The 57,671-nt window shown below is 41.7% G+C and carries 58 protein-coding genes, 1 riboswitch and 1 other annotated feature (1 of these 60 only partly in view); of the genes, 12 read left to right on the top strand and 46 right to left on the bottom strand.

The features are described from left to right. Nucleotides 1–1,099 precede the first annotated feature (1,099 nt). Complete coding sequence (locus FZC79_RS12180; RefSeq protein ID WP_148947066.1) at nt 1,100–2,173, bottom strand: NAD(P)/FAD-dependent oxidoreductase; 1,074 nt, start codon at nt 2,171–2,173, stop codon at nt 1,100–1,102. 128 nt (nt 2,174–2,301) lie between these two features. Beyond that, nucleotides 2,302–2,547 (bottom strand): stage VI sporulation protein F, encoded by a 246-nt coding sequence (locus FZC79_RS12175; protein ID WP_148942111.1) that lies wholly within the window; start codon nt 2,545–2,547, stop codon nt 2,302–2,304. Nucleotides 2,548–2,717: 170 nt separating this feature from the next. Here FZC79_RS12175 and FZC79_RS12170 point away from each other — a divergent pair, with 170 nt between their 5' ends. Continuing rightward, the gene (locus FZC79_RS12170; RefSeq protein WP_148947065.1) at nt 2,718–3,002 is read left to right on the top strand and encodes a phospholipase; all 285 of its coding nucleotides are present in this window, start codon (nt 2,718–2,720) and stop codon (nt 3,000–3,002) included. A 46-nt stretch (nt 3,003–3,048) separates the two neighbouring features. Here FZC79_RS12170 and FZC79_RS12165 read toward each other — a convergent pair whose 3' ends face one another. The 15 genes from FZC79_RS12165 to tenI form a co-directional block, all read right to left on the bottom strand. Beyond that, a complete protein-coding gene (locus FZC79_RS12165; protein ID WP_148947064.1) occupies nt 3,049–4,407 on the bottom strand; it encodes an APC family permease in 1,359 nt (452 codons plus the stop codon). Beyond that, a complete protein-coding gene (locus FZC79_RS12160) occupies nt 4,404–5,675 on the bottom strand; it encodes a nitroreductase family protein (protein ID WP_148947063.1) in 1,272 nt (423 codons plus the stop codon). The genes FZC79_RS12165 and FZC79_RS12160 overlap by 4 nt, the downstream gene beginning before the upstream one ends. A 558-nt stretch (nt 5,676–6,233) precedes the next feature. Continuing rightward, on the bottom strand, nt 6,234–6,689 hold the full coding sequence (locus FZC79_RS12155; protein WP_148947062.1) for a GNAT family N-acetyltransferase: 456 nt from the start codon (nt 6,687–6,689) through the stop codon (nt 6,234–6,236). Nucleotides 6,690–6,707: 18 nt separating this feature from the next. Then, complete coding sequence (locus FZC79_RS12150) at nt 6,708–7,376, bottom strand: O-methyltransferase (RefSeq protein WP_148947061.1); 669 nt, start codon at nt 7,374–7,376, stop codon at nt 6,708–6,710. Nucleotides 7,377–7,489: 113 nt separating this feature from the next. Beyond that, nucleotides 7,490–9,406, bottom strand: a complete 1,917-nt coding sequence (gene thrS / locus FZC79_RS12145) for a threonine--tRNA ligase (RefSeq protein WP_148947060.1) — start codon at nt 9,404–9,406, stop codon at nt 7,490–7,492. A gap of 52 nt (nt 9,407–9,458) precedes the next feature. Continuing rightward, nucleotides 9,459–9,686, bottom strand: a binding site (T-box leader). 372 nt (nt 9,687–10,058) lie between these two features. Further along, nucleotides 10,059–11,363 carry a globin-coupled sensor protein gene (locus tag FZC79_RS23855; protein WP_148947059.1) on the bottom strand — a complete coding sequence of 435 codons (1,305 nt, stop codon included), beginning with the start codon at nt 11,361–11,363 and terminating at the stop codon, nt 10,059–10,061. A gap of 274 nt (nt 11,364–11,637) precedes the next feature. After that, complete coding sequence (locus FZC79_RS12135) at nt 11,638–11,976, bottom strand: HIT domain-containing protein (RefSeq protein WP_148947058.1); 339 nt, start codon at nt 11,974–11,976, stop codon at nt 11,638–11,640. A 19-nt stretch (nt 11,977–11,995) separates the two neighbouring features. Next, nucleotides 11,996–12,196 carry a hypothetical protein gene (locus tag FZC79_RS12130; protein ID WP_148947057.1) on the bottom strand — a complete coding sequence of 67 codons (201 nt, stop codon included), beginning with the start codon at nt 12,194–12,196 and terminating at the stop codon, nt 11,996–11,998. Between the two features lie 75 nt (nt 12,197–12,271). Continuing rightward, nucleotides 12,272–12,928 (bottom strand): thiamine phosphate synthase, encoded by a 657-nt coding sequence (gene thiE / locus FZC79_RS12125; RefSeq protein WP_353733609.1) that lies wholly within the window; start codon nt 12,926–12,928, stop codon nt 12,272–12,274. After that, on the bottom strand, nt 12,918–13,733 hold the full coding sequence (thiD, locus tag FZC79_RS12120; protein WP_148947055.1) for a bifunctional hydroxymethylpyrimidine kinase/phosphomethylpyrimidine kinase: 816 nt from the start codon (nt 13,731–13,733) through the stop codon (nt 12,918–12,920). Before thiD ends, thiE begins: the two co-directional genes overlap by 11 nt. Nucleotides 13,734–13,743: 10 nt before the next feature. Next, nucleotides 13,744–14,763, bottom strand: a complete 1,020-nt coding sequence (locus FZC79_RS12115) for a thiazole biosynthesis adenylyltransferase ThiF (protein ID WP_148947054.1) — start codon at nt 14,761–14,763, stop codon at nt 13,744–13,746. Next, on the bottom strand, nt 14,760–15,527 hold the full coding sequence (locus tag FZC79_RS12110) for a thiazole synthase (RefSeq protein ID WP_148947053.1): 768 nt from the start codon (nt 15,525–15,527) through the stop codon (nt 14,760–14,762). The genes FZC79_RS12115 and FZC79_RS12110 overlap by 4 nt, the downstream gene beginning before the upstream one ends. A 1-nt stretch (nt 15,528) precedes the next feature. Then, nucleotides 15,529–15,732 carry a sulfur carrier protein ThiS gene (gene thiS / locus FZC79_RS12105; protein ID WP_148947052.1) on the bottom strand — a complete coding sequence of 68 codons (204 nt, stop codon included), beginning with the start codon at nt 15,730–15,732 and terminating at the stop codon, nt 15,529–15,531. Nucleotides 15,733–15,743: 11 nt separating this feature from the next. Next, entirely contained in the window at nt 15,744–16,886 is a 1,143-nt protein-coding gene (gene thiO, locus FZC79_RS12100) for a glycine oxidase ThiO (protein WP_148947051.1), read from the bottom strand. After that, a complete protein-coding gene (gene tenI / locus FZC79_RS12095) occupies nt 16,879–17,496 on the bottom strand; it encodes a thiazole tautomerase TenI (RefSeq protein WP_148947095.1) in 618 nt (205 codons plus the stop codon). Before tenI ends, thiO begins: the two co-directional genes overlap by 8 nt. A gap of 355 nt (nt 17,497–17,851) precedes the next feature. Further along, a riboswitch (TPP riboswitch) is annotated at nt 17,852–17,957 on the bottom strand. A gap of 265 nt (nt 17,958–18,222) precedes the next feature. Here tenI and FZC79_RS12090 point away from each other — a divergent pair. Further along, nucleotides 18,223–18,786, top strand: coding sequence for a glutathione peroxidase (locus FZC79_RS12090; RefSeq protein WP_148947050.1), 564 nt, complete (start codon nt 18,223–18,225; stop codon nt 18,784–18,786). A 36-nt stretch (nt 18,787–18,822) separates the two neighbouring features. Here FZC79_RS12090 and FZC79_RS12085 read toward each other — a convergent pair whose 3' ends face one another. The 3 genes from FZC79_RS12085 to FZC79_RS12070 form a co-directional block, all read right to left on the bottom strand. Continuing rightward, nucleotides 18,823–19,755 (bottom strand): hypothetical protein, encoded by a 933-nt coding sequence (locus tag FZC79_RS12085; protein ID WP_148947049.1) that lies wholly within the window; start codon nt 19,753–19,755, stop codon nt 18,823–18,825. Nucleotides 19,756–19,770: 15 nt separating this feature from the next. Next, a complete protein-coding gene (locus FZC79_RS12080) occupies nt 19,771–20,613 on the bottom strand; it encodes a GNAT family N-acetyltransferase (protein WP_148947048.1) in 843 nt (280 codons plus the stop codon). A gap of 1,331 nt (nt 20,614–21,944) precedes the next feature. After that, entirely contained in the window at nt 21,945–23,078 is a 1,134-nt protein-coding gene (locus FZC79_RS12070) for a zinc-dependent alcohol dehydrogenase (protein ID WP_148947047.1), read from the bottom strand. 196 nt (nt 23,079–23,274) lie between these two features. On the opposite strand from FZC79_RS12070, the gene FZC79_RS12065 reads away from it, so the two are divergent. Then, the gene (locus FZC79_RS12065) at nt 23,275–24,441 is read left to right on the top strand and encodes a glycosyl hydrolase family 18 protein (protein ID WP_148947046.1); all 1,167 of its coding nucleotides are present in this window, start codon (nt 23,275–23,277) and stop codon (nt 24,439–24,441) included. Between the two features lie 145 nt (nt 24,442–24,586). Here FZC79_RS12065 and FZC79_RS12060 read toward each other — a convergent pair whose 3' ends face one another. The 5 genes from FZC79_RS12060 to FZC79_RS12040 all read right to left on the bottom strand — a co-directional run bounded on the left by FZC79_RS12060 (nt 24,587) and on the right by FZC79_RS12040 (nt 28,037). Continuing rightward, a complete protein-coding gene (locus tag FZC79_RS12060; protein WP_148947045.1) occupies nt 24,587–25,405 on the bottom strand; it encodes an aminoglycoside adenylyltransferase domain-containing protein in 819 nt (272 codons plus the stop codon). A gap of 201 nt (nt 25,406–25,606) precedes the next feature. Continuing rightward, nucleotides 25,607–25,885, bottom strand: a complete 279-nt coding sequence (locus tag FZC79_RS12055; RefSeq protein ID WP_148947044.1) for a hypothetical protein — start codon at nt 25,883–25,885, stop codon at nt 25,607–25,609. Nucleotides 25,886–25,920: 35 nt separating this feature from the next. Next, the gene (locus FZC79_RS12050; RefSeq protein WP_187442757.1) at nt 25,921–26,841 is read right to left on the bottom strand and encodes a DMT family transporter; all 921 of its coding nucleotides are present in this window, start codon (nt 26,839–26,841) and stop codon (nt 25,921–25,923) included. Nucleotides 26,842–27,452: 611 nt separating this feature from the next. Further along, on the bottom strand, nt 27,453–27,713 hold the full coding sequence (locus FZC79_RS12045) for a DUF1292 domain-containing protein (RefSeq protein WP_148947042.1): 261 nt from the start codon (nt 27,711–27,713) through the stop codon (nt 27,453–27,455). 21 nt (nt 27,714–27,734) lie between these two features. Then, complete coding sequence (locus tag FZC79_RS12040; RefSeq protein WP_148947041.1) at nt 27,735–28,037, bottom strand: DUF6509 family protein; 303 nt, start codon at nt 28,035–28,037, stop codon at nt 27,735–27,737. A 191-nt stretch (nt 28,038–28,228) separates the two neighbouring features. On the opposite strand from FZC79_RS12040, the gene FZC79_RS12035 reads away from it, so the two are divergent. After that, nucleotides 28,229–28,522 (top strand): hypothetical protein, encoded by a 294-nt coding sequence (locus FZC79_RS12035; protein WP_148947040.1) that lies wholly within the window; start codon nt 28,229–28,231, stop codon nt 28,520–28,522. 3 nt (nt 28,523–28,525) lie between these two features. Here FZC79_RS12035 and FZC79_RS12030 read toward each other — a convergent pair whose 3' ends face one another. Then, nucleotides 28,526–29,305 carry a S1C family serine protease gene (locus tag FZC79_RS12030; protein WP_148947039.1) on the bottom strand — a complete coding sequence of 260 codons (780 nt, stop codon included), beginning with the start codon at nt 29,303–29,305 and terminating at the stop codon, nt 28,526–28,528. A gap of 153 nt (nt 29,306–29,458) precedes the next feature. Here FZC79_RS12030 and FZC79_RS12025 point away from each other — a divergent pair, with 153 nt between their 5' ends. Next, nucleotides 29,459–30,781: a short-chain fatty acid transporter gene (locus FZC79_RS12025; RefSeq protein ID WP_148947038.1), complete on the top strand. Its 1,323-nt coding sequence runs from the start codon at nt 29,459–29,461 to the stop codon at nt 30,779–30,781. A 176-nt stretch (nt 30,782–30,957) separates the two neighbouring features. On the opposite strand, the gene FZC79_RS12020 is transcribed toward FZC79_RS12025, so the two are convergent. Further along, complete coding sequence (locus tag FZC79_RS12020; RefSeq protein ID WP_148947037.1) at nt 30,958–31,884, bottom strand: DMT family transporter; 927 nt, start codon at nt 31,882–31,884, stop codon at nt 30,958–30,960. 209 nt (nt 31,885–32,093) lie between these two features. On the opposite strand from FZC79_RS12020, the gene FZC79_RS23155 reads away from it, so the two are divergent. Together FZC79_RS23155 and FZC79_RS12015 are read left to right on the top strand one after the other, a co-directional pair. Continuing rightward, the gene (locus FZC79_RS23155) at nt 32,094–32,243 is read left to right on the top strand and encodes a hypothetical protein (protein ID WP_187442756.1); all 150 of its coding nucleotides are present in this window, start codon (nt 32,094–32,096) and stop codon (nt 32,241–32,243) included. An 89-nt stretch (nt 32,244–32,332) separates the two neighbouring features. Next, a complete protein-coding gene (locus FZC79_RS12015; RefSeq protein WP_148947036.1) occupies nt 32,333–32,752 on the top strand; it encodes a VOC family protein in 420 nt (139 codons plus the stop codon). Between the two features lie 103 nt (nt 32,753–32,855). Here the strand turns inward: FZC79_RS12015 and FZC79_RS12010 are convergent, their stop codons facing one another. The 4 genes from FZC79_RS12010 to FZC79_RS11995 form a co-directional block, all read right to left on the bottom strand. After that, the gene (locus FZC79_RS12010) at nt 32,856–33,623 is read right to left on the bottom strand and encodes an exodeoxyribonuclease III (RefSeq protein WP_148947035.1); all 768 of its coding nucleotides are present in this window, start codon (nt 33,621–33,623) and stop codon (nt 32,856–32,858) included. 476 nt (nt 33,624–34,099) lie between these two features. Next, nucleotides 34,100–35,593: a DEAD/DEAH box helicase gene (locus tag FZC79_RS12005; RefSeq protein ID WP_148947034.1), complete on the bottom strand. Its 1,494-nt coding sequence runs from the start codon at nt 35,591–35,593 to the stop codon at nt 34,100–34,102. Nucleotides 35,594–35,650: 57 nt separating this feature from the next. Continuing rightward, nucleotides 35,651–35,848, bottom strand: coding sequence for a hypothetical protein (locus tag FZC79_RS12000; RefSeq protein ID WP_148942019.1), 198 nt, complete (start codon nt 35,846–35,848; stop codon nt 35,651–35,653). Nucleotides 35,849–36,185: 337 nt separating this feature from the next. Continuing rightward, nucleotides 36,186–36,854: a GNAT family N-acetyltransferase gene (locus tag FZC79_RS11995; RefSeq protein ID WP_148947033.1), complete on the bottom strand. Its 669-nt coding sequence runs from the start codon at nt 36,852–36,854 to the stop codon at nt 36,186–36,188. Between the two features lie 503 nt (nt 36,855–37,357). Here FZC79_RS11995 and FZC79_RS11990 point away from each other — a divergent pair. After that, nucleotides 37,358–37,552, top strand: coding sequence for an alpha/beta-type small acid-soluble spore protein (locus FZC79_RS11990; RefSeq protein ID WP_148942017.1), 195 nt, complete (start codon nt 37,358–37,360; stop codon nt 37,550–37,552). A 260-nt stretch (nt 37,553–37,812) separates the two neighbouring features. On the opposite strand, the gene speD is transcribed toward FZC79_RS11990, so the two are convergent. Beyond that, nucleotides 37,813–38,634, bottom strand: a complete 822-nt coding sequence (speD, locus tag FZC79_RS11985; protein WP_148947032.1) for an adenosylmethionine decarboxylase — start codon at nt 38,632–38,634, stop codon at nt 37,813–37,815. A gap of 278 nt (nt 38,635–38,912) precedes the next feature. Between speD and FZC79_RS11980 the strand changes: the two genes are divergently transcribed. Continuing rightward, nucleotides 38,913–40,055, top strand: a complete 1,143-nt coding sequence (locus FZC79_RS11980; RefSeq protein WP_187442755.1) for a CAP domain-containing protein — start codon at nt 38,913–38,915, stop codon at nt 40,053–40,055. 456 nt (nt 40,056–40,511) lie between these two features. On the opposite strand, the gene FZC79_RS11975 is transcribed toward FZC79_RS11980, so the two are convergent. Then, complete coding sequence (locus FZC79_RS11975; protein WP_148947031.1) at nt 40,512–43,091, bottom strand: helicase-related protein; 2,580 nt, start codon at nt 43,089–43,091, stop codon at nt 40,512–40,514. 50 nt (nt 43,092–43,141) lie between these two features. Next, nucleotides 43,142–43,954: an Fpg/Nei family DNA glycosylase gene (locus FZC79_RS11970; RefSeq protein WP_148947030.1), complete on the bottom strand. Its 813-nt coding sequence runs from the start codon at nt 43,952–43,954 to the stop codon at nt 43,142–43,144. A gap of 179 nt (nt 43,955–44,133) precedes the next feature. Here FZC79_RS11970 and FZC79_RS11965 point away from each other — a divergent pair, with 179 nt between their 5' ends. Then, nucleotides 44,134–44,997 (top strand): manganese catalase family protein, encoded by an 864-nt coding sequence (locus FZC79_RS11965; protein WP_148947029.1) that lies wholly within the window; start codon nt 44,134–44,136, stop codon nt 44,995–44,997. A gap of 190 nt (nt 44,998–45,187) precedes the next feature. Then, nucleotides 45,188–45,439, top strand: a complete 252-nt coding sequence (locus tag FZC79_RS11960; RefSeq protein ID WP_148947028.1) for a hypothetical protein — start codon at nt 45,188–45,190, stop codon at nt 45,437–45,439. A 109-nt stretch (nt 45,440–45,548) separates the two neighbouring features. On the opposite strand, the gene FZC79_RS11955 is transcribed toward FZC79_RS11960, so the two are convergent. From FZC79_RS11955 to FZC79_RS11925, 7 genes are all read right to left on the bottom strand, one after another. Continuing rightward, nucleotides 45,549–47,453: a PTS fructose transporter subunit IIABC gene (locus tag FZC79_RS11955; RefSeq protein WP_148947027.1), complete on the bottom strand. Its 1,905-nt coding sequence runs from the start codon at nt 47,451–47,453 to the stop codon at nt 45,549–45,551. Nucleotides 47,454–47,455: 2 nt separating this feature from the next. Continuing rightward, nucleotides 47,456–48,379, bottom strand: coding sequence for a 1-phosphofructokinase (gene pfkB, locus FZC79_RS11950; RefSeq protein WP_148947026.1), 924 nt, complete (start codon nt 48,377–48,379; stop codon nt 47,456–47,458). After that, complete coding sequence (locus FZC79_RS11945; protein ID WP_148947025.1) at nt 48,376–49,125, bottom strand: DeoR/GlpR family DNA-binding transcription regulator; 750 nt, start codon at nt 49,123–49,125, stop codon at nt 48,376–48,378. The genes pfkB and FZC79_RS11945 overlap by 4 nt, the downstream gene beginning before the upstream one ends. 375 nt (nt 49,126–49,500) lie before the next feature. Next, the gene (locus tag FZC79_RS11940; protein WP_148947024.1) at nt 49,501–50,400 is read right to left on the bottom strand and encodes a GNAT family N-acetyltransferase; all 900 of its coding nucleotides are present in this window, start codon (nt 50,398–50,400) and stop codon (nt 49,501–49,503) included. 43 nt (nt 50,401–50,443) lie between these two features. Next, nucleotides 50,444–51,223 (bottom strand): SDR family oxidoreductase, encoded by a 780-nt coding sequence (locus FZC79_RS11935; RefSeq protein ID WP_148947023.1) that lies wholly within the window; start codon nt 51,221–51,223, stop codon nt 50,444–50,446. Nucleotides 51,224–51,682: 459 nt separating this feature from the next. Then, the gene (locus FZC79_RS11930; protein WP_148947093.1) at nt 51,683–52,075 is read right to left on the bottom strand and encodes a VOC family protein; all 393 of its coding nucleotides are present in this window, start codon (nt 52,073–52,075) and stop codon (nt 51,683–51,685) included. A 66-nt stretch (nt 52,076–52,141) separates the two neighbouring features. After that, nucleotides 52,142–52,747: an FMN-binding negative transcriptional regulator gene (locus FZC79_RS11925; protein WP_148947022.1), complete on the bottom strand. Its 606-nt coding sequence runs from the start codon at nt 52,745–52,747 to the stop codon at nt 52,142–52,144. A 69-nt stretch (nt 52,748–52,816) separates the two neighbouring features. Between FZC79_RS11925 and FZC79_RS11920 the strand changes: the two genes are divergently transcribed. After that, on the top strand, nt 52,817–53,497 hold the full coding sequence (locus FZC79_RS11920) for a serine/threonine protein kinase (protein WP_187442754.1): 681 nt from the start codon (nt 52,817–52,819) through the stop codon (nt 53,495–53,497). Nucleotides 53,498–53,668: 171 nt separating this feature from the next. On the opposite strand, the gene FZC79_RS11915 is transcribed toward FZC79_RS11920, so the two are convergent. The 5 genes from FZC79_RS11915 to mtnK form a co-directional block, all read right to left on the bottom strand. After that, nucleotides 53,669–54,259: a branched-chain amino acid aminotransferase gene (locus tag FZC79_RS11915; RefSeq protein WP_148947020.1), complete on the bottom strand. Its 591-nt coding sequence runs from the start codon at nt 54,257–54,259 to the stop codon at nt 53,669–53,671. Nucleotides 54,260–54,456: 197 nt separating this feature from the next. Then, nucleotides 54,457–54,882: a cell wall hydrolase gene (locus tag FZC79_RS11910; protein ID WP_148947019.1), complete on the bottom strand. Its 426-nt coding sequence runs from the start codon at nt 54,880–54,882 to the stop codon at nt 54,457–54,459. A 119-nt stretch (nt 54,883–55,001) separates the two neighbouring features. Beyond that, nucleotides 55,002–55,928, bottom strand: coding sequence for an MBL fold metallo-hydrolase (locus FZC79_RS11905; RefSeq protein WP_148947018.1), 927 nt, complete (start codon nt 55,926–55,928; stop codon nt 55,002–55,004). Between the two features lie 116 nt (nt 55,929–56,044). Beyond that, nucleotides 56,045–57,091, bottom strand: coding sequence for an S-methyl-5-thioribose-1-phosphate isomerase (gene mtnA, locus FZC79_RS11900; RefSeq protein WP_148947017.1), 1,047 nt, complete (start codon nt 57,089–57,091; stop codon nt 56,045–56,047). Between the two features lie 11 nt (nt 57,092–57,102). Continuing rightward, a protein-coding gene (gene mtnK / locus FZC79_RS11895) for an S-methyl-5-thioribose kinase (protein ID WP_148947016.1) crosses the window boundary here: on the bottom strand, nt 57,103–57,671 show its end. It continues 604 nt past the right edge of the window; only the last 569 of its 1,173 coding nucleotides appear in the window; its start codon lies off the right edge, out of view; it ends in the stop codon at nt 57,103–57,105.

Raw genomic sequence — 57,671 nt, 5'->3', positions numbered from 1 at the left:
ATAGGAAGTTTGATCTTTGCCAAAATTTCTATTTCGTCTCAATATTAGTAGTATTCTTTGGTTATGAGACAGAATAACTTCATTTTATATTACTTCCTATAATACATGTTATGTAAACTAAGATGAAATCCAGAGAGACCATAAGTGATTACCACTGAAATCCATAACCTCTTCACTCTTTTTGATTTTTTCCATCACATATCTGTTCCTGTGACATATAAATTCCTTGGTGCATGTCATATTAAATTTATCTCATTATATTTTAATATTTCTAAATAGAATTTCCTTTATAAACTCACAATATTTACTTTCTAACTATGTGGTTTTATTTCATAAATCCATTTAGAATTCTTTCATTTTATCGGATCTCCTGTTAATTAGAAAAAATGTTCACTAAGTTTGGTTTGCAGCGCTTTTCTACATAAAGAATAACTTTCGAACAAGTGTTCTGTAGGGCTAAAAAAGGCACTTTCATCCCTGGATTCGGAGCGAACTCGACTTTACAGCATTCCTTGAGACCAGTACTGCTCTGAATTTTAAGCAAACTGGTCTCTACAGCATTCCTTGAGACCAATTCAGCTCGGAATTTGAAGTGAACTGGTCTCTACAACGTTCCTAGAGACCAATTCGGCTCCGGATTTGAGGGGAACTGGTCTCTACAACGTTCCTAGAGACCGATTCAGCTCGGGATTTGAAGTGAACTGGTCTCTACAGCGTTCTTTAAAAATCACTTGGGTCTGTTGAGTAATCTCATAGTCCAGTCCATACTCACTTCTTGCAATTTGAGACGTAATTAGTCGGTTCAAAGCTGAAAAAAAGCTGCTTAGAGGCAGCTTAATAGTTATTTGGATAATATATGCTGATATTTATGAACTGTCATCCACTGCATGTCCTTTGAAGCATTCGGCACAAAGTCTCCACCTGAAACGATGATCAATTTGTTATACATCTTAATTGAAGTTATTAGTTCCCATTGAGTTTGCTGTGAATCTGCCTTCTGAAGCGATATCTTTTTCTCAGGCTCTAATTGGCCTAGTGTTTCATTAAAAAGGTTTTTACTTTATAAACGTAAGCAGTAAATACAAGAAAAGCTTTTCTTCTAGTTTTTCAGAAGCTTTTTATTCTGAATCTGTCTCAAAGCCCAAGGTATCTTACCGAATAACGGCCGGTTTCTGAATACAGCAAACCCCTGTTTATTTCCTAATTCTAAAAGAATTGGTATATGCAGCTCTTCAATTAACTCACCTTCACCTGTATCCATAAACCCTCTAATATTTGTGAATAATACATCTCCTTGTTTTCTGGAAGTATAAAGCGAGTGAGTAAAAGGTTGATGGTCTTTTATAACTGCACTCTCACCTGCACCGAAGATGAATGGATACTCCTTTACCTGAAGGGTTTTCTCGATAGATAAATAACCGTTTTCTTCGACAGGAAGCTTTGAAAGCTTAAATAGATCCGGTGCTTTTGGTTTCTGTAACCAAAGCAGCTTATCGAAAGGGATTTCTTCTGAATTTATAAAGATTTTATTTTCTTCCATCTTCTTAATGGTTTCCCCTTCAAACAGAATGATCCCGCTTTCCCTGAGTCTATTGGCTATAGCTTCGGAAATGTTCTCTTCCATTTCAGGGACCAGCCTGTTTTCGGCAATGACCGTGACGGGGCTTTGTATATTCTTTTTGGTTCTCCACGCTTGCACAGATGCAGCTATTTCAACAGCAGCAGCATTTTCCCCGATGATGACGGGATTGTCAACTCCGCGGACGGCTTTAACGGCGGTCGTGAATTGATAATTCGGTTTAACCGTATAAATATTTTCAGAAAGAGAAATTTTATCAGTTCCGCTGGTCATTGAACCTATGTTCAACGAGATAATATCAAATTCCAGAATCTCTCCATCTGCGGTCAAAGCCAGCTTCTGTCCGGGATCTATTGAAAGTAGGGCTCCCTCTTTCCATTTGACTCCTGCATCTTCTGCAAGTTTTTCCAAATCCGCTCTGATCCTCTTCTCTGCGTATCTATCCTTAGCATATCCTGGAAATAGTTCAGGAAAGTACTGATAGTTGGATGGTGATATCAAAGTTATGTCAACTTCCTTTAAGGGTTCTTCTTTTAATCTCTTCAGTACCTGGATATGAGAATGGCCTCCTCCGGCCAGTAAAAGCTTTTTCATTATGTACCAACCTTTCTTGTTATGTCGCACTGATAAGTTTACAGGTATTATTGCTTAATAAACAACCGATAATATCTGCGGTGATCACTTGAAAAAACAGCAGCCCTCTTCAGGCTGCTGTTTTTGTGTTATTTCTTCTTATTCATCATCTTCTGTATTTCATTCATATCCTTAGGGACTTTCCCGCTAGTGATCGCCTTGACGAGCATCTCTTCTTTTTCTCTTGAAACCGGCTTGCCTGCCAGAGATGAGACTTTTTTAATCATCGTTCTGACTTGTTTTTCATCTTTGAAGTTTGTGTTTTGGAATGACTGAGCAAGCTTCATGATGTCGTCCATTTTGACACCTGTCTTCTTTTCAAAGTTTCCGAACATAGTGGTCCTCCTCCCAAAGAGTTTCTCGATGTATCTTATGTATAAGGAGTATGCCTTGTATCAACTGACGTCCCGGGTATTGAAAATTTAAGATTTTTATAGGCTGCCGAACAAGCCGTGAAGGGATTGTCTGCATAGTCTGTAGCATGAGAAAAAAAGGAGGAAATGAGATGTATCCGCCTGAAAGAATCCGCAGGAAATCCAAGGGGTTCTGTGTTTTTCCTGGTTACCGTTATTGCGGTCCAGGGTGCAGCGGACCTGGTGCTCCTGTAAATGCGGTTGATGCCGCCTGCAAGGCTCATGATGAATGTTATAGAAGATACGGTCCCTCCTGCCGCTGCGATCAGTTATTTATGGAGAGGCTGCAGGCCAGAATGCATATGAATACTCCTGAAGCACGCCATGCAAGGCTTATGCATGGCTATATGAAGCTTAAAACAATGTTTTCTTGCTGAAAAAAAGAACCGGATCCCCTTGTGGAGAACCGGTTCTTTCTTTGTTTTAATTAGTCTGTGAAATGCTTTCTTGCTGCCAGGCACTTTCTAATTGCTTGTGATAATCAAACTGTTTGTTCTTCCCTTGTATTCTTCCAAAAAGAAAGATGACCACTCCGACTGCAGACCAGATCAGTAACAGCTTGAAGACGGAGAAAATCAGGGTGTAGCTGAAGAATACCAGAACACTTAAAGAAAAGACTCCGCAGCAGATTATCAAAGGCAGCTTTGGTTTAATCAATGCACTTTGGAATAATGCCGGCCTGACGAACGGCAATGCCATCATCGCAATGGCATGGCCGATGTACATCAGGAACATTCCCTGCAATGACACGTTTAAGAGGTAATCCAGTGTTCTTGTCCATATAAGGCCCAGGACAATGATTGTGTTGATTGTAATCGCTATATGAGGTGTGTTAAAGCGTTTATTTACTTTGGCAATTCCAACCGGGATCACCCGGTCTTCCGCAAAGGCGAATAGAATCCTTGAAACGACCATTACCAAGGAATTCAGCGTTGTCGCAAAGGCCATTATGATGCCGACCATGACAATCCATTTTCCCCCTGCAGGCAGGTATACTGAAGCAACATCAAACATGGCGCTTTGAGATTGAGCGAGCTGGTCATATGGAATAACACCAAATGCTACGATGGAAATCAAGAAATAAATGATGACTGTTGCGAATGAACCTATCAGCATCGTTCTTGGCATGGCTTTCTGCGGATCCTTCATTTCCCCGCCGGCTTGAGCCAGCTGCTCGAAACCAAAGTAAGCAAAGAACAGGGATGGGAGGATGGCTATAAACCCGCTCACTCCATTTGGCAGCATAGGTGAAAAGTTTTCCGTTTCAATAAAGAATACTCCAGGTACTACCAGGACAAGGATGGCGATGAAAAGTACGGCCGACATGACAAGCTGTACAACACCGAACCATTTAACCCCTACAATATTCAAAAGGTAAAATACAAGCAGCAAAACGGTTGCTAAGATGGCGGTGTTACCTGCTCCTATTACACTTGAAAGGTAGTCGCCGAATGAAATCGCCATGATGGCCATTACGCCGAGCAAAGCGATGTACTGAAACCACATGAATAGGAATCCGGCAAAGTAGTTATTGAAGGTACGGCTGATATGAACATAAGCGCCACCGGGACTGTTTCCAAGCGGAGTGCTCATAAAGATCAAGTAAGCGAGTGCTGAACACAATAGTACTGGTAATAGTACTACATAGCCAAAAGGCACTGAAGGACCAGCCTGTGCTCCCGCTTCACCTGTTACTACAAATATTCCGGAACCGACCATGCCGCCGATCATCAAAGCGTAACCGTGCCATTTTCCTAATTCTCGTTTTAATCCATTTTTCATGATGGTTCACCTTCGCTTTCTGTTAAAGTTGTTAAAATGTCTTTCAGTGGTTTCTTGCTTATATTCGGCACCTGACACTGGTCAGCTGGATATCCGACTGGAATCACTACAATGGGCACTTCGTTTTTTGGCCTATGGAGAAGGTCCCTCAGGAACACCATCGGACTCGGTGTATGGGTCAGCATACAAAGATTGGCATGATGGATGGCACTCATCAGGATGCCGGTATTGACAGCTGAGGAAACAATCGGCCGGTTTTTGTCACAAGCCAATGAATCTTGACCCATATCGTTAGTAATTTTAAACCCAATGATAAGATAGGGTGCATCTGTCAAATGGGCTTTTTTCCAGTTTGTACCGAGCGGCTTCAGTACATCTCTCCAGTCATTAGTGATTTTCTCTTCATAAAATTTCTTTTCCTCTTCTTCCGCCTTATCCCTGATCAATGCTTTCGTCTCCTCATTGGATATAACCGCAAACCTATAGGAATCAGAGAAAGGACTGGAGTACAGTGCCCGGAATGCCTTTGTTAGAAGAGGAGCGGGAATCTCTTCTTGAGAAAAGTCCCTTACATTCCGACGCTTTTTAATTCTGTCATAGTAATCTGCTGAGGAAAGAGTTGGACCAGGTTCATGGGATGGCTCTGCTGACATCTCGAATTTTCCAGACCCTATTTCAAAATCAAAGGATACGAAATCTTGCAGATTATGAAGCTTTTTATCTTCCCATTCGTCTGCTATCCCTATGGAAAATACCATAAAGGGTTCTTCATTTTCAGGACGTTGGAGAATGGATGACAATGATTTGACGGGTTTGTGCAAGTTATAATGAAGACCCGCTTGATTTAAGGCTGTTATGAAGAAACCTCCGCAAATCCCAACGGATTCATTTGGGTAATAGTGCTTTACCTTAACGGTCTTCCCAGAATCATCCTTCTCCTGTCCATACTTCTGTTTTAGCAAGACAACAATATAGGGTGCTTGTTCCAGTGTTCGGGTTTCACTCCTGACTTCGTTTATTATCTGAGTTTTTACTTTAGGCTCAGAAACCAATACAAACGACCAGGGCTGCTGATTGGCACCTGATGGAGAGGTACCTGCTGCCTTTATAGCATTTTTAATAATCTCTATAGGTATTTCTGAATTTGAGAATGACTTAACTTCTCTTCTAAAGTGAAGCCGGCTTAAGAAGTCATCTAAGCCTGCGTATTGTTCTACTCCACTCATTCTGTGAAATTTTAATGGAATTTTCTCTTTTTCTGCTGCCATATTCCTGCCTCCTTTTAAAAAAGAATACAAAAAAGCCCTTCACCCATAAGGGACGAAGGAGCTCCGCGTTACCACCCTTGTTGTTGGAAAAGACATATCTATCTTTTCCAGCCACTTCATTGAGTGACAGTAAAACGTCCGGTGTAATTCACCTGTAAGCTGCCTGAACTTTCACCAACCATTCAGTCTCTGCTGCTGCTAACTTACCTGCTACTGCTTCCGTACACTGTCATTTATGTAATTGAATTTTCAATAACTTTTTCGCTTTAACGCTTCTACGCTTTTATGCTTTTATGCGATAAAGTATATATAGACTATACAAGGTCTCCGCCTGAAACGTCAAGTAAAAATTCAATAAAAATTGCAGGATTATAAGATTTTTTTTCACCACATGCTTTGCATCTTTTGAAGTTTTATAAATTTTTTATACTTATTTTGATCCATTTCCGTGGTTGCTCCAAAGGTAAAATCATTGTATGTGCTGCATTCTGCTTTAACTGGTTCGTCTCAACCCTGCAAATAGAAACCACCAGCACACGGCTGGTGGTTTCTTTAATACTATATTTTTTTAGACATAATGACATTGGTGACTTCGTAGTCTAACATTTCGTATAGATTCCTAGCTTTGCGATTATGGCCGAAAACATGAAGATCTATTTTACTGAAGCCCAAATCTTTTGCCACTTTCTCTATCTCCAGCATTGCCTGCTTGCCATAGCCTTTACCCTGTTGATCCGGATCAATATAGATATCATAAATATATCCTGTATCTTCTGCAATTTTGGCAATCCAGATAGAGCCTACAGATTTTTCATCTTTCCAGATGGTAAACATACGGTTATCGATAGAATTCTCCCTCTCAGGAAGAAGCCGCTGAAAATCACTTTTGGAATTTTCAAGTGCTTCTTCCTCTGTCCAATTTCCCGCTTCTGTTTTTTGTTCTGCATAGTTTTTAACAGACCTCTCCAAGAACTGTTCGAATTCCTCAGAGGTCATTGGTACTAGTCTGATCATTGTGTTCCTCCTGCCGGCTTATTTCACGATTCCAAAGACAAGTCCATCGTATCCTTTACTGCCGACCGTCTGGATACCAGTACTGTCTATTCGGGAATCTTCTGATAAAAGCTCGAACATCTCTCTTGTGCCAGTGATGTTCGGATCCTCACTTTCCTCCTCGACAATGTTCCCTTTTCGTACGACATTGTCTACAATAATCACTGTCCCGGGTCTGGAAAGCTTCATAGCCCATTGAAAATAATGAGGATTATTGGATTTATCGGCGTCAATGAAGATAAAATCGAAATGATCATAACCTTTATCCTGCAGTGTCGGCAGTGTATCCAATGCAGGTCCTGTCAATATATTCACCTTGTTTTCCAATCCCGCCAATCTGATGTTATCGTTGGCGACAGCAGCGTGTTTCTCGCTGAATTCTAATGAAAGCAGCTCGCCGTCTTCAGGAAGTGCCCTCGCCATCCAGACACTGCTGTAGCCGCCCAAGGTCCCAATCTCTAAAATCCTTCTGGGACCTTTAAGTTTTACAAGTAAGTGGAGAAATTTCCCCTGATTCGGTGATACATCAATCGAAGGCAGTCCCTCTTCACGATTTCTTTGTAAAATTGATTCCATTAAGGTATCAGTACCATGCAGTTTTCCGCTGAAATATTCATCGACTGCACTCCATCTTTCTGTTAATTGCATAAGAATCCCTCCCGTAAGTAAATTCTCCAAAAGCGGAAGGATTCCTTTTTCTTTTTGCGATTGTTTTTTATTCTCAAGAAAAGCCGCCTTTTTAGAGAAAGACGGCTGGCTGTTCATAGGCTTTTTTCAAGAATCTCATTATTGATGGAAGATAAAAATTGATCCAGGGAGACTTCGTTTGTTTCATTACTTTGGTATCTCCGCACATTCACAGTTTCTTTTTGAGCTTCTTTATCTCCGATGACCAGAATGCAAGGAATCTTTTTCATTTGAGCCTCTCTCATTTTGTAACCGATCTTTTCATCCCGGGAATCCAGTTCTACTCGAACGCCTTCTTGTTTCAACCTGCTGAAGACCTTAGCAGCATATTCTTGATGATGTTTGTTAGAAACCGGAATTACCTTGACTTGCACTGGTGCCAGCCAAACTGGGAACGCTCCTGCGAAATGTTCGATAAGAATGCCGAGGAAGCGGTCTATGGAACCGAAGACCGCGCGATGGATGACAACCGGTCTGACTTTTTCATTATGCTCATCGATATAGTGCAAATCAAATTTCTCAGGCATTTGGAAATCCAACTGAACAGTGGCACACTGATGGCTTCTTTTTAGGGCATCCTTGATATGGATGTCGATCTTAGGTCCATAGAAGGCACCATCTCCCTCATTGATAGAGTAATTATATCCCAGGACATTCAGGACATTTTTGAGAGAATCTTCAGCTTTATCCCAGAGAGCTTCTTCTCCCATGTAATCTTCCGGACGAGTAGAAAGTTCAATACTGTATTCAAAACCGAATGTTTTGTATACATAGTCTATCAGTTTCAAGGCTGAAGTAATTTCTTCTTCTATTTGCTGAGGTGTCACAAATATGTGAGCATCATCCTGGCAGAATGTCCTTACCCGCAGCATTCCGTTCAATGCACCGCTGAATTCATGGCGGTGTACTTGCCCGAACTCTGCCATCCGAATAGGCAGATCTCTGTAGGAATGTAATTTATCTTTATAGATCAGCATATGACCTGGGCAATTCATCGGCTTCAGGGCGAAATTCTGGTCATCAACTTTTGAGAAATACATATTGTCCTTGTAATGATCCCAATGCCCTGATTGTTCCCAGAGTTTTCGGTTCATCATAATCGGTGTCTGAACTTCCTCATAGTCAAAAGAATGTTGAAGCTGCCTTAGAAAAAACTGAAGTTCATTTCGGATTTTTTGTCCATTATTCAAGTAAAACGGCATACCCGGTGCCTCCTCGGAGAACATGAAGAGCTCCAGCTCACTGCCGAGCTTGCGGTGATTCCGTTTCTGGGCTTCTTTTTGAAAATGAAAGTATTCTTCCATCTCTTCTCTAGACGTGAATGCGACTCCGTAAATTCGCTGAAGTACTTTGTTATTGCTGTCTCCTCGCCAGTATGCACCCGAAACATGAGTCAATTTAAAATGTTTTATTGCACCAGTCGAAGGCAAATGAGGCCCCCTGCATAGATCTATAAATTCACCTTGCTTGTAGACAGTGATTTCTTCTCCAGAAGGAATCTCTTCTAGCAGTTCTAATTTTAATGGGTCTTTAGAAAACAAGTCCCTCGCTTCTTCTCTTGAAACTTCTTTCCGGAGAATAGGATGATTTTCAGCGATGAGTGTTTTCATTTCCTTCTCAATTTTTTCTAAATCTGACTGAGAAATAGTGTGATCCAGTTCTACATCATAATAGAAGCCATTTTCAATTACTGGACCAACACCTAAATGTAAATGTCCATGAAGTCTTTTGAGTGCTTGAGCCATTAAGTGAGCTGCGCTGTGTCTGATCAATTTGATCCCCTCAGCTGAAGCTAAACTCAGCAACTCTATCCGAGCATCTTCATCAATGGGACGATTTAAATCATACAGATCACCATTCACCTTGCCTGCTGCTGATTTTTTCTTCAAGCTGGGGCTGATCGATTGCGCTATCTCGGATAATGATATTCCCGCGGGGAAACTTTTTTTCTGTCCATCTGGAAACGTGATGAGTATTTCACTTTCACTCATATCTTCTCCACTCCTTTTATATGAAAAATAAAAAAAACACACCCATCCCTCAAAAAGGGACGAGTGTGTGTTGACCCGCGGTTCCACCCAGCTTCCCGCCAGAAAAACTGACGGCTTCATTCATGCTTTATCGCAGCATCTGCGGCATTGATTACTTCCATGTTCACCAATGCGGCTCAAAGGCGGTAAGTGTTTTCATCTGCGTTAGGAAGTTTTCAGCCTTGCCTTCCCTCTCTGTAAACCGTTTTGAAAAAACTCGTGTCCTTATCATCGCTATGCTTATTTATTTTGAAAACAAAAAACACACGCATCCCTAAATAGGGACGAGTGTGTTTTGGACCCGTGGTTCCACCCAGCTTCCCGCCAAAAATTTGACGGCTTATGGTGCTTTATCGCAGCAATACGGTATTGAATACTTAAGTTCCTCAATACAACTCCAAGGCGGTAAGTTTCCCCTTCAGCATTAGGAAGTTTTCAGCCATGCCTTCCCTCTCTGTGAACCGGTCAAGAAAAACTCGTGTCCTTATCGACGTTTCATATAAATTTAAATTAATATATCGCAACTTTTGCGAGAAGTCAACTTAAAATCGTAAAAAAAGTCTGATTTTTTTAGAAAAGCGTCTCTTACATCTTCTATATTAAAAGCATAATTCTAAATGCTGCTGGTTACAGTGGATAATTCATCTGAGGTTACAGCCACTTGTTGGACCGCCCCACTGATGTCCTGGAAAATCTCCGTCAAGTCTGACATTTCCCTGGCGATCTGCAAGTTTTGTTGTTTAACTTGTACCATGGAAGAGAGAATGTTGTCAAAGAATGCATTGGCTTCTTTTGTTTCAAGAGCACCGGATTGAATTCCATCCTTAATTTCAGTAAGTGTCAAGGACATAGTCTTCGATGAAGTATTAATTTCATTGATGAGGTTACCTACTTGAGAAACAGCTTCTTTCGTATTTTCGGCTAGTTTTCTAACCTCTCCAGCTACCACAGCAAAACCTTTTCCGTTTTCTCCGGCTCGGGCTGCTTCAATGGCAGCGTTCAGGGCAAGAAGATTGGTTTGGTCGGCAATAGATGTCACCATTACAGCAATCTGTTCTATCTTCTTTGAAGAAGTCATCAGCTGTGCCATATCATTAGAGATTTTGTTCATATTACCATCTGCCTCTGTCATGACGGCTTCAAGTTTTTTTAATTTATTCTTACCCTCATTCGATTGTTCCTCGGTTTCTATGGCAATTTTGGAACCAAGTTGTGTCACACTCTCAATGTCCCTGGATTTATGAACAATTTCCTGGATGGCTGAACTCGTTTCCTCACTGATAGCCGCTAGTTCTTCAGCATTCCGGTTCACGTTTTGGATCATAGTACTCTTAACATTCTCTGCCTCCAACCGGATGCGGTCGTTTTCCTTCTCATACGCTTCTAAGACGATTTGCTGTTCGAGGTTTAAAATTCTGGAGACAGCAAGATTATACCTCTTGTATTCCTCAAAGCTGCAATCTTTTCTGTCAATTATTTTCAGAAGAGATTGGTATAAGCCTTGAAAGGCGCACATATACCATTTTGGCTCTAGACCGATTCTGACATGAACATGAGCAATGACAAACCTCTTTTCAATGAAGTCGTTGTCAATCACCCCATTAAACATTTCATCGATATGGCGGTGCAGTGTTTTCTTAAGCCTGTCGATTGAACTATTATCATTTATGATGTGGAGAAGACTTTCTTCATTGCTGAGGTTTTTATAAAATTGATCAACAATGTCATCCAAATTTTCTCTGACAGAAGGCTGAAGACTTTTTATATAGTATAAATCTTCTTCAGACATTCCGATCATTTTTAATTGATTGAGATAGCTGGAAGAGTCCAGTTCAATCAGGACTTGGTCTTTTATATTTTCTGCTGTCATGCTGTTTTTTTCTGTTTTCTTTGATCCTTTAAATAACCCCATTTTCATACTCGCAACCCCTGTTCATTGTACATAATTTAACTTTCATAATATCTATCTAGCTATAGTATCGGTCATTTTATAAAATACTGAAGAGCTTATAGGATTTAAAAATACAGAACAGGTGAACTAAGGTGAGAGTTGATAAAACGGTTAGTTTAGGGAGGACGATTAGATGAACAATAAGAGGATATCAAAAAAACAGGTCCAGTGTGAGTCACTGGACCTGTTTGGAACTGAGAAACCTTTGGACTTCAGGTCCGCTAACAAGTGGGTTTCTGGGTTATTGCTTTTGTATCAGTGGCTCCCCTGAAACAATATGCCAGTGGAGATGCTTTGAATCCTGATACTTCCCAAGATTTGTTATCACCTTGCAGGATTTGTGCTCATCCAAAACCTGGGCAGCTATTTCTTTAATGACAATCATCAGTTCCAGCAGTATAGAGTGGTCATTTTCTTCTATTTCAGTCAAAGATGCTATATGTTTTTTAGGTATGGCTACTATATGTACCGGATAAAAAGGCTTGGTATGATGATAAGCCAGCACATCTTCCGTTTCAGCCACTTTCTCTACTGGCGTTCTGCCGCTTAATACTTCCTCACAATAAAAATCAGATATCACTTTTATCACCTTTGCTTCTTCATTGGTATTTTTTTGATCTGACCAGAAGGAGTCCTGTCCCGCTTAGCACCATGATTATCATTAGAATCAGTATATCCAAGCTGTAAAAAGATACAAGCTCATGGGATGAACGGGTGACATCTAAAAGTCTAATAGTTACTCCGATAAGAGTGGAAACCAGCATTAAAAGAAATACAGTTCTTTTTTGATCGGCAGTCATAGTCATTCCCTCCTTAAAATTTCCTACTTGTTAGACGAGGGAGAGCAAACAATGGTTTCCGAATGAGCTGAGTTTTTATAGAATTATTTTTCTTGCCTCTTGTATTACCGTTATTAAATTCCTAACTGAAGATTTAGGATCCCTGCTGCTGCTTAGACAGGATATGACTGCGACCCCATCCGCACCTGCATGGAGAACTTCAGCAGCATTATTGGCGTTTATCCCTCCGATGCCCACGATCGGAAGCTGAATTCCATATGTCTTCAGCTCTTCTATAAGAATCGGACCGCTGACCGGCCTGGTATCATTCTTTGTCATTGTCGGATACATAGGGCCGACACCTAAATAATCGGCTCCTGCTTTGATTGCTGCATTTGCTTCAGTAAGGGAATGTGCAGAAATGCCGAGTATCTTGCTGCTGCCCATCCGTTTTCGTATCTCCTCAGCATCACCGTCTTCCTGCCCGATATGAACTCCGTCCGCTTCTATTTCGAGAGCTAGATCAATATTGTCATTGACGATATAGGGGACTTTATGTTCCTTGCAGATGGCGTGTAAATCAGCGGCGAGATTTACTGCTTCTGTTCCCGTTAAGCAGTTTTCGCCTTTCTCGCGGAACTGAAACATCGTTACTCCAGACGAAAGTGCATCTCTAAGAACTTTTCTGGGATCATCTGTACAATTAGTACTTCCCATTACAAAATAACATGACAACGAATCTCTAAGCGTCAAGAGCAGCCACCTCCTTGCTGTTATAGGCCCAGTGATTGGTGGGTCCATGCCCCTCACCTATGTGAAGATCCTGCTCGATGGCAGCCTGTATGAACCCTTTCGCTGTATGAATAGAATCGGCAAGTGATTTACCTTTTGCAAGCTCAGCCGTGAGTGCCGCTGAAAATGTACAGCCTGTTCCGTGGGTGTTTTTTGTTCTTATTCTTGGCCCGGAATAGAGGGAGAATCGGGTTCCATCATAGAAAAGGTCGGACGCAGCTTCAGTTGCATCATGGCCTCCTTTAATGACCACAGACGCCGCACCCAAGTTCAAGATTGCTTCAGCCGCCTCTTTGCGTTTTTTCATAGTGTCAATTTTCATGCCGGTTATGACTTCTGCTTCAGGTATATTGGGGGTGACGACTGTACTAAGCGGAATCAGTTGTTTTCTTAGAGCTTCCACCGCCTCTTCTTGTAAAAGAGATGAGCCTCCTTTGGCCACCATGACTGGATCGACTACGAGATTGCCCCATTGATACAGTTTAATAGATTCGGCAACAAGCTTGATCACATCACTATTGAACAGCATGCCTGTTTTGACAGCTTGCGGAGAAAGATCTTCAGCTATGGATGCAAGCTGCTGCTGGATGCCGTTCAGAGTTATTGGGAATACACCTTGTACACCAAGCGTATTTTGTGCTGTTACAGCAGTGATGGCTGACATGCCATATACCTTCAACTCCTGAAAGGTTTTGATGTCTGCCTGGATGCCGGCTCCTCCGCCGCTGTCGGACCCAGCGATTGTTAATGCTTTAACAGTCTCCATGAACATCCTCCTAACCTAAATAACGGTGATAAATCTTCTTTGCTTCGCTTATATCGCTTACTCCGTGAATAAGCACTCGCCCATCTTGGAAAAGAACTAAGCGGTTACCGGAAATTTCGAATGATAATAGAAAAGGGTTTCTCTCTATTTTTCCTCCTGTTTTAGCCAGTAGGTTTGCTGCTTTATCCAAGTCCCTTCTATCTTTGCCGGCAGGCCGGATCTGCACAGAATTCCTTCCGCAAAGCACTGCTGTTTTAGTTTGATTTTCATAGTTGAGAAATGGATAACTTGGTTTGCTTCCGCAGGAGAGGCAATCCTCTTTCTTTAAGCCTTGAGGAGATATGGCCGAGTGCTGATTACTCCAAAGATCAAAGGTGACAAGCTTGGTTCTTAAGGAGCCATGGTTACCTACCAGCAGCTTCAGTGCTTCAGCCGTTTGGTAACTGACGACCATCCCGGCTGCCGGACCAATAATTCCTGCTGTATCACATGTAGCTCCTCCCAGAGGGACACTTTCCAAAAGGCAATGAAGGCATGGTGTTTTTCCAGGGATGATGGTGTAACTGATTCCATAGCTTCCGACACAAGCACCGTACACCCATGGAATTCCATACTTTTGTGAAATATCATTGATGATCATTCTTGTGTCAAAATTATCAGTGGCATCTATAATAAGATCCACGTCTTTCTGGAGTTTCTCGAATTCCTCAACCCCTGCATCCTCTATAATTGCCTCTATTGTGACTGTGGAATTAATTTCTTTCAGTCTTCTTTGAGCTGCAGCCGCTTTAGGGATTCTTTCTTCGGCATCCTGTTCTGTATACAGCTGCTGACGCTGCAGGTTGCTCCATTCAACATAATCTCTGTCAACTAAGGTTACTTTTCCTATCCCAGCCCTCACAAGAACTTCGGCACTGCCGCTTCCAAGTGCCCCTGCTCCTATAATCAGCACGTGTTTTTGGAATAGTGTTTGCTGGCCGGAGGGCCCGATTCCTCTGAATAATTCTTGTCTGGAATAACGGTTGTTCAAATGGTGCTCATTCCTTCCAAAGGACTGCTGGCGGAGGCATATCTTTTCTTGGGTATCCTGCCTGCTTCGTAACCGAGCCTGCCTGCTTCAATTGCAAGTTTCATGGCTCTAGCCATTTTAACAGGATCCTTTGCAGCTGAGACAGCTGTATTCAATAAGACTCCATCTGCTCCAAGTTCCATTGCATAAGCGGCGTCAGCAGGTGAGCCGATGCCAGCATCCACTATAACGGGCACAGCTGCCTGTTCGATGATGAAGCTCAGGTTAAGGGGGTTGATAATACCCTGCCCCGAACCTATAGGAGAAGCTCCAGGCATAATGGCGTGAACACCCATCTCTTGAAGCCTCTTAGCAAGCAAGACATCATCTGAAGTGTAAGGAAGAACGGTAAAGCCCTCATCCAGAAGTTGTTCTGATGCTTTCAGCGTTTCAATCGGGTCAGGCAAAAGGGTTTGAAAATCACCGATCACTTCTACTTTAATCATGTCGCACAGTCCGGAAGCTCTTGCAAGCCTGGCTGTCCGGACTGCTTCTTCAGCTGTTTTTGCTCCTGCTGTGTTGGGAAGCAGCGTATATTTTTTTACATCAAGCTTTTCCAGAAAATTCGGCTGCCCTTTTTCAAAAATATTCATGCGGCGTACCGAAAAGGTCAGGACCTCCGTCCCGGAAACATCCACGGCCTTCTTTTGTATATCAAAATCAGGATACTTTCCTGTACCTAATAACAATCTTGATGAGAACTCATAAGAACCTATCTTCAACATATCACCCGCCCCCTACAAAGTGTACGATTTCTACTACATCACCGTTGGCCAGTCTTGTTTCTGCATGCATGCTTTTTTCAAGAATCACTCGGTTTAACTCTACAATGGCCACTTTCTGATCTAACTCGAAATATGAAAGAAGGTCCACCACAGTATCCACTTCCTCATCCACCAGAACTTCATCACTGTTTATAATTAAGTTCAACCCTATTCCCCCTAAACTAAATTTAATGAGATGCTATCGCGATCTACTTTAAACGATTGGTAAAGAGCTTCCTCTTTCTCTGGAACCTTTCGTTCAATCATATCTGAAATCATTTTCCCAGTAATAGGACTCAAAAGAATACCGTTACGGTAATGTCCGGCTGCAATATAAAGTCCTTCATAGGCAGGGTGCGGTCCAATGTAGGGGAGTCCGTCTCCTGTTTGGGGGCGAATCCCTGCCCAGGCTTTTTCCCACTTCGCGTATTTAATGTCAGGAAGCAGGTCGATGGCTTTTTGTGATAAAGAGGATACACCTTTTAATGAAACATCCTTATCCCAGCGATTGACGAGGGTGGTTGCGCCGACAATCAGCCTGCCATCTTTTTTGGGAACGATATAACAGCCGCCTTCCGAAAAAACGGTTGACTGAATGATATGATGTGAGGGCACAACTGAGAAACATTCCCCTTTTACTGGACTAACAGGCAGAGATAACCCTGTCTTTTTCAATAACTCTCCAGCCCAGGCGCCTGTTGTGATAACCAGTTGGTCGGATGAAAACTTGCCTTGTGAGGTCTCGCATCCTTTCACACGCTGGTCTTTAAACATGATGTTTTCAACTTCACAAAATTCGATTATGTCTGCTCCATGAGCAGCTGCACCCTGGGCGAAGGCTTTCGAAAGTTGTGGTGCCATGACCTGCCCGTCATTCGGAATGAGCATGCCTCCCTCCAATTTGGTGGAAAGAGCGGGTTCTTGCTGCAGCATCTCCTTGCCACTCAGCCATTTGACTTCCGGGTCCCATCCAGCGTGATAGTGGACCTGCTTTTGGAGATGAGCAGCCTCACCTGATGATTGAGCTATTTTTATCATTCCTTTATTCACAAGGCCGGCATTGATTCCTGTCCAGTCCTCCAGTTCCTGAAGCAGCTGTGGAAACATACTTCGGCTTTTCAGGGCCAGCTGAAGCATAGCAGCATTTTCATGAATTTCTGCCTGCGCACCCAACATACCAGCTGCCGCACTTGATGCTTCCGCGCCAACGCTATGCCTGTCGATGATGAGAACTTTCTTGCCGAGCTTGGCCTGTTGGTAAGCGATCGAACTTCCGATAATTCCTCCTCCGGCCACTATTACGTCATATACTTTATTCATGCAGCATCCTCTCCAATTGGTTTTTATATTCATAGGCCGCTTTACTCGGCTTTTCAGCATTGAAAATTCCTGACATGATCGTGACTCCATAGCACCCTGTCTGTTCCACCTCCTTTACATTAGATGGCTTAATTCCTCCTATTGCAAAAACCGGGATAGAAACTGCATCGGCGATATCCCTCAATTCCTCCAGTCCCCTTGGCTGTAAGCCCTCTTTGGAAAGAGTGGGATAAACATGACCATATAATAGTGAATCTGCTCCTTCCTCTTCTGCTGCGAGTGCTTCATTCATGGAGTGAACAGATTTGCCAATTGATAATTCTGGATAGGCATTCTTAATAGCTGATACAGGAAGGCTGTGAAAGCCCAGTTGGACTCTTGTAATACCAAGCGCAGCAGCTGCATCGACCCTGTTGTTCACAATGAGCTTGCTCACCGGTATGCCAGACTCTATCAACTCCTTTCCAATCTCATAAATTTCTCTTGCTGTTTTCTTGTGCTCCCTGATATGTATGCTGTCTATAAATGGGCTGATTTCCTTGCAGATTGATATTACTTCTTTCACGGATTTATTTCCGGAAGTGACAGCATGCAGTAGACATTTATCCATAGAAACCTCCGCCATTTCTTTATTTGAGAACATTTGCCTGTTGGAGCTTAACAGCTCGTTTCCTCTTTTTAAACAGGTGAAGCCAATGTGGCCGGGTGGCTGGAACGGAAATCCGTTAATTTCCTATAGCCCCACATAGTGAAAATAGCTTTTTAAAAAAGGCTCTTTTCTAAAAGGTTGTTGCTTTTAGATGGCTATTTGCATTTCTCCCCTTTCACTTGGGGATTGGAGCGGAAATCCATTGCTTTTCCATAACCTAAACCTTTGAGGAAACAACCTGAAAATAGACAACAAAAAGCCGCCTCCATGAAAAAGGAAGGCGGCTTGAATAATAAACTAAATGGTAGATTATTAGTGTCAATGACGCTCACTTCCCTCCGCTAGTATGAACTAGATCAGGTTCAAAGGGTCTTAAAGTACACTTTAATCTCAGCCTTTTAAAGGCTCCCCCAGTGGTTGTGCTATTTATATGCATTCTAACACAGTTTTTATTATTATCAAACTATTTTAAGGGAAATTTTACTAAGATCTTAGAGTTCTGCAAATCCTTATAGCTAAATCCTCTGATGTATAGAACTCTTCAGATCAGCGGTGAATCAGAAAGAAAGAATCACTTCTCAGCCTGAATTGTGAAAGAAAGCAATTTAATTGCTATCCATTCAAGAGAAGGTATAATAAATATATTACTAAATAACTAGTTATATATGACTATACAGGAGGATTACAATGAGTATTTATACCCAAACAGCGATAGCTATGAACGGCCAGGAAAAGTCTCTTGAAGAATACAAAGGAAAGGTTGTTTTGATCGTCAATACAGCAGGAAGGTGCGGTTTCACTTATCAGTATGAGGATTTGCAAAAGCTTTATGACCGATACAAAGACAAAGGATTTGTGATTTTAGGTTTCCCTTGCAATCAGTTTGATAATCAGGAACCGGATTCAAACGAACAAATCCAAAACAGCTGTCTTCTGAATTATGGGGTGAATTTCCCACTATTCCAAAAGGTTGATGTGCGTGATGAAAACATGCATCCCCTGTTTAACTATTTGACTCATCAGAAATCCTTTGAAGGCTTTAATAAATTTCATCCAGTTGCTAAAATACTCATCCCGCTATTAAATGCGAAACATCCTGAGTATTTGACTGATGACTATTCGATCAAGTGGAACTTCACAAAGTTCCTTATTGATTCTAATGGAGATGTGATCAAGCGTTTCGAGTGTACAACAGATCCAATTGATATGGAGCAGGATATTGAGAATTTGCTGGCATCTGCCGCAGTATGATGAAAACCGGACGAGGTCACTGCCTTGTCCGGTTTTTTAACCTTTTCTATAAACCTCCAAATAACTCCCTTCTCTATTCCATGTATTCAAAACCTCATTTACAGCCAGGACCTGCCAAGGGTTGAATATGGTCTGTCCATGCTTATTAAAACTGAACTCGTTATTCAAGAGAAAACAAGCATGCATGATTTCATTCTGTTCGTCTCTCCACACCAACACATCGCTTTTCTCAGGAGTGACGTTATCAATCGGTCTATATCCATAATAATTTAAGAGAGCCTGAAATCTATCGGGCATCATCCACTCTTCAATGATCTCCTTATCCCCTGAGAATCCTGCGGCTGCGGCTGAGAGGCAGTTAGGTCCATTCTTAGAGGGAAAAGTATCAAAAAATACGGAGAGATCTTCATATTCTTCTGTTAATTGCTGTTGATCCGGCTCTTTTAAATTAGCAAATGCAGCGTAATCATCTACCCACGATTCTGCATAGTTTAACAGGAACTGAGACTGCACGTGTGAAGATAACAAATTCCAAAGAAATTGCTGCAGCATAAATACTTTCATTTCAGTATTCTCATCAACAAAAGAGGAAGGCTCAAGAACCTTCAGATTTTCGTTTGTATGAGCGGCTCCCCTCAGAAATTGAATAATTTCCGCTTCAGTAAAAACCAGTCCTCTATGAAGAAGCCACTGTTCTCTTATAACTTTCTTTCGCTGGCCTTCATTTAACTCCAGAAAAGTGTCCTTTTCAATCCTGGCAATATATCTTCCTTCCTTGCTAACAGACCAGGTGGCAAAGGCTGTTCTCTCATCCAGGGTAAAGGATTGGGAAGTTCCGGGTAAGTATTTTTCAGAAGATATGAAACCTGGAGCTTCCCTGAAAAATAAAAATTGATTGTCAGGGATAAATCTTTCTTTCCACGAATCCAAAGCTGTTTGTGTTAACGTGTATCCATTTACTGCTTTCATGTATACTCCTTACTGTCAAAGTATGTATTTCCGATAAACATTCATATTCTCTAACATGTTAAAGCCTGCCGTATAGTATAATTTCTCAGCTGCTTTATTATTTTCCATATAACATATGTGAATTTCTTCGTATCCTTCCTGGAGCATCCTGTTCATGGCAAAGTGAAGAGCCTCTCTCCCTAATCCTCTTTTTTGATAGTGAGGAGAAACCATTAAATTATCCACTTCTCCTTTTCCAATCGACACGGAAGCCATGATATTATCGCCGTCCATAGCAACATAAACATTTCCCGGATCTCTCAATTGATAGGTCTTTACGCTTTCAGGAGAAGCAAGATAAGGCTTCAGGTCGATTTCTTCGTGTAAGGGATAGTAGCATTCCTGGACGATTTTGACAAACTGTTGAAACAGCTTATTATCATAGAGCTCAAAAGTGGTTTTTGTTTCTGGAAAAAGAGGTCCTTTATAGACAAGTGAAGGTGAACCCCACCATTTATCCATTCCGTTTTTCTGATAGAAACCTGCTGGGTCTCTTTTATCTACACGAATAGAAGCAGTTAACACTTCCTGTTTCTCGGCTTCTGCATAGGATGAAAGCTCCTGGAATAATTTTGTTCCTATTCCCTTGTTTCTGGACGAAGGCTCAACATAGATTTTTACATCGGCCTGTTTTTCGCCTGCACCATTAACAGACAATACTGCATAGGCGGCTCCTGTAATTCCATCTTCTTCGTAAAGGATGAATTTGTCCGCATTTTTTTCGATTTCTTCTACTCTGTCTACTTCATATCCGGTGTCAATGGTGTTAAACAATTCATTGATTCTCTCTGAATCTGAAGGTGAATAATTACGAATCATGATCTACACTCCATTTTTAGGTGATGTATATTACTTCTTTATACACCACTCAAATACCTTTAAAAGAGCAGCATAGTTTACAGTCAGAGGGTCCCGTATGATATGCTCGAACACAGGAAATTATCCCTAATGAAACTCATATGGACACCTAAACTGGCAGCTGTTAAAAATAAAAAGACTCGTCAATCACGTGTCTTTTAGTCTTGAAATATAAATGGCTGCCGGCATAAGCAGCTTCCTTTAATTAATCTGTTAATGAAATAATCTCTGGTTCTTATTTCGAAATCTATTTAGGTAAATATAAAAATTTGGCACCTTTGATATAGGCTCTCTTCGCAAACTTTTTGCTATTTCATAATAAATTCGTAAGATAACAGCTTTCTATTCTGGTATGCTAAAAGAAATATAGTGCTCCCCGTTTAGAGAGAAAAATCTTAGTACCCGTAGGGGAAACCGCCGAAAGCAAAAATATTGGAAAAAAAGTCTATTTAACAGTTTGGATTAATTGCTGATTTAGAATGCGTTTTTCATTTACCGCCCTTTACGTAGAAGGATTGAAGCGGAAGGGGTACGACCTCCTGCGGGACTAGCGGCGTCTAGTTCCAGCATCTAGCCCCTCGGGGTCAAATAACCCTAAGAGAGAAAAAGGAAGGTCGCCTTTTTTTCTCTTGAGAACATTTACCTGTCGGGGCTGACCAAGGTGCTTCCACTTTTGAAGACAGGTGAGACCCCGCAGTGCAAAGACGAAGCTCATTCAGCTCCAGCGGCCAGCCCGGCGGAGTCGTCCGCCTGGAGCGGAAATCCATTTTTTTGTTAAGCAGTCACAATCTTTGCGAAAACAGCCTTTATAAATGTTTACTTTTGATTATCTGGATTAATATATTTCTTTAAAATACTTGGATTCACGAACCGAATTGAAGCTACCTCCCCACAAACTAAACAAACAGTTAGTTCTTTTTCAAATTCTGGTACTTTTACAAACGAATTTCCTCCACAGCTTTTACATTTATGCATCTCATATCCCCTGCCTTTCTAAAAATTAGTTATCTATCAGCACCCAATAAATTCCACATAAATGAGGGTAAATCCTTCTTTATGAATACCGCCCTTTGTTGTAATTTGGGTTTGCTATATGTATCCTAATTTTACCAAAGGTTAGGCAGCTGCTTTAACAGTATCTGATGTGTTCTTTAAGAGAACTGAAACAGGCTTAGGGATAATTGCATCTCTAAGCCTGTTTCAATGTGAACTATATTGAGAAGATTATGAGTTTCCGGTTTTGCACTTCTCAAGCAAAACTGCAGAATGAACAGACACTTGTGTTGAATTCATTAAGGTTTCAGGATCACTTTAATGCAGTCGTCTTCCCTCTTGTTAAAGATGTTGTATCCATGGGCTGCATCATCCAGCGGGAGTTTGTGGGTAATGATGGCCGTCGGATCAATTTCACCTTTGACCACCATGTCAAACATGGTCCCCATGTAACTCCTTGCGTGAGCCTGACCTGTTTTGATAGTAATGTTTCTGCTGAAAAACGGTCCTAGCGGAAACATATTATAAAGACCTCCATAGACTCCCGTCAATTGGACGGTTCCGCACTTCCTGACCGCTTTGGTAGCAATTTGGATGGGTCCGAGTGTCCCTCCCTGCAGTTTCATCTTTTGTTCAACGAATTCAAGGGGAGATTTCTTTCCATCCATTCCTACACAGTCGATAACAACATCTGCTCCTCCCTTGGTCAACTCCTTGAGGGTTTCTCCCATATCATCATATTTTGTGAAGTCGAAAGTTTCGGTGCTATTCATTTTCTTCGACTTATTCAATCTGTAATCGAAGTAATCCACGGCAATGACTCTCTCTGCTCCTTTTTTCCAGGCGAATTGCTGAGCCATCAAGCCCACCGGCCCGCATCCAAGGACTATGACGGTATCTCCTTTTTTGACCCCTGCGTTTTCAACACTCCAATAAGCTGTCGGCAGGACATCAGAGAGAAACAGCAAATGTTCATCATCCAGTTCACAGCTCTCTGGAATTAAAAAAGGAGTGTAGTTTCCATAAGGTACTCTGAGGTATTCTGCCTGACCACCTGGGTGATCACCGAACTTCTCTGAATAACCGAAATAACCGCCGGAGTCATAATGAGGGTTGGCGTTGTCACATTGACTTTCCTGGTGGTGATTACAGTAATGGCACGTGCCGCATGCTACAGTAAAAGGAATAACGACCCGGTCTCCTTTTTTCACCTTGGTAACTTCAGGGCCGACTTCTTCCACAATTCCCATGGGTTCATGTCCAATGACATATCCTATCGGCAAAGGAAAGTTCCCTTGATACAGATGAAGATCCGACCCGCAAATGGCTGTTGAGGTGATTTTGACGATAACATCCTGAGGATCCTGGATTTTTGGTGCCTCCACCTTTTTAACTGCTATTGAATACTTTCCCTGGTAGGTTACAGCCTTCATTTCATCACTCCATTTAAATAATTCACTCTTAGTGTGTGGATTTCCAAATTTAGTATTTGAAAGACGCCTCGCTCCTATTCATCAACTCAGGTTTGAAAGCTTTGTTGAAGAGGTATCGGTTGATATTACCATCTCTCTCTCCTCTATTTTTCTGGTAAACTACTAAAAGCAGAAACTGACAGGAGGCATTTCATCTATGAACAAGCGAGGCATTCTCCTATTAGCGGCGGCTGTATTAACATTTTCAGCAGGTTTTTACGCCGGGATCTCCTATATAAAAGCTGAGACCATTACAATTGATGCGGATTTTCATCCTCTGCGTTCAGAGGAAGTGGAATCACTTTATAAAAAAGCAGAAGCAAAGGTTGAGTCTCAGTCCAAAGTTGTGATGGGGTATATACAGGATCATCACAATCCGGAGACAATCAATTACCCTTATTTATCTCATGTGATTTTTTCATTTGCCCACCCCACAAAGAACGGTGATCTTCTATTCAGCGGTGCCCATGCGAGGGATAATTTACGCAAGACAGTGAGACTAGCACATGAACAGGACACAAAAGTCCTTCTCGCTGTGGGTGGCTGGTTCCATATAGAAGGCGGAGAAACCTATCCTTACTTTAAAGAAGCAATCTACAATAACGATTCACGGACGAAACTTGTCAATGAATTGATAAAAGTGGTGAAAGAAGAGCAATTGGATGGAGTGGATATTGATTTTGAACACCCGCGCTCTGGCCAGGATGCAGAACATTTGGCTGCCTTCATACAAGAATTGAACTCCCAGCTTAAAGCTCATGATAAAGAGCTCTCAATCGCTGTCTATTCTAAAGTCAGCAGCGTGACCGGCCAGGAGAATGAATCTGTTGTTTTTCTTCCTTCGATGTTCAAAGACGTAGATTATGTTAATATTATGGCCTACGATGGCCAGTGGGACGGCGGTTATAATGCAGCTAACCTGTCTCCATTTCCTTTTGCTGAGAATATTGCAGAATACTGGAGCTCCTTTTTTGAAGAAAATGGCCTATCTAAGGATAAGTTGGTTCTAGGGGTACCTTTTTATGCACAGCCTGAAGATCCAGCGAAATCTCCTCTATCCTTTTCTAAAGTAATAGAACATGGGGCCGCTAATGCAGATAAGGATGCTGTGACTATTGAGGGGATGACGTACCACTATAACGGTATAACCACCATCCAGAGGAAAACGGACCTGGCTCTGCAGAATGATTTTGGAGGAATGATGATATGGGAAGCCGGACATGATGCAAAGGGCGAACACAGCTTGTCGAGAGTCATTTCTGATGTTATGGAAGAGCATGCTGAGAGAGAGAAGAAGCTATTCTGGTCTAAAACTGACGAATAATACCTGAAGGGCGCCCCTTCATCTTATAGCAGCAAAAGAGAGCATGTTCACTTTGGAACTTGCTCTTTTTGTATCTTAGAAGCATAGTATGAAATCAGTCATTTAATATGAGAGTAATCTTTAATATAGGACAAGCTACTTTATCCTATTTGTCCTGCACCATTTTATTGCAGTGATAGATCAAATACTTGGAGAATTTTGCCGTTTCCAACATACGTTCCTTATCAGATTGAAACAGCTTCACATATTTATTTCTACGAATATTCAATGCTTCATGAATGATGGGGTGCCATATTTCTTGAAGATTTAATAATCCATACTCTCCCGCTCCCGCTTTTGAAGTTATATTTGATTCCTTCAAGGTGAAGTATTGACGCAGTAAACCCAATACTGTCCATTCAACCTCTTCAGAAATCTCATTGGAAGAAGGATTTATTTCTTGATCTAATGAATTTTCCAGTCTTTCGATCCTCATTCTCCAATAGCAATTCATGTTTTCCCTTACATAAGTAGTCAGCAATTCCTTGCTGGCATCAAAAGGGAGTTTGGTTATATCTGGACCTAAGACACTGATTCCCTTTTCTCTCAAAAGAACCCAAGTTACCGGGTTAAACTCGGTGTCCCATTTCAATTCACCGCCAGTATAGTAAGGAAAGGGTGCATTGTCATCCGGTCTGATTCTTCCCAGGTCCTCCCATACAATAAACATTCCGTCCAGTTCAGTTGGTTCAAACTGTTCGGCAATCTCTTCATGAATCTTTTTAAGGATATGTAATTCTGCTTCAGCTAATCGTTTCCTTGTGACCGCTGCGAAGTCTATATCACTACTACCTTTAACATAGGCATCCAGTACTATCGAACCGTGTAAATACAGACCTTCTAATTTATCCGGAAGCCTCAAGTTCCAAAGACTGATATACTTTTGGAGCACCTCTTGAATAGAAGTATGTAATAGTATGATCATCAACTCCTGACTTCAATTACTGTAATTAGATAAAAATATCGCGCTGCACTCTCACTTGGAATCTTACCATAAATGATTAAGAAGGAGTTTTCTTTTTGAGGATATTTACTTGAGTATTTGAGGAGTTAACCATGGAAAAGCAGGCAGCTTTCATAGTTGAAGCGGCCTGCTTGTGATAATATTCCTTATTTACAGACTTTGCTAAGCCTTCTCTTTCACGTGCCTGATGAATCCATCTCTGTGGCCTTCCTTATCAATAATTTTACGCACATAATAAGGATCGTGCAGCAGCCCATCAAGTTTGGAGGAATACAGAAACTCGTCTCTTTTCGGATCGGATCGTAATTCTTGGTACCATTTTTGTTCTTCAAGCTCTCTCCATAATTCTTCGATATCAGGTTCCTTGACCCGCAGGATATATTTTTGAAAGAAACTCACAATAAGTGCTCCAGTCAAAAGCGTCAAAAATAGAAAGATCATGATATAGCTCCTTCATTAACAAAGCTGTTCATAGTTTAAGCGGAAAATTCTTTCTGATTCTTCCTTTTCTTCAACAGCAGCTTAAATGTACCGGTCCCCAAAAGAACACCCAAGACGATAAAACAAAAGCCTACTAAGTGTTTAGAAAGGATTTCCTCTCCCAGAAAAATGGAAGAGCCTACTAATGAGAAGAACGGAGTTAGATTAATGAAAATAGAAGTTGATCCTGCACCCAGCCGGTGAATGCTATAGTTATAAAGCATATGGCCAAGACCGGTTGCAAGGATAGCAGAGCCTATCAGTGCCCACCAGACAAAAGCCGGTTTCTCTGTAAAAAAAACGGTTTCTGTTTCAGAGAAAAAGAAACTTGCGATGATGAGCAGAATCGAGCCCATGAAGAGCATTAAGCCTGTCATCTGTCTGGAATCAATGCTCACACTAAGCTTTTTGATTAGAATAAAGCTCACAGCCTGAGTCAATACAGCTCCTAGGATATACAAATCTCCCATTGAGAGCCCTGATAGTGTTCCATTTTCGTTCATTACAATGAGGTATACCCCAAATAAAGCAGCCAAAATCCCCATGGTTTTTAAAATGGTCAGTCTCTCATTCAAGAAAATCATGGCCATGATGGAAGTGGATAAAGGTACCAGCCCGAGTATTAAACCTGCATTCGTCGCACTGGTTTCAGTCAGTCCAATCGCGAGAAATAGATGGTGCCCCAGAACTCCAAATAGCGAGGCTGTTAGAATGCCTGCTAAGGTTTTTCTTGATACTTTATGAAAATTTCTATTTAATACAAGAAAAAGAATAACAGCCAGTCCTGCCAGCATGACGCGAAGTCCTTGAATCAACACGGGAGGAAAATAGGTAACTAGAATTTTAATAGCTGAAACATTGAATCCCCAAACAACCATCAGCAAAAATAACAAAATATAAAGGCCCCATTTGGACACAAATTCCACACTTCTTTCGAAAACAGTAATATTTCTAATTTATCAGGGGAGGTACTGCCTGTAAAGGAAAGTGAATTATAGTGGAGGTATCGTTTAAGGAATTCATTTATAAAAGAAATCTAAAACAAAAAAGTGTTCCCTGAATTTAAGAGATGGCGTAATAGTCTTCCGAATTTTAGAACCTAAACATTATTAACAATGAAAAAGTCAGCTATCCTTCCTTAAACAAGAAGAAAAGTTGACTTTTTTCTAAGAAAGCATTGTATATGTTGCTCTGTTTATTTCAGTAGCTTCTTTCTCAACTAGTCGGTGGAAAGAAGGATGGTGACCTGTGGCACATACCAATGGGGTCCAGAGTCTTGGATAGAAAATAGAGGAAAAAAGTTCCCTTATTATTACCGCTGGACCTTATTTTTAGAAAGTGACATGCCTCTTTTGCTATAAGATCCATTCGGGGGGGAGCACCTGTAACGGAACTCGACACTTTTTGGTAACAACTGAAGTGAAAAAGGCAGAATCGCTCTTTGGAGTGAACGATTCTGCCTTTTACCTTATGGTTGGACTTTTTCAGAGCCCACTGATTTTTAGGAAGCCCTTTTCCTGCTAGCTCATTACCCCATATTCTCAGAAAACGCTGTTGATACTTTCGTAAATTCATCGTCGTCATCAATACCGGTCAGGTCGCCTTCAGAGTCCACTTTTAAAAAGAAGATGTCCATGTCCTCCTGAGACTGTTCGCGTACGTCATCTGCAAAGGCTACGGCTGCATAGTCATTTCCCTCCAGCGTCAAAGTGGCAAGAACCTCAATATCCTGTTCCAGGTCGTCTTCGCCGATCAGAGTAAATATTTCTCCAACTTTTACATTTTCCATTTACCATTCTCCTCTCTTCAATTAAACTGATTCAGATTCTTCTTCACTGTGCTGCCTGGCAATGTATGTACCGATTAACTCTTCCTCTTCTTCTTCTAGTTCAAAATCGAGGTATTTTTCAGTGGATCGTTCCATCAGATAATACTGGGCGACGCGTGCAACTTTTTCATCAACGGCGTAAATCGCTTTGATCAAAAGACCATTTTCGGTATGCAGTTCGTCATCTTCGGGCACTTCCACTTCCAGAAGGTATTCATACCGTTCACCTTGGAGGATTCCCGTTGGATCTTCCAGGTGTTCAACTGTGTGTCCAGTAATTTTCATAAATGATGCATTCCTTTCGAAACTTCTATAGATTAATTTTAGTTAATTCCAAGCAATTATACACGTATTCGACAAACTGTGCTGTAATATTTAAGATAAGTACTAAGGATGTATAAAGGTAAGGGAACCTGTCGCATCTTGCGGTTTCCCGGGAAACTTTTCAAATAATTTCATTCAGAAGGAGAATCTCCATGTACAGCCATTTATCTGAAAAAGAAATCATTCAAAAATATCAGCAGGAGGAAAAAATGATGATTCTTGCATTTGCTCAATGGTGCCGGAACAATGAACTGGATCCACAGAAGGTTTATACTAGAGCGTATCCCCACCAGGACCAGAATCCACTTTTGATAGAAGCACTTGATTCCACAGTCCCGAAAGAAGAATCTGATGAAATTCCCCTCTCTTCCCTGCTTTCCATACTGGAGATGTACGGAAATGAAGAACTATGCTTTGTGATTACGGAAGAAATCGAAAAGAAATAGTCCTCATTGAAGGACTGGTATTTCACTGACCGGAACAGCCAGTCCTTCAGGTTCCTCCCCGCTGCCGATAGCCGGGACAGTCATGGCATAAACAACTCCTATCACCTTTCCATTTGAGTCTATTACAGGGCTGCCGCTATTCCCTTTTTCAATCGGTGCTGTCAGGTACAACCTGTCTTCTGCTCTGCTGATGTCACCTTCCATCACAATCTGGTTATAGGCAAGGGGGTTTCCGATGATATAGATGGAATCACCCGTCCCCCACCCTCTTTCTTCCTGGATTTCAAGGTAAGGAAGATCCTTTCCCTCCACTTGAAGTATGGCAATATCCAATTCAGGAAATTCTTCGGCCGGTTCTGCTTGCATAATATCACCGCTGGGGAAGATCACCGTAATGGAAGCCATGTCTTCTATGACATGGTAGTTCGTCACTATAGTTCCTTCCTCGGCAATGTTGAAGCCTGTCCCCTTTACCCCGCTGCCTTCCAGGGTCACGACGGCTTCTTTATAATTCTGGATATTTTCTATTTTAGAAAGCTCATTGGATTTTTCAAGAAAAGAGAACGAAGGCAGATTGAACACCCTTACCCAGACGGCCAGGACGCTTACAATCAAACTAAGAGCAATGGCATAGGCTGTCACTTTTGCAAAAAAAGATCTGGCTTTCTTCCTTGCAGGCGTCTCTTCCTCTTCTTCTGTTAAAAAATCTTCAAGATTAGGTTCATCGCTGAAAATATCTTTTTCTTCTTCATTTTGTGAGTGAGGATTATTATGATTCTCCATAGGTGCCTCCGTTCGTTTTTTCCTAGTCTAAGTGTAACGCAAAACAGCCTTGCATTACTAACATTAACTTTTCTTCCATCTTTCTTGGAATATTTATAGACTTTTATAAATAGTAGTAGGTACTAGTACAAACTAATTATAAGGAGGAATTCGATGGGAAAGTTAATTTCTTTTTTCAACAGAATCATGCAGCGGTATCTGCCTGATCCCTTTTTGTTTGTAGTAATCCTTACCTTCATCGTTTTGGCTATGGGTCTGATCTTTACAGAAAGCACCGTTATGAACATGGTTCAGTTTTGGGGCGAGGGATTCTGGGGGCTGCTGGCTTTTTCCATGCAGATGGTACTTGTTCTTGTAACAGGTTATGTACTGGCAAGCAGTCCCATTTTCAAGAAAGGATTAGGTTTGCTGGCTTCCAAGGCGAAATCCCCTTCTCAGGCAATCATTATTGTTACGGTTGTCTCGATTATCGCCAGCTGGATCAATTGGGGGTTTGGACTTGTTATAGGGGCGCTTTTTGCCAAAGAATTGGCAAGAAGGGTCAAAAGTGTAGATTACAGGCTTTTGATTGCAAGCGCTTACAGTGGGTTTATCGTCTGGCACGGAGGCTTTTCAGGTTCTATCCCATTGACCATCGCTACGGAGGGACATTTTTCGCAAGATCTGATCGATATTATTCCTACAAACGAAACGATTTTTGCCGTATTCAATGTTGCGATTGTAGTGGCTCTATTCATCATCCTCCCTATTCTAAACCGATTGATGATGCCTTCACCGATCGAAACAGTGACTGTTGACCCGAAGATCCTTGAAGAAGATGACTTGGAGATGAGGACAGAATCCTTAAGTGCTGATACTCCTGCAGACCGACTGGAGAATAGTTATATAGTGTCTTTACTGACCGGCATTATGGGAATCGCTTTCTTAGTATACTATTTTGTTAATAATGGATTTTTACTAAATCTCAATATTGTCAATTTTTTATTCTTATTCCTCGGCATCCTGTTTCACCGCACGCCAAGACGTTTTTTGGAAGCAGTTCTTAAAGCGGTTAAAGGTGCGAGTGGAATCATCATCCAATTTCCTTTTTACGCAGGAATCATGGGGATGATGACAGCGTCAGGTCTAGCTGCTGTCATGTCTGAAGGATTTGTCTCTATCTCAAACGACTTTACCTTTCCGTTCTTTGCATTTATTAGTGCCGGGATTGTCAATTTCTTTGTGCCTTCAGGAGGCGGCCAATGGGCAGTTCAAGCTCCAGTCATGCTTGAAGCAGCACAGACTCTCGGGGTGTCCACTGCCAAAACGGCAATGGCTGTTGCATGGGGAGATGCATGGACAAATCTTATCCAGCCTTTTTGGGCATTGCCGGCCCTTGCTATTGCAGGGCTGAAAGCGAAAGACATTATGGGATTCTGCACCATTACGCTGGTAGTGAGCGGAATTGTAATTTCATTAGGTCTGTTGTTTTTGTAAGGCTCTTTCGTATACGCCATAAATGAGCGGAATTAACCTGGCATGCAAGAAGGATAAAAGCTGATCTTCCTGTTTGGAGAAAAACTTCTAGTATTTAAATCCTTTTAAGAGAGAGTTTTAACCAATATCTTATAGCAAGACAAAAGACAAACAGCCAGATTTCTGACTGCTTGTCTTTATTTTTTGGTCCTTGGGAACCCGGGGCTCCTTCTTGAAAAGAAATTTCCATTCACAGCGGCTACACCCCCAATTATTATCAGCCCTCCTGCAATGCTGGTCAACATGGCTTTTTCATGAAGGATGATGATGGCCGCTGCAAATGTAACAATCGGCTCAAGATACAACAGCACTCCGGCCTGAGAAGCCTGAAGAACTTTCAGAGATTTAGCCCAGAACCAATAGCCTGTCCCCGAGACAAATATACCAAGAAACAGTAGATGCCCCCACTCTACTGCAGTCAATCCGGGAATACCCTCCCAACCATGGTTTCTGATTATAAAGGGCAAAGAAACGAGAAACCCAATAAATGAGATGTAAAAGGTCAGTGCGGTTGGCTCCAGCGGTATTTTTAAACTTTTTAAAAGAACTGTATATACTGCCCAATTCAATGTGCTGAGGAGCATGAGGAAAAAGCCTATGTTAAATGTAAAATTCCAACCGTCATCGTTTCCTGCCGTAGTGACCATGATGACTCCCATAATGGCGGCTATGATGCCGAGAGCCTTGCTAATACTTAATTTTTCATGTAAAAAAATCATAGAAAGCAGAACAGTGAATACCGGGGTAACGGAAATGAGCCATCCTGCCGAAGAAGCATCTATGAAAATAAGCGAAGTCGTCTGCAGAAGCTGGTGGCAGAACGTCCCCAGAATAGCGAGTATGAACAAGTGAGGTAAATAACGCAGCGAAAACAAGATCCTTTCTCTCGTCAAAAGGATAACAGCGAGTAAGAACACCGCTCCTATCCCAAAACGAAAGACAATCAGTGTAAAAGGATCGAGTTTGCCCAAAACTATTTTTGCTGATACGAAAGAAACTCCCCAGAAAAAAATCGCCATTGCCGCATAGAGTGAAGCAGCAATTTTGGCATTGTAATGACTCATCAATTTATCCCTTCCTGCCGTGGATTATACTTACACTATATGCTTGTCCCTCTGAACCATTCCTAATAGAGATGAAGAAATGAAGAAGTAAAACACTGGATGAATGACCAGTCAAGCCCTTCTGTTGAAACATATGCTGTATTAAAGGAGGGGAAAAATATGTATTATTACTTACTGTTATTCTAGCGGCGATTGGAGCAGGATTTGCATTGCTGTTGGTAACAGGGGTTACAGCTGCAGGGTTTTTGGGTCCTCTGGCTGCTCCATTGGCAGGCCTGGCGGTAATTGTCATTGTGGTGTTCTCACTTGTGATCATTTATCTAGCTGTGAAACAACTGCTGCATAAAAGAACTCTGTAAATTCAGGCTGGCTGCTTTCAAAGGCAGTCTCTTTTTTTGTGAGATATCAATCAGGTGATGTAGAATGAGAAAAAGGAGTGAAAGTTATAATGGAAAAAAAGCTGGATCATATCGGCATTGCCATTAGGGATTTAAATAATGGCATACATATATATACAGAGGTGCTCGGAGGGGTTTTACTCGATCGATATCGAAGTGAAGCACCGGGAGTGGAAAGTGAAATAGCCGTCATTGAACTTGGAAAGGATCGATTCGAACTCCTTTCCCCGACTAATAATACTACTTCCCCCATTGCCCGCTTCATCAGGCAAAAAGGCAAGGGAGTTCATCATATTGCCTACAGGGTTGATAATTTGGATTCAGCTATTGCAGAACTGGAGGAACAAGGTATCCGTACATTGGAGGACACTTTGCGAATCAATAAACATGGAAGAAGGCTCATCTACCTGAATCCTGCTGATACCGAAGGCACCATTATCGAGTATTGTGATTATCCAAATGAAAAATGACCTGCTGGTAACAGGTCACAACAGCTTGAAGAACATGCTAGCCTGGCATGCTCTTTAAGCCCTTTTGAGAAATATAAGACAAATCTGTTATGGCTGAGGAGTGCTAAATTCCCTTTTCTATTTCAAGCTCAAGGTAAACAGGACAATGATCACTTCCGAGAGTATCCTTATGCATCCCTGCATCCGTCAAAGTGTGCTTAAGCCTGTCCGAAACAATAAAATAATCGATCCGCCATCCTATATTCCTCTCTCGTACCTTGCTCATGTAAGACCACCATGTATATGCCTGGTCCCTCTCAGGGTATAAATACCGGAAGCTGTCGACAAAGCCTTCTTCAAGCAAAAGCGTCATTTTCTCCCGCTCCTGCAGGGTGAATCCTGAATTGCCATCATTGGATTTAGGATTACGCAGATCGATTTCATTATGCGCCACATTCAAATCCCCACAATAGATTACAGGTTTGACAGCATCTAATACTTTAATATAGGCTCTGACCCTTTCTTCCCAGTTCAGTCTGTCGGCCAGTCTCGTTAGGTCCCTTTTTGAATTGGGAGTATAAACATTCAGCAGAAAAAAATTCTCAAATTCCAAGGTGATGGACCGGCCTTCAGGTTCACTCTCCTCTTCGCCTATTCCATAAGAGACGGAAAGCGGTTTTTCTTTCGTAAAGACGGCTGTTCCGGAATACCCTTTTCGTTCAGCATAATTCCAGTATTGGTGGTAGTTTTCCAACTCCAGAGAAATTTGTCCTTCCTGAAGCTTGGATTCCTGTATGCAAAAAATATCGGCATCGGTCTCATGGAAAAAGTCTAAAAACCCCTTTTTCACACAAGCCCGTATCCCATTAACATTCCAAGATACTAATTTCATAATTGCTTCTCTCCCGTTGATTTACTAGAGTCCTATTCTAACAGAAAACAGGGATGGCTTCACGTTGAGAGAACTCGCTTTGATACGTTAAATCGATAAAAGGGACAGTCCCTCTTAGTGATTTAATGTGTTAAAGAAACCTTCTATTTTCATAAAGACTCAAAAAAAGAGTGTGAATCTATAGATTCGCACTCTTTTCTCGATGTTTAGGAAATAATAATATCACTCTCTGTGGATAACTTATAGCTATATTATCCACGTCCAGCTTCAGCACCTAACCCCTCGGGGTCAAATAACCCTCAGAGAATAAAAGGAAAGAGCGCCTTTTTTTCTCTGAGGAACCTTTGCCTGTCGGGTCTGATCGAGGCGCCTCGGGGTCAAATAACCCTCAGAGAATAAAAGGTAAGAGCGCCTTTTTTCTCTGAGGAACCTTTGCCTGTCGGGTCTGATCAAGGCGCTTATGCTTTAGTTATATATTATTTTTTTCTTTGGTTTCTGCCTGTTGAAGAACCTCTTGCTGGTCTGCCATCTGCTTTCCCTCTGGAGGAATTGGTGCTTCTCGGCTTTCCACCCTTGCTGCTTTTATCAGCAAACTTATGGAGAGAGCCTCGTGAAACTTCTTTGGCTTCCAGTACGTTTGAACGCATTCTGCCTTTTGAAGAAGATGATTTGGCAGGTTTACTGCTTCTGGAATTATCAGAAGCTGCAGGCTTAGTGCCCCTGCTGTTTCTTGAGCGTGAACGATCCTCAGAGTTGTTCCGGCTGCCTCCTGCCTGTTTCTCTTTAGGTTTTCTTTCTCTGCCGGAACTTGGTTTCCTGGCCGATCTTTGTTTTGGCTTCGAATCCCTTTCAGTGACATTCCCGATTGTATGCTTAGAGAGCTTGATGTTCAAGTCCTTCTCGATTTGAGCAAGATCGTCTTTTTGGGCTGGAGAATAGAATGTAACGGCAAGGCCTGTTTCACCTGCTCTTCCCGTCCTTCCGATTCTGTGTACATAGCTGTCCGCATCTTCAGGGATATCATAATTGAAGACATGTGTGACACCCTCAACATCCAGGCCTCGAGCCGCCACATCAGTCGCGATCAATAATTGAAACTCGGCTTCACGGAACCTCTTCATTACCTTTTCGCGTTTGGCCTGAGATAAATCACCATGCAATTCATCACAGCTGAACCCGTACGAAACAAGTTCTCCATATAATTTAGATACCCTTCGTTTCGTTCTGCAGAAAATTACCGCAAGATAGGGCTGTTTTTCTTTAATCATATCTATAAGAGTGGATTGTTTCTCTCTGTCGTTCACGAAAACCGCCAATTGTTTCACACTCTTGGCTGGTCCTTGAGTTCTTTCCACAGAAATATACTGTGGATTTTTCATATGTTTTTTGGAGAGAACCTTGATTTCATCCGGGATGGTCGCGGAAAACAAAAGAGTCTGTCTGGTCGCAGGAGTCTCCTTAATAATCATCTCGACTTCTTTCAAGAAACCAATGTGAAGCATCTGATCCGCTTCATCCAATACAAGTGTATCAATTTTCGATAAATCAATGGTTCCTCTCCCTATATGATCTAAGATCCTTCCGGGAGTTCCAACAACAATTCCCACATTTTTTCTTAGTTTACTAAGCTGCTTATCCACGTCTTGGCCGCCATAAACAGGGAGAACACTAATTCCTTCTATATGGCGGATCAGCTTTCGAACTTCTTCCGTTATCTGAAGGGCAAGTTCTCTGGTCGGCGTCACAATCAATGCCTGTATGCTTTGATTGTCAAAATCAAACTTTTCGATGACCGGCAGGATAAAGGCAAGTGTTTTACCTGTTCCGGTTTGTGCTTGTGCAATTACGTCCTTATGCTCCATAACAGAAGGTATTGCTTTTTCCTGGATGGGAGTTGGAGTCGTAACATTATTTTTCTGAAGTCTAGAAATAATTTCTTCAGAAATGCCTAACGATTTAAAGTCTTTCAAAATGGAATCCCTACTTTCACCTTTAAAAGGAAATATGCTGCTTTAAATTTTTGAACTTTAGTATTTTCTATTTTGAATAGCTTTCTGCTTTTCCATCAAGCCGTGAGATTTTTCGATGATATCGGTTAGCACATCGCCTTTATATACTCTTCCAAGCTTCGTGTTCTTTTGATAATAGTCAACAATTTCATCAAGCATATCGGCTGTATCTTTGCTTATGCGGACATTCAACTGAATTCTGTTTGAATCACTCACAGTACTAAACTTCCCTTCATAACAGCTTTCTAGCACTTGTTATCAATCTGCTAGCAGTTTGATAACAGGCATATAGTGAATGATAGCACGTGGATCCGCATAATACAATTGAATTCATCGATTTATGTCGGCGTTTGGCTTAAAGGTATTATTATTACCTTTAAGTATAAAGTGAAAAGAGCTGAGCTTATTTACAGCTTTCAGTGGTATCATTAATATTCTTTGAAAGTCTAAGAAATAAATTCATGAACTTTGTCTATCTCAGTGCGGCTATCGTTCTCTGAATGAAACATAAATATTTAAACAAAAAAACCTCAAAAATGAGGTTTCCTCCACATCATCTTTTCAAGAATGGATTTCTCCATTCCATCAGTGCAGCATAGTTTTTGGACTCTTGGTCTTCTAAATATTCTGGTATGACACCAACAGGCAGACGTCCGCATCGAAGCAGAAAAGAAATGACTTTGTCTTGGAGTTCACCTTTGATCACAGCCTCTAAATATTGTGATGCTGACATTTCAGCTGCTCGTTCTCCATATCCTGGCATTCTTCCCCCGCCCAGCAATCGCTCCAATCGCAGTTGGACAACCACTTCATACATTGACTGCATCAGTGCTTTACCTAAGCCATGTCCCCTGTATTTTGGAGACACTCCAATGTCTACTATGTATAGGGCATTTCCATTACGATCATGTGTATTGATAGATCCGTCACCGGTCATTTCTGACCAAGAATGGTTGATATCCTGAGGATCATAATTGATAATCATGCCTGTTATCGAGCCGGCTATTTCTCCCTCCACTTCTATGCACAAGGCACCTTCGGGAAATAGCTCTAAATGATTTGAAAGCTGTTCCTCTTTCCACCATAACTCTGAAGGAAATGGCGGGGGAAAGCTTTCTTGCTGAACTCTTATCAAATCTTTAAAGTCTGAGTAGGTATAGGTTCTAATTACAGCTTCAATTGGTTTATCTCCTTTAAAAACATAAAGCTTCTTATTATACAAATGCAAAACCTCCCTTTTCTTTGTATAAAAATCATAATCCCTCCTGTTGAGGTTCATTGCAGCAGTCATTGCACCTTTAAATGTGTCAAATGGAGAATCGTGCATACCAATAAACACAGACCGCTAACTGCTGGCACTATATAAGGTTCTTTTCTTGATACACGTCCCATTAGACTTTTAAAAAGGATGACAATACGTTTTGATTTTTTTATCATTTTACCAAATCAAAAGTAAATTGTGAAAAAACAGGATGTTAGGTAAGACTTATCTCATCTGTCTTTTTATAACAGAAGATTAAAAAATCTTCCAATGAAATGATAATCGCTATAAAAAGACAAGACTCTTTAATACTCCCTCCTATCGGCTGTTAATTGAGATTTTCTTTTAAATAGTAATAAATGGCTGGCTTATTTTTTTAGGAAAACTTAATGGAATGGCCTCTGCAAGGTTACATTAAGATAGAGCAGATTCTTGCTCAATCCTTCATCGGGAGTGAATCTACCATGGCAAGAAACAAACTTGTGGTTCCTGGATCAGAAAGAGTATTGAACCAGATGAAAGAAGAAATCGCCAATGAGTTTGGAGTAACACTTGGAGCAGATACTACCGCACGTGCCAACGGATCTGTTGGAGGAGAAATGACTAAGAGGCTGGTTGCTCTTGCCCAGCAGACGTTAGCTGAAGGACAGAATCAGTAACACCATATGTCCCCTTCGTTTTTGAAGGGGACTACAATATTTTATTAATGATGTTTACGCATTGATTGCTGCTTTCGGATATCCCCGGATACTAAGGGATTTCTCTCTAATCGGGGAAAGTAGCTCTTTTCTTTTTATAATAACAAGGTTGTTAAGATGAATTATGATATTTGTTTAAGAATTAGGATCAAAATAGCAACAAAGTTTACGAAAAGAGCCTTTATTAATGAAAAAGCCCCCAATCCCGGGGACTTCGATGGTTATTTGGTTGAGCTGCCTGGCATATTTTTTCCGTAAAAAATTTCATCCATTTCTAATTTCAGCTTATCGGTAATTTCCTTCACTTCATGATCTTCCAGCTTATTTTTGGTGTAACCAAACAAATAGTTATTTAAATCGAATTCCTTCAGTTTACATTTGGTGTGAAAAATATTTTGCGGATAGACATTTACATCTATCATGTCGTATTCCTCTTTAATTTCCTCAGGAATATAATTTTGAATCGAGTTGATATCATGATCAATGAATAACTTGCGGCCGCTGATATCCCTTGTGAATCCCCTTACCCTGTAATCCATCGTCATAACATCTGTCTCGAACGAATGAATCAGGTAATTTAGCGCTTTAAGTGGGGAAATCTCCCCGCAAGTGGATACATCTATGTCAGCACGGAATGTACTGATTCCTTCATAGGGATGATACTCCGGATAGGTGTGGACAGTGATATGGCTTTTATCGAGCTGCATGGTAACAGCTGAAGGAAGCGGCCCTGGTGACTCGTCGAAATGCTCATTCGGCACTTCCACAATCGGTCCTTCAGAAACGAGAATGGTGACAGAAGCACCTTGTGGGACGTAATCCTGTTTTGCTATATTGAGAACATGTGCCCCGATGATATCCGATACATTGGACAGAATCTTCGTGAGGCGGTCCGCATTATACTGTTCATCTATATATTCAATGTAAGCCTCACGCTCTTCCCTTGTCCTTGTATAACATATATCGTACATGTTAAAGCTTAAGGATTTTGTCAGGTTATTAAATTCGTGAAGCTGGATTCTTTCTTCATGAGACATTTTCATGATTTATTCCCCCTATGTAAATGATGCAGAAACGATGCGTTTCAACTCTTAGTTATTTGTTATGATACCCTGTCATTCAGAGAATAAAACGGTATTCTTTTTATATGGGTGATGCACCTAGTGAAACCCCTTTTTTAAGAAGAGGTCAAATGGCCTCAGCTTTAAAAAACAGTGCAGCAGCATTAAATTTCCAGTATAAAAAAGGTTGTTTAATGTGTTTCAGAGTTTTTGATAACGGATAATTCGGGTAAAATGGATATAAGATTGGAGCGTGGACAATGAGAAGATTACTGTTGCTCATTATAATTATAGTCGCAGCTTTTAATACGAAGCCTTATTGGGAAGATTATCTCGATTCTTCCTTCATGAATGATACAATTGCTAAATTTGATTCTTTTAAAGAAAATCCCGATGTTCAGGATGCCTTAACCAAAATCAATGACAAGATCGGATCTATTATTTATGGATTAGAAGGATCACTTCAAGATGTAAAAGAAGAAGTGCAGGAGCCTAAACATGATACAGAAGCCGTAGAGGTAAGCAAGCCGGAACTGACTAAGCCGGAGAATCAGGTGTTTTCCATTCATAACCTTGAAATTGGGGATACAAGAGAAACGGTTGAGGAAATGCTTGGTACTCCCGACCGCTCTTCCGTAAATGAATATGGAGTTGAATGGCATGCCTATCACCAGGATTATCATAATTTCCTCATGGCAGCTTTCGATGAAAATAATCAGATAAGCGCCCTATATACCAATCAGGATTTAATTGCTTCAGATTCAGGGATCGCTTTGAACAGCTCTAAAGATGAAGTACATGAAGTCCTTGGAGAACCTATTTCAAAAATCAGAAAAGGCCTTGTCTATTATCAACTGCAGGATGATGGTGAATATGAAATCTATCAACGGGACACCAGTTATATTACGGTATTCTATGATAAGCATGAAAGTGAAACCGTTACGGCACTGCAGGTTATTGACGAAGAAATGGAACAAGGCAAGAAAGATATCTACTCTGATGGAAGTTCTGAATTAAAGGAAGGCTTTGAGTACCAGCTCTTTGACCTTACAAATGCTACACGCGTCAATCATGGTCTTCCTGTATTATCGTGGGATGACCAGGTAAAGGATACTGCACGGGCACACAGCTTGGATATGGCTGAGAACAACTACTTCAATCATACTAACTTGGAAGGCCAGTCGCCATTTGACAGGATGCAGGAGGACAATATTACCTTCACCGTTGCCGGCGAGAATCTGGCGTATGGACAATTCAGTTCTATTTTCGCTCATGAAGGATTGATGAATTCGATGGGTCACAGAAAAAATATTGTTAAGGAAGATTTTGAATACCTCGGTGTTGGAGTGGCGTTTAACGAGGAATCACAGCCGTATTATACAGAGAACTTTTTTAGTAATTAACGATACCGTGCCTTTACCGGCGCGGTATTTCTTTGGAGTTGTAAGATTTCACTATAAAAAATCCGCTTCCATATTGGAGGCGGATTTTTATAGTAAGAATAGTTCGAAAAAAAATTTGGTTAGAAAAACCGCAAAAGAAGCTTTTCTAAGGGACGTTTGGCTGAGTCAAAGAGTTTTTCTAGAAAGATAAGAAAGAATAAAATTCTTAGAGCGAGTATTAGGCAGCGTATCTGAATCCAGCTCCAGCGCCCAGCCCCTCGGGATCAAATAACCCCTGGAGAATAAAAGGAAAGACCGCCTTTTTTTCTCCAGGGAACATTTGCCTGTCGGGGCTATCGGGGCGCTTGCGCTTTTTTATAGCAAAGCGACACTTCGGCTGAAATCTTTTCCCTGAAGAACCATTTATAAAATCTTCGTCGCATATATCCCAGAATGCCTGAGTGCTTCTTAAGAAACTCAGCCTTTATTTTTTCGTGGTCCCCTCTTCCGCACTCTGGAATAATGGCAGCTGTCACAGATAGGAAACTTGAATCCTGCCGGCAGTCTTTTCCCGCAATTTTTGCATTTCTGGGTAATGGTTGATACTTCTGTGTTCAAGCTTTTATGTACTCCATCGGCAATGTCCTGCCGGAGGCGCTCCCAATAAATTGCTTCTGTTCCTCTTCCCAGACGGTAGAGGAATAAAAGATGAAGACCTACTGCTTTATAAGCGACTTCCTGCTGTTCAAGATTTTTTCGTTTCAGCTTCGGTTCAGGAAGGTCATTTCCACTTACCAGCGCATCCATTGTTTCGAGCCATTGAGAGGTTAACTCAGGTTCTTTTTTCGAAAAGGGGAGATGCAGAAAGCCATAAAGGTCCATCATTGACAAGCGTCCTTCAATTTCTGTTCCTCTTACAAGTTCATACAGTTCACGTTCTTCGTAGAGAGAAGCTTTTTTTGTGCCAAATGGGCTTTCGAACTTTACCCATAATTCGAAAAACCTTCCGAGATCGCGGTAATATTTTTGAAATCGCTCGAAAACCGAATTTGTTGGCGCAATAGCAAATGATTGTACAGGCTCATCTTCCTGATGGAGCAGCTTCGTCATCATCTTAATGTCTTTTGTAAAAGCAACTTTCCCAATATCATAAATTCCTTTTCGTCCAGCACGTCCGGCTATTTGTTTGACTTCCTGAGAGGTCAGTGTCCTTCTTCTTGTTCCGTCGAATTTATCATTTTCCAGAAACACTATCCGGCGGATCGGCAGGTTGAGTCCCATTCCAATAGCATCCGTCGCCACAATGACCCTTGTTTCCCCTTTGATGAATCTCTGCATTTGTTTTTTCCTGGTTTCAGGCGGCATGCTTCCATAAATCATACTGACCGTGTGGCCGTTATTTTGCAGCCTGGAAGCTGTTTCGAGAACTCTTCTTCGTGAGAAACAGACAAGTGCATCTCCTCTTTTGGCATGTTTTAAAGAGAATTCTCTTTGTTCGATTTCAAGCGGGATATCCCTGCTGTATTCAATGATTTCTATTTCACAGTTTTCAAGCAGTCCGATCAGCATGGGTTTGACATTGCGGCTGCCTATGATATGAACTTCTTTTGCCCGTGCTTTGGTTATGGCTTTAAACCAGGAGAATCCTCGGTCTTTGTCAGCCATCATCTGCGCTTCGTCAATGACTACTACTTCGTATTCTTCTTTTTCATAGAACATTTCGACAGTGCAGGATAAATGGCGTGCTCCGTGTGCCGACTTTTCTTCCTCGCCTGTTTTCAGAGCACATGGTACACCTTCCTTATTCAGCCTGTCGTATACCTCAAGGGCAAGAAGACGCAGTGGAGCAAGGTAAAGGCCGCTTTCCGCCCGTTTCATGCTTTCTAATGCGTGATGAGTCTTTCCTGTATTGGTTTCCCCAATATGAAGGACATAGCGGGTATTGCCTCCAAGAGAAGCACTGTACTCTCTTCCGAATATATCGTTCATCATCCGCTCTTCTTCTTCTCGTTTACGTTCAATAGCGGCTTCTTCTGCTGCTTTTCTCTCTTGCCTCAGAGCTTCATCTCTTTCAAGAATTGCAGCATGAGATTTTTCTTCATATGGAATCTTAGACAGGTTCAAAAGGTCCTCAATATACTCTTCCTGAAGATAGTCCATATAAATCTGGGCTTGATCAAGAAATTCATGCTGCAGCCACTTGCGGATTTGATCAGGAGTCAGTTCGTCTCCAAATGCCTGCTGATACTGAAGTGTATGCTCTTCTGTCACAAGGCTGTGCAGCGATTTCGGGAAGGTTTTAAGCACAAAGTTAGAGACAAATTCTTCGTATACATAATAGTAGGTCTCGTATTCCCAATAGCTTCGACCTCTGTGCAGGGTGCGGTGAATAAGTCCATTCAGTTCTTGGAAAAATTCAGTCAGAATACCGTACTCCTCTGGATCAAAAGGGCCTAGTTCCTCCAGCTGCTCTTCCAGCATAAAGGTATCCACATGACGGTATCTGATTTTTTCTTGGAAATCATTTGCCAGCTTTTGAGCAGAAGCAAACCGGACTGGAAGATACCAGCTATCTTTCAGTTCATGAAATTTTACACTAAGACTGCTGGTGATTTCCTTTGAGATCATTTTTTGTTTCTCTTCAATCTTGTCCTGCTCTAAGCGCAGCAGATACCCTTCCCTTGCATTTTCATACCGTTCTTCCCATTGCCCTTCCTGATACTCGGCAAGGTCTTGAAGCCAGTGAACGACGTCAAAGGGGCGGTAATCTCTCATTTCATTGCGGAACACCTTATTGATCAATTTCTTGTCAACGCCTTCCACCTCATAGTCCCTGCTGCGAAGGAAGGCTTTCTTGTCACTTCTGCTGATGAAATTGGTGACTTTATTCAACCAGACATTCATCCACAGCTGCTCTATATAATGAATCCTCTCTTGTAGGTAATCGTCAAAAGATGGAAGTGTTTCTTTTTTTTCCATGAAGCGGAAAACATCTTCTTTGACTTTTCTTTTAGTATCTCCAATAGATTCTTCGTAAAGTTCGTTGAGTTTCTCCATGTAATCACCTTTTCTTATAATGCTAAAAATGTTTCAAAGTTGCCTTTTTATCAGCTTTGGCAGGCGGGACAGTAAAATGTTTTCTTGGAGGAGATTTCATCTTTGACAATCTCACCTCCACAGCGATGGCAAGGCTCTCCTTCCCGGTCATAGACCCGGCATTTTGAAATATATCCTCCAGTAAGGGTATCTCCTGGGTAAAATGGATTCTCCATGTAGCCTCCGCTATCCACCGCATCCCTTAAAATATACTGCATGGAATGGAATAGCTTCCTGTTTTCATGTTCGGCCAGCTCATTGAATTTCCTTTTGGGAAGCAGTCCGGCATGGAAACATATTTCATCGGAATAGCAATTGCCAATCCCGGACAAAAAGCCTTGATTTACAAGAGTGGTTTTCAGGCTTCCTCTTCTTTTAGAAGACAATTCCAGGAATTTGGTTTCGGTCAATTCAAAGGATAAAGGCTCTGGTCCTAATTTTTTCAGCTCTTCTGCCGCGCCCTCTATCCCTCTATATAAATGTAGATACCCAAGTCTGAGACCAATAAAAAATAAATGGTGAGTTCCAAAGGATAATTTAACTTGGATGGTCCTGTCAGGTTTCTGTTCTTCCGTTCCGAAGAACAACCATCCTCCCAGCATTAAGTGCAGTATTAATACTACATCATTTTCAAGATGAAACAGCAAATGCTTTGCTCTTCTCGTCACACTTTTAATTGTTTGGCTGCCGGTAAGCAAAGAAAATTCACTGACAGGAATGTTGATTGATTTTTCTCTTCCGATTTCCACATCGGTTATTCTCTTATTTTGAAGTTGCTTTGTTAACATTCTCTTATAATGTTCCATTTCAGGCAATTCCGGCATGCTTTCACTCCTGATCTTTTTACCTTATCATTACCGAAAGTATGTAAAAAACTAATCCCATAAAATGAAAGTAAACATTCGCACATGAAGCGCGAAAGAACATGTGGTAATTATTTGTGAACATATGTCTAATTAGATGAAACCAAACTATAACTGATTCATCTTAAAGGAGGTCAATTATGTTTTATCATATAAAAGAACTTCAATATAATGCTAAGCCAAGCAGCCCCGATCCTGTATATGCCAAAAAACTTCAAGAAATACTGGGCGGCCAATATGGTGAAATATCCGTTATGATGCAATATTTATTCCAGGGATGGAATTGTCGTGCTGAAGGTAAATATCGCGATATGATTCTGGATATCGCAACAGAGGAAATTGCTCATGTAGAAATGATCGCTACTATGATTGCTCAATTACTTGATGGTGCACCTGCAGGCGATCAGGATATGGCCGCGAAAGATCCTGCGGTCCAGGCTGTCCTGGGAGGAATGAATCCTCAGCATGCTATCGTAAACGGATTGGGTGCACAACCTAATGATAGTGTCGGTTTTCCTTGGACAGCACGGTATACGATTGCAAGTGGAAATCTACTCGCTGATTTCAGGGCGAATTTAAATGCCGAATCTCAGGGCAGGCTGCAGGTTTGCCGCTTGTACGAGATGACGACTGATCCTGGTGTACGCGACATGCTCTCCTTCTTAATTGCGAGAGATACCATGCATCAAAACCAATGGATGGCGGCTATCGAAGAATTGGAGCAAACACAGGGAGCGATTGTACCAAGCACATTCAATCAAGAGTATGAAAAGCAAGACGTTTCTTATTCCTTCATGAATTTCTCACAAGGAGAAGAAAGCAGCACTGGCAGATGGGCAAGCGGACCTACTTTAGATGGGCAGGCAAATTTTCAATATGTTCAGAGTCCTCAAGCGATGGGACAAAAACCGCAGTTGCAGCCGGGTCCTCCTTATCTTCATGGTACTCCGCCAGAAGACTTGCGCAAAATGCAAGGGCAAGGAAAAATGGAACCAAATCAATGAACGAAAGCCGGCCCTTGAGCCGGCTTTCATGTTTTAGCATATCAAAGGGGACGGTACCTTTCCTGCGATGAAGCATGAATGGAATCAGTTTTCTTATTGAAGCAAGCCTCTTTTTATGGGAAAGGGAGACAAAAATCTAATCTTTTCCATAAGATAAAGCGAATTCAATGTTATTTGAGGAGGCTGCTTTATGTATTATAGAGAAGATTTCCCTGTATATGCTGAAGATGAAAGACTGTTATTTCCTTTACTTGCTTTAGGTGCAGCAGGCGCAATTGGCGGAGGTTTTGGAGGATATGGCTATGGCCGTCCCGGTTGGGGATATGGTGGAAGACCAGGCTGGGGTTACGGTTATGGGCGTCCCGGCTGGGGCTACGGACGTCCTGGTTGGGGTTACGGAAGACCAGGCTGGGGCTATGGCGGTCCTGGCTACTGGCGGTAAATTGGATAACGAAATTAAAAGAAACACCTTTCCGGCTCTGCCGGGAAGGTGTTATACATATTTCTGGTTTAAAAAAGAAGGCTGGCAGCAATGCCAGCCTTCTTTTGAATTATTGTTGAACAGGTTTCTTTAACAATCCAACCATAACCGCAGTGACAAGTGAACCGATCAGGATTGCCAAGATGTACATGAGCGGATTTCCGCTTACTACCGGAATGACAAACATTCCGCCATGTGGTGCAGGAAGTCCAATGCCAAATGCCATGGAAAGGGCACCGGCTACTGCCGATCCGACAATTGCAGATGGAATTACGCGTCCAGGATCTGCTGCTGCGAATGGGATGGCACCTTCGGTAATGAAGGATGCTCCCATGAAGTAGCAAGTGAACCCTGCTTTTCTCTCTTGAGGTGTAAATTTGTTTTTAAAGAATGTTGTGGCAAAGGCTAATCCAAGCGGAGGTGCCATTCCTCCTGCCATAATAGCAGCGTGAGGACCAAAATTTCCTGCATCGATCATAGCGATACCGAAAGTAAATGCCGCTTTATTAATTGGGCCGCCAAGGTCAACAGCCATCATGCCGCCGAGCAGCAGGCCAAGAAGCACAAGGTTAGTCGTTCCCATTCCGCCAAGCCAGTCTTGCAATTGCTCATTGAGGAAGGAAACGGGTTCATTCACTACGAACAGCATAATCAAGCCTGTAATCAAAATACCAAAAATCGGATAAAGTAATACCGGCTTCAAGCCTTCAAGCCAGTCAGGAAGATTAGCAAACAATTTTTTCAGTAACAGCACAACATAACCAGCAAGGAAACCGGCAATCAAACCGCCAAGGAATCCACCGCCGCCAGTAGCTGCAAGGAAACCGCCGACCATACCAGCTGCAAAACCTGGTCTGTCGGCAATACTCATTGCAATGAATGCAGCAAGTACAGGAATCATCAGACCGAAAGCACCGCTTCCGCCTCCGATGGTCATAAGGGCTTCAGCAATCGGGCTGTAGCTTTCATGGGTAGGATCAGCTGATTGGATACCGAACATGAAAGAAATAGCGATTAAGATTCCGCCACCGACAACAAACGGAAGCATATTAGAAACACCGTTCATCAGATGCTTATAAAATCCGCTGCGTTTTTCTTTTGTTTCTCCTGATTCTTCAGCCGCTTTTCCGCTGCCTTCATATACAGGAGCGTCACCGTTTACTGCACGGTCAAGAAGTTTATCGGGATTTCGGATTCCTTCTGCTACAGGGACCTGAATGACTTTCTTTCCCTTAAACCGTTCCATTTCCACTTTTGTATCTGCAGCAACAATAATTGCCACGGCATTTTCGATCTCTTCTTTGGTTAAGACATTTTTCGCCCCTGATGAACCATTTGTTTCAACTTTAATATCGATATTTTTATCTTTTGCTTTAGCTTTAAGAGAATCTGCAGCCATGTAAGTATGGGCGATTCCTGTCGGACATGCTGTAACCGCAAGTACTTTACCTGCCGCTCCAGCTGAATCGGTAGAAACAGGCTCTTGCGGCGACTCCGCAGGCTCCTCTTCTGCAAGTACTTCTGTTTCCTTTTCATCGATCAATCGAAGAACTTCTTCTTCATCGGAAGCAGTCATTAGTTTCTTTCTGAACCCATCATCCATTAAAAGAGATGAAAGGCGGGAAAGTGTCTCTAAATGGGCATTGTTAGCTCCCTCTGAAGCAGCGATCATGAAGAATAAATGACTGTTTTGTCCGTCTAATGCTTCATAATCGATTCCTTCTGAAGAGCGGCCGAAAGCAATTGCAGGTGATTTGACTGCAGCTGTCTTGGCATGGGGAATTGCGATCCCTTCACCAATCCCTGTAGTGCTTTGTTCTTCTCTTGCCAGTATCGCTTTCTTATAAAGCTGGCGGTCCTTCAGTTTTCCGGCATCATCAAGTTTTCTTACAAGCTCATCGATGACATCGGCTTTTGACCCGGACTTTAAGTTAAGGATCATGGTGTTTTTCTGTAGCAGTTCTGTTATCCTCATGGTTATTCCCTCCCAGTAATAGGCTCAATCTCTATTTGTTTCAAAAGTTCTTCAATGGTTTCTTCTGTGCAGAATCCTGAAGAGTAAGCGGTTGCACTTCCTGCTGCTGCTCCATATTTAAAACTGTTCAACGCATTTCCTGTTTCCTCATAAGCGGCCACGAATCCAGCAACGACTGAATCTCCTGCTCCCACTGAGTTAACCAATTTACCTGGAGGTACAGGTGCAAACCAGGCTTCGTTTTGGCTAAAATAAAGAGTCCCCTTGCCGCCCATAGAGACAATGACATTCTGCGCTCCCATTTCTACAAGTTTCTTTCCGAATGGAATGGCATCCTCTTTACTTTCTATGGAAACATCAAAAAGGTCGCCAAGTTCGTGATGATTCGGCTTAATCAAGAAAGGCCGGTACTTCAGGACGTTCATCAGCTTTTCCTTTGTGGTGTCCACCACAAACTTGACTCCTCTGGCTTCGAGCTGCTTCATAACTTGTTCATAATAGTCAGCGGCCATTGAAGAAGGGATGCTTCCTGCCAATACCAAGGTATCGCCTTCTTGGAGAACTTCCAATTGTGTCGTCAAATGGCTTAAAGCTTTTGGTGAGATCTCAGGGCCAATTCCGTTAATTTCAGTTTCCTGTTTACCTCGAAGCTTGATATTGATTCGGGTATCAGTCTCCACTCTTACAAAGTCGGATTCAATGTTTTCCTTTCTCAATTCTTCCAGGATATATTGACCTGTAAAACCGCCTATGAAGCCAAGTGCCTTGTTTTTTATTCCCAATGAAGTTAAAACTCTTGAGACGTTGATGCCTTTTCCTCCCGGAGCTTTGTCTTCATGCTCCATGCGGTTGGTTTCCCCCAAAGCCAGTTTTCCGACTGTTACAAAGTAATCAATAGAGGGATTTAGTGTAAGTGTGTAAATCATGTTGTCACAACCTTTAATGAAGTATGCTGTTGATAACTCTGTATGTTCTCGCTATCCTGATTGGTGACCAGAACGGCTTCTTCCAAATCTGCTATTTTGCTGAATGAAACTTCTCCAATTTTTGACTGATCAGCGAGTACATAGCCCTCTTGTGAGAGTTCAATGGCCACTTGTTTGATCAGTGCTTCTTCAGGATCAGGTGTTGTGTAGCCAAAATCAACATCAACACCGTTGGTCCCGATGAAGCATTTGTCAAAACGATAGGTTTTCAAAGTATCGAGTGCAGATCTGCCGATGATCGCTCGAGTGGATCCTTTTACCATCCCGCCAAGCAAGTAGGTGGTGATGCCTTTTTCGAGCAGGGGATCGACTAAAGTAATTCCATTTGTAACGACAGTTAATTTCTTTTGCTCCAAGAAGGAGATCATTTGCTGCGTTGTTGTTCCGGCATCCAAAAAGATCGAATCACCATCTTGAATGAAGGAAGCGGCTGCCTTAGCTATATTGATTTTATCTTGAAGGTTTTTGAATGTTTTTTCGGTCAAGCTGGGTTCGGTGCGTTTTCCCTGCAATAAGGAAGCACCGCCATGCACCCGTTTTAGTTTCCTCTGCTCTTCCAATTGAATAAGATCACGTCTTATTGTAGATTCGGAGGCGTTGGTTTCTTCAACTAGTTCTTGAAGCTTTACTACTCCCTTTTCTTTTAAAAGAGAAAGTATGATGAGCTGCCTTTCGGGTGTAAGCATTTTCATCCTCCATTTCCTGATGAAGTAACTTCATTATAAAGTAAGCCTTTACATTTTTCAATCATAAAAAATCATTTTCTTTCACAAACGTTCAATGTAGTGATTTTTCTGACTTTTTATTTTCTGGCAGCTTTGTTCAATTCATATAAATGAAGAACCATGTACTAATGAAAAAGGCGGTTTTCGCAAAGATTGTTGGTAATGATAAGTAATGGATTTCTGCTCCAATCCTCTTACGTAGTGAGAGTTGAAGGTAAAATCGCAGTCTAAAGCAAGATTTATTTTTGCTGCCACACAGTAGTCACTGTAAATATTATCTTTTAGAAAAAAGCTATTAAAAAAGACCAGAGAATGATCCCTGATCTTTTAATGAAGCTATTCTTTCCTATTCACTTTAAAATATGCATCCAGGAGATCTTCTACTGATATTCCATCTATTTTCATGCCTGACATACTGCATTCCTTGATATTCACATTCTGGAGTGAGCTGTTTGTAATTACGGTTCCGTCTAAGTCGCATCTCTTAAAAAGCACTTCGCCGCCTTCTTGTCCTAGAGTAGTATCTTGAAAAGTAACTCCACTAAGGTTGACAAGCATAAACCTGCTCCCTGAAAAGTTAAGATCTGCGTAAAAGGAGTTCTGGAGATTGATATTCTGGAAGCGGGAATGGCTCAAATTGCAATTGCTGAAGCTGGTTCCCTCTATATTGCTGTTGCTGAAGGAGCTGCCCTTCAAATTCATGCTATAGAACTCTGAATCCGGCAATTCACGGGTCTCAAATTGGTTTTCTTTATTGCGGGGTTTTGCGGTTTCTTTTCTATAACAATATTCTTCCTCATTCTGGAAAACCGTTTCATAGCCCATTTTTTCGTAAAAATAATGGTTGTTCCGTTGTCTGCTTGATGTCTCCAAGTCCCAGATTCTGATATTATTGTACTTTTCCTCTATTAACCGGATGGCCACAGAGCCAATACCTTTCCCTTGGTATTCAGGGGCGATAAAGATTCTGTCGATTCTGCCATAAGAGTTTCCTGCGATTGTCAGGATGATACCCCCGACTAATTCTCCGTCCATTATGATTTTGTAGTATTGCAATTCATCTATCATATATATCGTCATTTCGACGGATGCATAACCTGGCGGCTGAATGTTATAGTCTACAACATCTTCTTGATCAGACAACCATCTTTTCGCTTCCTCATCAAATGTCCTTTTCATCACTGCCGTTAATCTTTCTGCATCATTCAGCAATGCTTTTTTAAGATATATTTTCATTTATTTTGACTCCTGCCTTCAAAATATAAACCGATTTGTTTATTTATTTCCCCATAAAACCTCCTTCTGATTTAATGGTCTGTCCGGTTATCCAGCCGCCATCACTGCTCACCAAAAACCTAATCAGCTTGGCGGCATCTTCTGGTACACCCAGCCTCCCTGCCGGAAATAAAGGAAGCAGGTGATTCTTAATCTCTTCGTTCATCCATCCTGAATCCGTAGGCCCGGGGTCTACTGCATTTACTGTAATTCCAACTGGTGCTAAAGCAACTGAAAGGGGTTCAGTAATACCGATTAACATCCCTTTCGTGGCTATATAAGCAAGATTATTGGGATCAGGCCCTTTAGATACCATGTGGATGATTCTTCCGTCCTTGCTGCCAGGAAAGGCCGCTTCGAATTTTTTTGCGAATTCCAGGGAAAGCAAAATGGTTCCGCTGTTATTTACTCTATAATGTTTGTCCAGAATTTCTCTATTTAACGTTCTAAAGTCTGCGTGAGATTCATATGTGGCATTATTAATGAGGATGCTTGGTGCTCCCAATATATCTTCAGCTTTAGCTATAACCCTCTCAGGGGTCTCATCTCTGCTTAAATCCGCTTGTATATGAGCGGCACGGACTCCGAAGTTTTGCAGCTCTTTCTTGAAAACTTCTGGGAAATCAGATTCCTCTCCATGGCCCGATTCTCCATCAAAAGGAGACCAGTGAGTAAAAAATATATCCGCCCCCGCTTCGGCAAGGGACCGGCAAATGGCAGCGCCTATCCCTTTAGAACGACTGGCACCTGTAATAATCGCTATCTTTCCTTTAAGTCCTGTCATATATATGCCTCCTGATTTAGAAAGCAGAGGTGTTTCAGAGATGTAAATTCTTCTTAAACACAAAAAAGCGGATACCAAGGTATCCACTAGTGTATAAGGAATTGCCAACACCATGCCGCCCTTGTGAATGACTGATATATAGACACACTTCTCCCGCACATCGGGGGTGAAGCATTCTATACTATTCTTCGCATCATTACAAGATTGTCCACATGTCAGTTTGTAGTTCCTTTCCTTTACATCTCTTTTAAAATAGTATAAAGGAAAAATTTTCTTGTTTCAATCGTATTCTACGTTTTTCATTGAGGTTGAATTATGAAGCCGAGACACTGCTGATCTTGCAAGAGAGCGTACATTCAGAACCAAACTAATCACCCGGGTCCCAGATTTCCTTACATTGACAGAGACGTAAAGAAAACTACAATCTAAATCCACTCTAATATCTTCCAGCACTAACCTCTACTTGTGCCTAGTCAGTGCCGCAGTCCTGGCATCTATCTCTGAATCATTTAGATACTGAAAGAATCCAAGCTGATTTCCCCATGGGTCTTTGAAAGAAGCCCATTTGACGGGAACTTCCTCCCTGCCATGGATTTGAAAATGGTCTATACCCAGTTCAACTATTAGTCTTTCCCGTTCTAAAACGATATCCTTAATGCCAAGACGGATGGGACCGCTGTTTGGAGAAGGAGTGCCTTCTGCAACCTGCAGCCAGCAGCCGGGCAGCACCTCCCATTCGGCAAAGCCATCATGCGGGAGGAAATCAGCCTGCCTGTTTAATAGTGTTTCATACCAATGCTTTCCTTCTTTGAAATCTGAAACCCTGACTTGATACGTCATTTCATATATCAACCTGTCCTCCCCCTTTATGTCTCTTGTATTCATTTCTCGGAAAACGGGGTGATTTCCTCTACTCTGCTACTCTTTTTCCATTAAATCGGCAATCTTATGAGAGTCATAGATATCTTGATTCCTTAAGTTTTCTATCACGTTCTCTTTGTTTTCTTTGCTTTTATTTTGATTGAGCTTCCATTTCCCTTCTAGTTTCTCTACTTTAATTCTGATTCCGACAATCCCATTTAACAGGCGTTTAACTGTCTCAGGTTCCTCCTCTATTTTCCAGGGCTTTTCTAAATCCTTTTCATAGTAATCCACCGATTGGTGAAGAATGGATAACAGTTCATCTGCTTCCTGCAGGATCTCTACCGTTCCCTCGACATGAACGGCAACGTAATTCCAAGTAGGAACATTTTTTCTCTCTTTGTACCAAGAAGCTGATATATAAGAATGAGGGCCTGAGAATACGATAAGAACATTCTTTCCATTCAGGGTTTTCCACTGTGGGTTTGCTTTGGCAATATGTCCTATGAGTTCAGGCTGCTCTTTATTGACTAGTATGAATGGCAGGTGGGTCGCTTTTGGTCCTTCCTCGTCTTGTGAGAAAAGAATAGCAAAACTGTTTTCCTGGATGAACTTCATCAGCTTCTCTTGATCTTCTACTTTGAAATCTTTTGGAATAAACATTGTTTTCCTCATTTCAATCTTTTTCTTATACTATACTATAAGAATAGAAAGAATTGAGGAGTGAGATTGATGCAGGCTGAATGGCAGTCGGTTATTCCTGCTTTAAATAAACTAGAGGTCACAGCCAATTCTGATAACGATCCAGTTTCGATTGATGGAGAGTCGGAAGGTCTCCTGCTAATTGGAACGGGTACAGACGCAGCTGTTTTTCGGTCAGAGCTTTTCCCTCATCTGGCCTTCAAGGTATATGCGCAGGAAAAAATAGAGAAGAAGTCCATTGAGGAACATGTATACGACCACCTTGGCTCTTCTCCCTACTTTTCCAGGAAAATCGGAAGCGGGGAGAACTTTCTCGTATTAAGTTTTGAGGAGGGGACGACTCTGTTTGACTGTTTGCTTCGGGGTATCTTTATCCCTTCCTCCGTTATAGACGAAGTTGAAGAGGCAAGGAGCCATATTCGAAATTGTGGTCTCAATCCAAGGGATATGCATCTTAAAAACATCCTTCTGCAGCATGGAAAGGTCAAAATCATTGATGTATCGGAATATATCCTGCCTGGAAATGACCAGCGTTGGGAATATCTGAAGAAAGGCTATCAACAATATTACCGATATATCAATGGCAAGCCGGTTCCTTCCTGGTTAATGGAAACCGTCCGTACATGGTTCAATCAGACAAAGGGCCCTGACTTTACCTTTGAGGAATTTATGAAAAAGGTTATGGCATTTACATTTCGATGGAAAATTTAAAGTATTAGAGGAGGTTCCCAGTCCGACAGCACGGCTGAAGAAAGATTCTATATCTCCGTCAGGTTAAATAAATGGAGGACGAAATCTCATAGGATTTCGTCCTTCATTTATTTCTGGAGCCTTCTCAATAACAGAAACCGTAACTCTTTATTCAGATTGCTCTTTAAATGGTTATTTACTTTCTAATTCCTTCAATACAGTAAATAAGAAGTGGTAAATAAGTTGAAGATTTTTCCCCAGAGATTCGTTTTCGTTAAAACCCTCCAGTTTGTCAATGGAAAGATTCAGGTCAAACAATCCGTCCTTGTCATTCCACATCAGCTGCACTTTATCTTCGCCGTGAAGTTTTTCCGACAGGGCGGCTTTCAAATCATTGGCCATTTTCTTTTGCACCTTTAAACCCGTAAGCACACTGTAATGTCCAAAAACATCGTCGACTTCCAGCGTCAATCCATCTATTCTGATGATTTCAAACCATTTGCTGTCGATAAAAAGAAACTCATTCAAATTCCTTTTGACAAAGTTGACAGGAGTCTCAAGGAACTGAGGGGTTTCTTCTGTTTGGATTAGTTCCTCGGTTTCCTTATTGACTCTTTCAATCAGAGAGTCATGAAAACGAACCGTATCATCCAAAGTTTCAACTGTGATTTCTTCTGACAGAATGCCGGTTTCAGATGCGAAAATTCGTTCATCAGAAAACAAGGCAATCTTGTTATCGTGCATTTCCTCTTCTATGTATGATTTAAGTGATTTGGTCAGCATGTAAGATCCTCCTAATTTCTATTCACTATTAGTTATATCATAACCCCAGCGAAAATTCGTAAACTTTGATGGTGATTTTTATTATGTACACGAATTTCGGCAATAGTTTTCTCGGCAAAAAGGCTTGCGTTTACATACGCAAGCCTTTTTCTCAGAAGGAATGAAACGGAGATCCATCCTTTCAAAACAGCCTTATCTTAATAATACACCTGAGGACAATCTTCTTGTGTTGGTGCAAAGAAACAGTGTGACTTGTATCTCCCTACGTTTCGCTGGTCGAACCAGGTTGGAGGGCAATCTCCTTCCGGCCTGTAAAACCACAATGCATAGGAAGCAGGATGGTATTTCCACCCCTTAATGACCTGCCTTGCGAGCTCTATATCTTTTTCTCTGGCCCTTTGAAAAAAATACCCTTTTACAGTAGCTTCATATCCTCCTGGACGCTGATATACCATATCTTCTATGGTCCGGAGATCCTTGAAATCCAGACAGTTGGAAATAACCCGGTTAATGCTCACATTACCGACCGTCAGCATGCCGAGCCGCCCGTCACCTTCCGCCTCTGCCCTCATAAGCCTTGCCAAAAGTTTCACATGCGCTTCTGGTGCTTTCACCACCGCCATATAAAACCATACCTCCTTTTGTAAAACCTACTACACATATATATTCAAAAGGAGTAAAATAGTGGCGATTAAATTCAGGAGAGATTGTTTTGTGATGGAAAAGTTTTTGAAATTCGCCCTTAATCAAGCCATAAAGTTTCGCCGATATCCAGCAATTTCAATTTTCTTTCATCCATATTCTTTCTTTCCCACTCAGCAAGCAGCCTTTCGCGTGCTTCGGGTCCTGTATCATCAGCAAGGCGGTAAGCCCCATAGTGCATAGGTATAAACAATTCACCATTCATTTCTGCGAAGGCTTTGACTGCATCTTCAGGGTTGATATGACTGTCCCTCATAAACCACTCCGGTTCATAGGCTCCAATCGGCATTAAAATGATTTGGGGCAAAAGTTTCTCAGCTATATCCTTGAATCCCCTGAAATATCCTGTATCCCCGACAAAGTAAATTGACTTTCCACTCGTGCCAGGATTCAATACCCAGCCTCCCCAATGAGAAGTATTGGTATCGGTAACCGTCCGTTTTGTCCAATGCTGGGCAGGGACAAAGTGCATCGTAACGCCCTGTTCATCGAAGGAATCCCACCAATTGGCTTCAATCACATTCTTATAACCCCGCCTTAAAAAAGCGGACCTCAGCCCATGTGGAACATAAAAGATTGGGTCGCCTTTCAGCTTTTTGATAGTGGCAAAATCCAAGTGATCATAATGTCCATGCGAAATTAAAACAATATCAATTTCAGGCATTTCCATCAAGTCAATGCCTGGGCTTGTTAATCTCTTTCCTGCCCCCATCCTTCTCGCCCATACGGGGTCAGTCAGGATATTTAAGCCATCTAATTGAACAAGGAATGTTGAGTGTCCTATCCAGGTTATGGAGTTCAGATTCCTATTGGACTGAAGCTTGTCCACTTCCTTCTCATCTATGTGCGGGATTTGGGTAACAAGGTCTTTTGTTTTAGCACGCCGCTCCTTCATCCACCTCATAAGTTCTTTAAATGTTTTTTTGTTGCTGACATCATCTAAATTCTCATATCGCTTTTTTGCCATAGTGATACCTCGATTTTTCTTTTCATTATACTTCACGAAATGGCATTTAGTACAAAAACAACCACAGAGAATCCTGGTACAATGAAGCAGACTTGTACCAAAAACTCTGTGGTTCTTTATTTAATGGAAGCCAGCACTTCCTTGTAATTACCTCTGAGGATTCCTTTCTCAGTAATGATGGCAGTAATATATTCATTCGGTGTCACGTCAAACGCCGGGTTATACACTCTCACCCCTTTTGCGGCGACTTCCACCCCGTTTATATGCGTAACTTCCTCTGAATTTCTTTCTTCAATCGGGATTTCAGTTCCCGTTTCTATGGCCAAATCGATTGTCGATAAAGGTGAGGCTACATAAAACGGGATATTGAATGCCCTTGCCAGGATTGCCAAACCGCGTGTACCGATTTTATTGGCGGTGTCCCCATTAGCTGCAATTCTATCGGCACCTACTATGATTGCGGTAATATTCTTTTCAGCAATCGTGTGGGCAGCCATATTATCGGTAATGAGAGTCACATCTATTCCGGCCTGCATTAGTTCCCATACTGTGAGACGGGAACCTTGGAGGACCGGTCTGGTTTCTGTTGCAAAGACCTTCAATTCTATTCCTTTTTCTTTAGAAATATAAAAGGGCGCCAGTGCTGTCCCGTATCTTGCAGTGGCAATCCCGCCTGCGTTGCAGTGAGTGAGGACCGCATCTCCATGGGTGAACAATCCTGCAGCATGTTCCCCGATAGACCGGCAGACTCTCTCATCTTCTGCTGCAATTGCCTTAGCCTCCTCGATAAGAAGAGATTGACCTTCTTCCACAGTGGCTGCTCCGGAAAATCGTTTGAGCAGCCTGGCAAGTGCCCATGCCAGATTTACAGCGGTTGGACGGGAACTTTCCAAATAGCTCCTTTTCTCTTCTAATTCATAGTAAAACCCAAGGAAATTTTCTTTTTCCTTAAAGGATTTTGCCCATAAAGCCAGCCCAAATGCAGCTGTTATTCCGATGGCGGGAGCTCCCCGGACCTTCAAAGAATGTATGCTCTCCCACACATCTTCTATAGTTGTAAGCTTAATGAATTCTGTTTTGTGCGGAAGTTTCCGCTGGTCCAAAAGGAGGATATAGTCTCCTTTCCATTGCACAGATCGTATAGTTGTTGTCCCGGTTGTCATGTTCTTCCCCCTTAATATAATGCAAGTTGGTCAGGTGTTTTGATGATTTTTCTCTGAAGAACCAATCTTCTTCCCAGATCAAGCGCCTCCGTTTTTGCTTTAATCCGTTGTGCAGTATCTTCTATTCCATCCAGGTCCGCAACGTGGGCCAAACCTATTGTACGGCGTATAATTTCACATCCTGCAAATCCGATTGAGTCTTCGAAAATTTCAGCTAGGATATGGTCAAGGTATCCGGCTATTGTGGAGTATGCCTCTTGATTATGGTCAAGCCAAAGCTTCGTAAATTCTGCTCTGAAAACGCTCCAAGTGTCTGATATAATGGCCAGCCTTGATGCCTGTTCTGCCTTCGTCCGAGAAAGGGCATTAAGAAGGATATTGGCAAAAAATTGGCCGATATCAAAACCGATGGGACCAAAGAAAGCAAACTCAGGATCAATGATCTTCGTCTCTGATTGTGTTACAAAGATGCTGCCTGTATGAAGGTCGCCATGCAGAAGGGCATCTGCCTGTGTCAAAAACTTTCTTTTCAATTTGCCTACTTCGAGTTTCAGTATGTGATCCTGCCACAAACCTTCTG

The organism is Rossellomorea vietnamensis, from assembly GCF_008180615.1.
Lineage (GTDB): Bacteria > Bacillota > Bacilli > Bacillales > Bacillaceae_B > Rossellomorea > Rossellomorea vietnamensis_D.
The sequence above is the reverse complement of the archived record's forward strand: the minus strand, read 5'-3'. Positions and strand labels throughout refer to the sequence as shown.

Coding starts and splice junctions, on each gene's coding strand:
- thiD (WP_148947055.1), bottom strand. CDS start 13,733: ATGGAGACTGTTAAAGCATTAACAATCGCTGGGTCCGACAGCGGCGGA.
- FZC79_RS12175 (WP_148942111.1), bottom strand. CDS start 2,547: ATGTTCGGAAACTTTGAAAAGAAGACAGGTGTCAAAATGGACGACATC.
- FZC79_RS23855 (WP_148947059.1), bottom strand. CDS start 11,363: ATGAAAATGGGGTTATTTAAAGGATCAAAGAAAACAGAAAAAAACAGC.
- FZC79_RS11935 (WP_148947023.1), bottom strand. CDS start 51,223: ATGACAGGACTTAAAGGAAAGATAGCGATTATTACAGGTGCCAGTCGT.
- FZC79_RS11920 (WP_187442754.1), top strand. CDS start 52,817: ATGCAGGCTGAATGGCAGTCGGTTATTCCTGCTTTAAATAAACTAGAG.
- FZC79_RS12090 (WP_148947050.1), top strand. CDS start 18,223: ATGAGTATTTATACCCAAACAGCGATAGCTATGAACGGCCAGGAAAAG.
- FZC79_RS12035 (WP_148947040.1), top strand. CDS start 28,229: ATGTACAGCCATTTATCTGAAAAAGAAATCATTCAAAAATATCAGCAG.
- FZC79_RS12110 (WP_148947053.1), bottom strand. CDS start 15,527: ATGTTGAAGATAGGTTCTTATGAGTTCTCATCAAGATTGTTATTAGGT.
- FZC79_RS12060 (WP_148947045.1), bottom strand. CDS start 25,405: ATGATCATACTATTACATACTTCTATTCAAGAGGTGCTCCAAAAGTAT.
- FZC79_RS12045 (WP_148947042.1), bottom strand. CDS start 27,713: ATGGAAAATGTAAAAGTTGGAGAAATATTTACTCTGATCGGCGAAGAC.
- FZC79_RS11970 (WP_148947030.1), bottom strand. CDS start 43,954: ATGCCGGAATTGCCTGAAATGGAACATTATAAGAGAATGTTAACAAAG.
- FZC79_RS12180 (WP_148947066.1), bottom strand. CDS start 2,173: ATGAAAAAGCTTTTACTGGCCGGAGGAGGCCATTCTCATATCCAGGTA.
- thiO (WP_148947051.1), bottom strand. CDS start 16,886: ATGAATAAAGTATATGACGTAATAGTGGCCGGAGGAGGAATTATCGGA.
- FZC79_RS11915 (WP_148947020.1), bottom strand. CDS start 54,259: ATGCTGACCAAATCACTTAAATCATACATAGAAGAGGAAATGCACGAT.
- FZC79_RS11945 (WP_148947025.1), bottom strand. CDS start 49,125: ATGCTTACACCCGAAAGGCAGCTCATCATACTTTCTCTTTTAAAAGAA.
- FZC79_RS11925 (WP_148947022.1), bottom strand. CDS start 52,747: ATGTTTATTCCAAAAGATTTCAAAGTAGAAGATCAAGAGAAGCTGATG.
- FZC79_RS11905 (WP_148947018.1), bottom strand. CDS start 55,928: ATGGCAAAAAAGCGATATGAGAATTTAGATGATGTCAGCAACAAAAAA.
- mtnA (WP_148947017.1), bottom strand. CDS start 57,091: ATGACAACCGGGACAACAACTATACGATCTGTGCAATGGAAAGGAGAC.
- FZC79_RS12070 (WP_148947047.1), bottom strand. CDS start 23,078: ATGAAGGCTGTAACCTACCAGGGAAAGTATTCAATAGCAGTTAAAAAG.
- tenI (WP_148947095.1), bottom strand. CDS start 17,496: ATGGATAAATGTCTACTGCATGCTGTCACTTCCGGAAATAAATCCGTG.
- FZC79_RS12065 (WP_148947046.1), top strand. CDS start 23,275: ATGAACAAGCGAGGCATTCTCCTATTAGCGGCGGCTGTATTAACATTT.
- FZC79_RS11910 (WP_148947019.1), bottom strand. CDS start 54,882: ATGGCGGTGGTGAAAGCACCAGAAGCGCATGTGAAACTTTTGGCAAGG.
- FZC79_RS12160 (WP_148947063.1), bottom strand. CDS start 5,675: ATGGCAGCAGAAAAAGAGAAAATTCCATTAAAATTTCACAGAATGAGT.
- thrS (WP_148947060.1), bottom strand. CDS start 9,406: ATGAGTGAAAGTGAAATACTCATCACGTTTCCAGATGGACAGAAAAAA.
- FZC79_RS12130 (WP_148947057.1), bottom strand. CDS start 12,196: ATGACTGCCGATCAAAAAAGAACTGTATTTCTTTTAATGCTGGTTTCC.
- FZC79_RS12080 (WP_148947048.1), bottom strand. CDS start 20,613: ATGATTCGTAATTATTCACCTTCAGATTCAGAGAGAATCAATGAATTG.
- FZC79_RS12020 (WP_148947037.1), bottom strand. CDS start 31,884: ATGAGTCATTACAATGCCAAAATTGCTGCTTCACTCTATGCGGCAATG.
- FZC79_RS12030 (WP_148947039.1), bottom strand. CDS start 29,305: ATGGAGAATCATAATAATCCTCACTCACAAAATGAAGAAGAAAAAGAT.
- FZC79_RS12165 (WP_148947064.1), bottom strand. CDS start 4,407: ATGAAAAATGGATTAAAACGAGAATTAGGAAAATGGCACGGTTACGCT.
- FZC79_RS11990 (WP_148942017.1), top strand. CDS start 37,358: ATGGCAAGAAACAAACTTGTGGTTCCTGGATCAGAAAGAGTATTGAAC.
- FZC79_RS11960 (WP_148947028.1), top strand. CDS start 45,188: ATGTATTATAGAGAAGATTTCCCTGTATATGCTGAAGATGAAAGACTG.
- FZC79_RS11955 (WP_148947027.1), bottom strand. CDS start 47,453: ATGAGGATAACAGAACTGCTACAGAAAAACACCATGATCCTTAACTTA.
- FZC79_RS11940 (WP_148947024.1), bottom strand. CDS start 50,400: ATGAAAATATATCTTAAAAAAGCATTGCTGAATGATGCAGAAAGATTA.
- FZC79_RS12150 (WP_148947061.1), bottom strand. CDS start 7,376: ATGCAATTAACAGAAAGATGGAGTGCAGTCGATGAATATTTCAGCGGA.
- FZC79_RS12015 (WP_148947036.1), top strand. CDS start 32,333: ATGGAAAAAAAGCTGGATCATATCGGCATTGCCATTAGGGATTTAAAT.
- FZC79_RS12155 (WP_148947062.1), bottom strand. CDS start 6,689: ATGATCAGACTAGTACCAATGACCTCTGAGGAATTCGAACAGTTCTTG.
- speD (WP_148947032.1), bottom strand. CDS start 38,634: ATGAAAATGTCTCATGAAGAAAGAATCCAGCTTCACGAATTTAATAAC.
- FZC79_RS11965 (WP_148947029.1), top strand. CDS start 44,134: ATGTTTTATCATATAAAAGAACTTCAATATAATGCTAAGCCAAGCAGC.
- FZC79_RS12010 (WP_148947035.1), bottom strand. CDS start 33,623: ATGAAATTAGTATCTTGGAATGTTAATGGGATACGGGCTTGTGTGAAA.
- FZC79_RS11980 (WP_187442755.1), top strand. CDS start 38,913: ATGAGAAGATTACTGTTGCTCATTATAATTATAGTCGCAGCTTTTAAT.
- FZC79_RS12025 (WP_148947038.1), top strand. CDS start 29,459: ATGGGAAAGTTAATTTCTTTTTTCAACAGAATCATGCAGCGGTATCTG.
- FZC79_RS12085 (WP_148947049.1), bottom strand. CDS start 19,755: ATGAAAGCAGTAAATGGATACACGTTAACACAAACAGCTTTGGATTCG.
- FZC79_RS12055 (WP_148947044.1), bottom strand. CDS start 25,885: ATGATCTTTCTATTTTTGACGCTTTTGACTGGAGCACTTATTGTGAGT.
- FZC79_RS12040 (WP_148947041.1), bottom strand. CDS start 28,037: ATGAAAATTACTGGACACACAGTTGAACACCTGGAAGATCCAACGGGA.
- FZC79_RS12170 (WP_148947065.1), top strand. CDS start 2,718: ATGTATCCGCCTGAAAGAATCCGCAGGAAATCCAAGGGGTTCTGTGTT.
- pfkB (WP_148947026.1), bottom strand. CDS start 48,379: ATGATTTACACACTTACACTAAATCCCTCTATTGATTACTTTGTAACA.
- FZC79_RS11975 (WP_148947031.1), bottom strand. CDS start 43,091: ATGGAGAAACTCAACGAACTTTACGAAGAATCTATTGGAGATACTAAA.